The organism is Streptomyces venezuelae, from assembly GCF_008642315.1.
GTDB classification, from domain to species: Bacteria; Actinomycetota; Actinomycetes; order Streptomycetales; family Streptomycetaceae; genus Streptomyces; species Streptomyces venezuelae_D.
The window spans coordinates 964,884-1,019,921 of sequence record NZ_CP029192.1 but is presented as its reverse complement, the minus strand read 5'-3'; the positions used below and the strand labels follow the sequence as shown (position 1 = coordinate 1,019,921).

At 71.9% G+C, this 55,038-nt stretch carries 58 protein-coding genes and 1 tRNA gene (2 of these 59 running past the window's edge); 35 read left to right on the top strand and 24 right to left on the bottom strand.

Going from position 1 to position 55,038, the window contains the following annotated elements:
- The 4 genes from DEJ48_RS04420 to DEJ48_RS04405 form a co-directional block, all read left to right on the top strand.
- Positions 1-254, top strand: partial view of an SDR family NAD(P)-dependent oxidoreductase gene (locus tag DEJ48_RS04420; RefSeq protein WP_150214637.1) — the 3' portion only. It extends 487 nt beyond the left edge of the window; 254 of the gene's 741 nt are visible here — the last part of the coding sequence; its start codon lies off the left edge, out of view; it ends in the stop codon at positions 252-254.
- 36 nt (positions 255-290) lie between these two features.
- Complete coding sequence (locus tag DEJ48_RS04415) at positions 291-845, top strand: GNAT family N-acetyltransferase (RefSeq protein ID WP_150214635.1); 555 nt, start codon at positions 291-293, stop codon at positions 843-845.
- A 37-nt stretch (positions 846-882) separates the two neighbouring features.
- A complete protein-coding gene (locus tag DEJ48_RS04410; RefSeq protein WP_150214633.1) occupies positions 883-1,155 on the top strand; it encodes a DUF3253 domain-containing protein in 273 nt (90 codons plus the stop codon).
- A gap of 168 nt (positions 1,156-1,323) precedes the next feature.
- Entirely contained in the window at positions 1,324-2,805 is a 1,482-nt protein-coding gene (locus DEJ48_RS04405) for an FG-GAP and VCBS repeat-containing protein (protein WP_223831894.1), read from the top strand.
- A 68-nt stretch (positions 2,806-2,873) separates the two neighbouring features.
- On the opposite strand, the gene DEJ48_RS04400 is transcribed toward DEJ48_RS04405, so the two are convergent.
- Entirely contained in the window at positions 2,874-4,205 is a 1,332-nt protein-coding gene (locus DEJ48_RS04400; RefSeq protein ID WP_223832428.1) for an amidohydrolase family protein, read from the bottom strand.
- A 573-nt stretch (positions 4,206-4,778) separates the two neighbouring features.
- On the opposite strand from DEJ48_RS04400, the gene DEJ48_RS04395 reads away from it, so the two are divergent.
- Complete coding sequence (locus DEJ48_RS04395; protein ID WP_150214629.1) at positions 4,779-5,546, top strand: GntR family transcriptional regulator; 768 nt, start codon at positions 4,779-4,781, stop codon at positions 5,544-5,546.
- Positions 5,543-7,129, top strand: coding sequence for an MFS transporter (locus DEJ48_RS04390; RefSeq protein ID WP_150214627.1), 1,587 nt, complete (start codon positions 5,543-5,545; stop codon positions 7,127-7,129). Before DEJ48_RS04395 ends, DEJ48_RS04390 begins: the two co-directional genes overlap by 4 nt.
- Here DEJ48_RS04390 and DEJ48_RS04385 read toward each other — a convergent pair.
- A complete protein-coding gene (locus DEJ48_RS04385; protein WP_150214625.1) occupies positions 7,107-7,475 on the bottom strand; it encodes a VOC family protein in 369 nt (122 codons plus the stop codon). The genes DEJ48_RS04390 and DEJ48_RS04385 overlap by 23 nt on opposite strands.
- A gap of 78 nt (positions 7,476-7,553) precedes the next feature.
- On the opposite strand from DEJ48_RS04385, the gene DEJ48_RS04380 reads away from it, so the two are divergent.
- The 7 genes from DEJ48_RS04380 (at position 7,554) to DEJ48_RS04350 (ending at position 16,005) form a co-directional block, all read left to right on the top strand.
- The gene (locus DEJ48_RS04380) at positions 7,554-8,024 is read left to right on the top strand and encodes a MarR family winged helix-turn-helix transcriptional regulator (RefSeq protein WP_150214623.1); all 471 of its coding nucleotides are present in this window, start codon (positions 7,554-7,556) and stop codon (positions 8,022-8,024) included.
- A 74-nt stretch (positions 8,025-8,098) separates the two neighbouring features.
- Complete coding sequence (locus tag DEJ48_RS04375) at positions 8,099-9,559, top strand: FGGY family carbohydrate kinase (protein ID WP_223831893.1); 1,461 nt, start codon at positions 8,099-8,101, stop codon at positions 9,557-9,559.
- Positions 9,559-10,974, top strand: a complete 1,416-nt coding sequence (locus DEJ48_RS04370; RefSeq protein ID WP_150214622.1) for an FAD-dependent oxidoreductase — start codon at positions 9,559-9,561, stop codon at positions 10,972-10,974. The genes DEJ48_RS04375 and DEJ48_RS04370 overlap by 1 nt, the downstream gene beginning before the upstream one ends.
- A complete protein-coding gene (locus DEJ48_RS04365) occupies positions 10,971-12,191 on the top strand; it encodes an NAD(P)/FAD-dependent oxidoreductase (RefSeq protein ID WP_150214620.1) in 1,221 nt (406 codons plus the stop codon). Before DEJ48_RS04370 ends, DEJ48_RS04365 begins: the two co-directional genes overlap by 4 nt.
- A 163-nt stretch (positions 12,192-12,354) precedes the next feature.
- Positions 12,355-13,542, top strand: coding sequence for a thiolase family protein (locus DEJ48_RS04360; protein WP_150220954.1), 1,188 nt, complete (start codon positions 12,355-12,357; stop codon positions 13,540-13,542).
- A 147-nt stretch (positions 13,543-13,689) separates the two neighbouring features.
- Positions 13,690-15,207 (top strand): long-chain-fatty-acid--CoA ligase, encoded by a 1,518-nt coding sequence (locus tag DEJ48_RS04355; protein ID WP_150214618.1) that lies wholly within the window; start codon positions 13,690-13,692, stop codon positions 15,205-15,207.
- A gap of 33 nt (positions 15,208-15,240) precedes the next feature.
- Positions 15,241-16,005 (top strand): sulfite exporter TauE/SafE family protein, encoded by a 765-nt coding sequence (locus DEJ48_RS04350; protein WP_150214616.1) that lies wholly within the window; start codon positions 15,241-15,243, stop codon positions 16,003-16,005.
- On the opposite strand, the gene DEJ48_RS04345 is transcribed toward DEJ48_RS04350, so the two are convergent.
- The 3 genes from DEJ48_RS04345 to DEJ48_RS04335 all read right to left on the bottom strand — a co-directional run bounded on the left by DEJ48_RS04345 (position 16,006) and on the right by DEJ48_RS04335 (position 19,650).
- Positions 16,006-16,875 (bottom strand): alpha/beta fold hydrolase, encoded by an 870-nt coding sequence (locus DEJ48_RS04345; protein WP_150214614.1) that lies wholly within the window; start codon positions 16,873-16,875, stop codon positions 16,006-16,008.
- A gap of 30 nt (positions 16,876-16,905) precedes the next feature.
- On the bottom strand, positions 16,906-18,999 hold the full coding sequence (locus DEJ48_RS04340) for an MDR family MFS transporter (RefSeq protein ID WP_263399478.1): 2,094 nt from the start codon (positions 18,997-18,999) through the stop codon (positions 16,906-16,908).
- A 132-nt stretch (positions 19,000-19,131) separates the two neighbouring features.
- Complete coding sequence (locus DEJ48_RS04335; protein ID WP_150214612.1) at positions 19,132-19,650, bottom strand: DUF309 domain-containing protein; 519 nt, start codon at positions 19,648-19,650, stop codon at positions 19,132-19,134.
- A gap of 111 nt (positions 19,651-19,761) precedes the next feature.
- On the opposite strand from DEJ48_RS04335, the gene DEJ48_RS04330 reads away from it, so the two are divergent.
- The 3 genes from DEJ48_RS04330 to DEJ48_RS04320 all read left to right on the top strand — a co-directional run bounded on the left by DEJ48_RS04330 (position 19,762) and on the right by DEJ48_RS04320 (position 21,755).
- A tRNA-Pro gene (locus DEJ48_RS04330) sits at positions 19,762-19,835 on the top strand.
- A 191-nt stretch (positions 19,836-20,026) separates the two neighbouring features.
- Entirely contained in the window at positions 20,027-21,124 is a 1,098-nt protein-coding gene (locus tag DEJ48_RS04325; protein ID WP_317850900.1) for an FAD-dependent oxidoreductase, read from the top strand.
- 82 nt (positions 21,125-21,206) lie between these two features.
- On the top strand, positions 21,207-21,755 hold the full coding sequence (locus DEJ48_RS04320; RefSeq protein WP_150214609.1) for an EF-hand domain-containing protein: 549 nt from the start codon (positions 21,207-21,209) through the stop codon (positions 21,753-21,755).
- 9 nt (positions 21,756-21,764) lie between these two features.
- Here the strand turns inward: DEJ48_RS04320 and DEJ48_RS04315 are convergent, their stop codons facing one another.
- Together DEJ48_RS04315 and DEJ48_RS04310 are read right to left on the bottom strand one after the other, a co-directional pair.
- A complete protein-coding gene (locus tag DEJ48_RS04315) occupies positions 21,765-22,832 on the bottom strand; it encodes a sensor histidine kinase (protein ID WP_150214607.1) in 1,068 nt (355 codons plus the stop codon).
- A 10-nt stretch (positions 22,833-22,842) separates the two neighbouring features.
- Complete coding sequence (locus tag DEJ48_RS04310; protein ID WP_150214605.1) at positions 22,843-23,541, bottom strand: response regulator transcription factor; 699 nt, start codon at positions 23,539-23,541, stop codon at positions 22,843-22,845.
- 86 nt (positions 23,542-23,627) lie between these two features.
- On the opposite strand from DEJ48_RS04310, the gene DEJ48_RS04305 reads away from it, so the two are divergent.
- From DEJ48_RS04305 to DEJ48_RS04295, 3 genes are all read left to right on the top strand, one after another.
- Positions 23,628-24,305: a M15 family metallopeptidase gene (locus DEJ48_RS04305; RefSeq protein WP_190537197.1), complete on the top strand. Its 678-nt coding sequence runs from the start codon at positions 23,628-23,630 to the stop codon at positions 24,303-24,305.
- Positions 24,306-24,445: 140 nt separating this feature from the next.
- Entirely contained in the window at positions 24,446-25,435 is a 990-nt protein-coding gene (locus DEJ48_RS04300; RefSeq protein ID WP_411757522.1) for an endonuclease/exonuclease/phosphatase family protein, read from the top strand.
- Between the two features lie 195 nt (positions 25,436-25,630).
- Positions 25,631-26,146 (top strand): lytic polysaccharide monooxygenase auxiliary activity family 9 protein, encoded by a 516-nt coding sequence (locus tag DEJ48_RS04295; RefSeq protein WP_150214602.1) that lies wholly within the window; start codon positions 25,631-25,633, stop codon positions 26,144-26,146.
- A 12-nt stretch (positions 26,147-26,158) separates the two neighbouring features.
- Here DEJ48_RS04295 and DEJ48_RS04290 read toward each other — a convergent pair whose 3' ends face one another.
- Positions 26,159-27,196 (bottom strand): PAS domain S-box protein, encoded by a 1,038-nt coding sequence (locus tag DEJ48_RS04290; protein ID WP_223831892.1) that lies wholly within the window; start codon positions 27,194-27,196, stop codon positions 26,159-26,161.
- Between the two features lie 282 nt (positions 27,197-27,478).
- Here DEJ48_RS04290 and DEJ48_RS04285 point away from each other — a divergent pair, with 282 nt between their 5' ends.
- Genes DEJ48_RS04285 through DEJ48_RS04275 form a run of 3 tightly spaced genes read left to right on the top strand, consistent with a single transcriptional unit; the run spans position 27,479 to position 32,198 of the window.
- Complete coding sequence (locus DEJ48_RS04285; RefSeq protein WP_411757419.1) at positions 27,479-28,843, top strand: ATP-grasp domain-containing protein; 1,365 nt, start codon at positions 27,479-27,481, stop codon at positions 28,841-28,843.
- Positions 28,840-30,858 carry a PEP/pyruvate-binding domain-containing protein gene (locus DEJ48_RS04280; RefSeq protein WP_150214598.1) on the top strand — a complete coding sequence of 673 codons (2,019 nt, stop codon included), beginning with the start codon at positions 28,840-28,842 and terminating at the stop codon, positions 30,856-30,858. Before DEJ48_RS04285 ends, DEJ48_RS04280 begins: the two co-directional genes overlap by 4 nt.
- Complete coding sequence (locus tag DEJ48_RS04275) at positions 30,855-32,198, top strand: MFS transporter (RefSeq protein ID WP_150214596.1); 1,344 nt, start codon at positions 30,855-30,857, stop codon at positions 32,196-32,198. Before DEJ48_RS04280 ends, DEJ48_RS04275 begins: the two co-directional genes overlap by 4 nt.
- Here the strand turns inward: DEJ48_RS04275 and DEJ48_RS04270 are convergent.
- Positions 32,089-32,718 (bottom strand): hypothetical protein, encoded by a 630-nt coding sequence (locus DEJ48_RS04270; RefSeq protein WP_150214594.1) that lies wholly within the window; start codon positions 32,716-32,718, stop codon positions 32,089-32,091. The two genes, DEJ48_RS04275 and DEJ48_RS04270, sit on opposite strands and share 110 nt — an antisense overlap.
- A gap of 246 nt (positions 32,719-32,964) precedes the next feature.
- On the opposite strand from DEJ48_RS04270, the gene DEJ48_RS04265 reads away from it, so the two are divergent.
- Positions 32,965-33,300: a hypothetical protein gene (locus DEJ48_RS04265; RefSeq protein WP_223831891.1), complete on the top strand. Its 336-nt coding sequence runs from the start codon at positions 32,965-32,967 to the stop codon at positions 33,298-33,300.
- Here the strand turns inward: DEJ48_RS04265 and DEJ48_RS04260 are convergent.
- From DEJ48_RS04260 to DEJ48_RS04235, 6 genes are read right to left on the bottom strand one after another with little or no spacing between them, the layout of a single operon-like run.
- A complete protein-coding gene (locus DEJ48_RS04260) occupies positions 33,278-34,513 on the bottom strand; it encodes a cytochrome P450 family protein (RefSeq protein ID WP_150214592.1) in 1,236 nt (411 codons plus the stop codon). The two genes, DEJ48_RS04265 and DEJ48_RS04260, sit on opposite strands and share 23 nt — an antisense overlap.
- Positions 34,514-34,526: 13 nt before the next feature.
- Positions 34,527-35,735 carry a cytochrome P450 gene (locus DEJ48_RS04255; RefSeq protein ID WP_150214590.1) on the bottom strand — a complete coding sequence of 403 codons (1,209 nt, stop codon included), beginning with the start codon at positions 35,733-35,735 and terminating at the stop codon, positions 34,527-34,529.
- Positions 35,732-36,343 carry a GTP-binding protein gene (locus DEJ48_RS04250; RefSeq protein WP_150214588.1) on the bottom strand — a complete coding sequence of 204 codons (612 nt, stop codon included), beginning with the start codon at positions 36,341-36,343 and terminating at the stop codon, positions 35,732-35,734. The genes DEJ48_RS04255 and DEJ48_RS04250 overlap by 4 nt, the downstream gene beginning before the upstream one ends.
- The gene (locus DEJ48_RS04245) at positions 36,321-36,677 is read right to left on the bottom strand and encodes a DUF742 domain-containing protein (RefSeq protein WP_150214586.1); all 357 of its coding nucleotides are present in this window, start codon (positions 36,675-36,677) and stop codon (positions 36,321-36,323) included. The genes DEJ48_RS04250 and DEJ48_RS04245 overlap by 23 nt, the downstream gene beginning before the upstream one ends.
- Entirely contained in the window at positions 36,674-37,096 is a 423-nt protein-coding gene (locus tag DEJ48_RS04240; protein ID WP_150214584.1) for a roadblock/LC7 domain-containing protein, read from the bottom strand. The genes DEJ48_RS04245 and DEJ48_RS04240 overlap by 4 nt, the downstream gene beginning before the upstream one ends.
- A complete protein-coding gene (locus DEJ48_RS04235; protein WP_150214583.1) occupies positions 37,093-38,466 on the bottom strand; it encodes an ATP-binding protein in 1,374 nt (457 codons plus the stop codon). The genes DEJ48_RS04240 and DEJ48_RS04235 overlap by 4 nt, the downstream gene beginning before the upstream one ends.
- Before the next feature lie 471 nt (positions 38,467-38,937).
- Here DEJ48_RS04235 and DEJ48_RS04230 point away from each other — a divergent pair, with 471 nt between their 5' ends.
- Genes DEJ48_RS04230 through DEJ48_RS04220 form a run of 3 tightly spaced genes read left to right on the top strand, consistent with a single transcriptional unit; the run spans position 38,938 to position 40,569 of the window.
- Positions 38,938-39,297 (top strand): hypothetical protein, encoded by a 360-nt coding sequence (locus tag DEJ48_RS04230; RefSeq protein WP_150174904.1) that lies wholly within the window; start codon positions 38,938-38,940, stop codon positions 39,295-39,297.
- Between the two features lie 51 nt (positions 39,298-39,348).
- The gene (locus DEJ48_RS04225) at positions 39,349-40,005 is read left to right on the top strand and encodes a GNAT family N-acetyltransferase (RefSeq protein WP_150214581.1); all 657 of its coding nucleotides are present in this window, start codon (positions 39,349-39,351) and stop codon (positions 40,003-40,005) included.
- Between the two features lie 12 nt (positions 40,006-40,017).
- Positions 40,018-40,569, top strand: coding sequence for a YciI family protein (locus tag DEJ48_RS04220; RefSeq protein WP_150214580.1), 552 nt, complete (start codon positions 40,018-40,020; stop codon positions 40,567-40,569).
- A 27-nt stretch (positions 40,570-40,596) separates the two neighbouring features.
- Here DEJ48_RS04220 and DEJ48_RS04215 read toward each other — a convergent pair whose 3' ends face one another.
- Positions 40,597-41,736 carry an aminotransferase class V-fold PLP-dependent enzyme gene (locus DEJ48_RS04215; RefSeq protein ID WP_150214578.1) on the bottom strand — a complete coding sequence of 380 codons (1,140 nt, stop codon included), beginning with the start codon at positions 41,734-41,736 and terminating at the stop codon, positions 40,597-40,599.
- 290 nt (positions 41,737-42,026) lie between these two features.
- Positions 42,027-43,163 (bottom strand): glutamate--cysteine ligase, encoded by a 1,137-nt coding sequence (locus DEJ48_RS04210; protein ID WP_223831890.1) that lies wholly within the window; start codon positions 43,161-43,163, stop codon positions 42,027-42,029.
- 180 nt (positions 43,164-43,343) lie between these two features.
- Between DEJ48_RS04210 and DEJ48_RS04205 the strand changes: the two genes are divergently transcribed.
- The 4 genes from DEJ48_RS04205 to DEJ48_RS04190 all read left to right on the top strand — a co-directional run bounded on the left by DEJ48_RS04205 (position 43,344) and on the right by DEJ48_RS04190 (position 46,046).
- Positions 43,344-44,309, top strand: a complete 966-nt coding sequence (locus DEJ48_RS04205) for an LLM class F420-dependent oxidoreductase (RefSeq protein WP_150214574.1) — start codon at positions 43,344-43,346, stop codon at positions 44,307-44,309.
- Positions 44,306-44,728, top strand: coding sequence for a hypothetical protein (locus tag DEJ48_RS04200; RefSeq protein ID WP_150214572.1), 423 nt, complete (start codon positions 44,306-44,308; stop codon positions 44,726-44,728). Before DEJ48_RS04205 ends, DEJ48_RS04200 begins: the two co-directional genes overlap by 4 nt.
- Positions 44,729-44,849: 121 nt before the next feature.
- On the top strand, positions 44,850-45,257 hold the full coding sequence (locus DEJ48_RS04195) for a hypothetical protein (RefSeq protein WP_223831889.1): 408 nt from the start codon (positions 44,850-44,852) through the stop codon (positions 45,255-45,257).
- A 102-nt stretch (positions 45,258-45,359) separates the two neighbouring features.
- Positions 45,360-46,046 (top strand): DUF6766 family protein, encoded by a 687-nt coding sequence (locus tag DEJ48_RS04190; protein WP_223831888.1) that lies wholly within the window; start codon positions 45,360-45,362, stop codon positions 46,044-46,046.
- A 3-nt stretch (positions 46,047-46,049) separates the two neighbouring features.
- On the opposite strand, the gene DEJ48_RS04185 is transcribed toward DEJ48_RS04190, so the two are convergent.
- From DEJ48_RS04185 to DEJ48_RS04170, 4 genes are all read right to left on the bottom strand, one after another.
- Entirely contained in the window at positions 46,050-47,120 is a 1,071-nt protein-coding gene (locus DEJ48_RS04185) for an iron-containing redox enzyme family protein (protein WP_150214570.1), read from the bottom strand.
- Positions 47,117-47,368 (bottom strand): CDGSH iron-sulfur domain-containing protein, encoded by a 252-nt coding sequence (locus DEJ48_RS04180; protein WP_150214568.1) that lies wholly within the window; start codon positions 47,366-47,368, stop codon positions 47,117-47,119. Before DEJ48_RS04180 ends, DEJ48_RS04185 begins: the two co-directional genes overlap by 4 nt.
- Positions 47,352-48,074 carry a HemK2/MTQ2 family protein methyltransferase gene (locus DEJ48_RS04175; protein WP_411757418.1) on the bottom strand — a complete coding sequence of 241 codons (723 nt, stop codon included), beginning with the start codon at positions 48,072-48,074 and terminating at the stop codon, positions 47,352-47,354. The genes DEJ48_RS04180 and DEJ48_RS04175 overlap by 17 nt, the downstream gene beginning before the upstream one ends.
- Positions 48,075-48,302: 228 nt before the next feature.
- Complete coding sequence (locus DEJ48_RS04170) at positions 48,303-48,800, bottom strand: DUF6328 family protein (RefSeq protein WP_150214566.1); 498 nt, start codon at positions 48,798-48,800, stop codon at positions 48,303-48,305.
- Between the two features lie 135 nt (positions 48,801-48,935).
- Here DEJ48_RS04170 and DEJ48_RS04165 point away from each other — a divergent pair, with 135 nt between their 5' ends.
- The gene (locus DEJ48_RS04165) at positions 48,936-49,163 is read left to right on the top strand and encodes a DUF5133 domain-containing protein (protein ID WP_150214564.1); all 228 of its coding nucleotides are present in this window, start codon (positions 48,936-48,938) and stop codon (positions 49,161-49,163) included.
- Positions 49,164-49,221: 58 nt separating this feature from the next.
- Here DEJ48_RS04165 and DEJ48_RS04160 read toward each other — a convergent pair whose 3' ends face one another.
- Together DEJ48_RS04160 and DEJ48_RS04155 are read right to left on the bottom strand one after the other, a co-directional pair.
- A complete protein-coding gene (locus tag DEJ48_RS04160) occupies positions 49,222-50,613 on the bottom strand; it encodes an NADP-dependent succinic semialdehyde dehydrogenase (protein WP_150214562.1) in 1,392 nt (463 codons plus the stop codon).
- A 323-nt stretch (positions 50,614-50,936) separates the two neighbouring features.
- Positions 50,937-51,413 (bottom strand): DUF1348 family protein, encoded by a 477-nt coding sequence (locus DEJ48_RS04155; protein WP_150214560.1) that lies wholly within the window; start codon positions 51,411-51,413, stop codon positions 50,937-50,939.
- A gap of 180 nt (positions 51,414-51,593) precedes the next feature.
- Here DEJ48_RS04155 and DEJ48_RS04150 point away from each other — a divergent pair, with 180 nt between their 5' ends.
- A complete protein-coding gene (locus DEJ48_RS04150) occupies positions 51,594-52,175 on the top strand; it encodes a TetR/AcrR family transcriptional regulator (protein ID WP_150214558.1) in 582 nt (193 codons plus the stop codon).
- 27 nt (positions 52,176-52,202) lie between these two features.
- Positions 52,203-52,640 (top strand): nitroreductase/quinone reductase family protein, encoded by a 438-nt coding sequence (locus tag DEJ48_RS04145; RefSeq protein WP_150214556.1) that lies wholly within the window; start codon positions 52,203-52,205, stop codon positions 52,638-52,640.
- A gap of 107 nt (positions 52,641-52,747) precedes the next feature.
- Here the strand turns inward: DEJ48_RS04145 and DEJ48_RS04140 are convergent, their stop codons facing one another.
- Positions 52,748-53,638 (bottom strand): glycoside hydrolase family 19 protein, encoded by an 891-nt coding sequence (locus DEJ48_RS04140; RefSeq protein WP_150214554.1) that lies wholly within the window; start codon positions 53,636-53,638, stop codon positions 52,748-52,750.
- A 224-nt stretch (positions 53,639-53,862) separates the two neighbouring features.
- Here DEJ48_RS04140 and DEJ48_RS04135 point away from each other — a divergent pair, with 224 nt between their 5' ends.
- The gene (locus DEJ48_RS04135) at positions 53,863-54,588 is read left to right on the top strand and encodes a FadR/GntR family transcriptional regulator (RefSeq protein ID WP_150214552.1); all 726 of its coding nucleotides are present in this window, start codon (positions 53,863-53,865) and stop codon (positions 54,586-54,588) included.
- Positions 54,581-55,038: the beginning of a CynX/NimT family MFS transporter gene (locus DEJ48_RS04130; protein WP_223831887.1), read on the top strand. Its footprint extends 850 nt past the window's final position; 458 of the gene's 1,308 nt are visible here — the first part of the coding sequence; the start codon lies at positions 54,581-54,583; its stop codon lies off the right edge, out of view. The genes DEJ48_RS04135 and DEJ48_RS04130 overlap by 8 nt, the downstream gene beginning before the upstream one ends.

Below are 55,038 nucleotides of genomic sequence, written 5' to 3'. Positions count from 1 at the left end.
GCGCCGTCGACACGATGACGGTCGGCCTGTCCAAGGAGGTCGCGGGGGACGGCATCCGCGTCAACGCGGTCGCCCCCGGCGTCATCTGGACCGAGTTCCACGCCGACCCCGAGCGCCCCGCGAAGCTCGCCGCGGGCATCCCGCTCGGGCGCTCCGGACAGCCCTCCGAGATCGCGGCGGCCGTCGCCTGGCTGCTCTCGGACGAGGCGTCCTACGCCACCGGCACCGTGCTGCGGGTCGCGGGCGGGCGCTGAAGACTTGTCCCGGTCGGCCGCTCGTACGATGAGCGCATGATCAGTGGAGCGGTCGACCTCGCGCAAGGGATCCTCATCCGACCCGTCGCCCTCGACGACGCGGAGGCGCTCGCCCGCGCCTACCGGCGCAACCGCGATCACCTGGAGCCCTGGGACCCGGACCGTCCCGCCGCCTTCTACACCCCGGAAGGGCAGGCCGAGCGGGTCCGGGTGCAGCTGGCGGACGGCCGGGCGGGCCGCTCCGCGCACTGGGTGCTCGTGTGCGGCGCCGAGATCGTCGGCCACGCGGCCGTTTCGAACATCGTGCTCGGCCCGGCCCGCAGCGGGAACCTCGGCTACTGGATCGACGCCGAACACGTGGGCCGCGGCCTCGCCTCCGCCGCCGCGCGGCACGTCTGCGCGGCGGCGGACGCCCAACTCGGCCTGCACCGCGTCGAAGCGGGCACCCTGCTGCACAACACCGCGTCGCAGCGCGTGCTCACGAAGTGCGGCTTCGAGGAGTACGGCGTCGCGCCGTCCTTCCTCTACATCAACGGCGCCTGGCGCGACCACCGGCTCTTCCAGAAGATCCTCAACGACCGGCCGTTGTAGACGCTGACGGCGCTCACCGCCGTGCGAGACTGGTCCGGTGACGCAGAGCGAGCGGAAGACCGAGCGGCGCCTGGAAGAGACCATCCTGGAGCTGCTCGACCGCCGTGCCCCGGACGCCACGATCTGCCCCTCGGACGCCGCGCGGGCGGCGCACGACGGGGATGACGACGGCTGGCGCGAGCTCATGGAGCCCGCCCGCCGCGCGGCCCGGAACCTGGTCGAGGCCGGCGAGGTGGAGATCACCCAGGGCGGCGAGCGTGTCGACCCGGCGGAAGCCCGCGGCCCGATCCGCATCCGCCGGACCCGTTAGGACTCCGTTCACCCGCTGTGTCGCGCACAACCATCGGTTGTTTCCGCGTGTCTCCGAGGTGAGTCACGTCCGTGCGCACGTGTTCTCGACCTTTCCGACCGCGTGCGCGCTCTAGGAGGAACCGTGGGCATCCGCCGACCCGCCATATCTACCGCCACTTCGACCGCCGTGGCCGCGGCCCTGATCGGTTCGCTCGGCGTGCCGGTCCTCGCGGGCACCGCGTCCGCGACGACCGCGTCCGCGAAGGACGCCGCCGTGCGAGAGAACACCGTGCGAGGGAACACCGTACGAGAGGACTTCGACGGCGACGGCTACCAGGACGTCGCCGTGGCCGCGCCCGGCGCGACCGTCGGCGGCCACACCTGGGCGGGCTACATCACCATCAGGTACGGCTCCGCGCGCGGCTTCGACCCCGCGCGCACCACGGTCATCGACCAGGACACCCCCGGCGTCCCCGGCACCCCCGGCGACAACCAGGGCTTCGGCTACGCGATGGTCTCCCGCGACCTGGACGGCGACGGTCTGACCGATCTGGCCGTGGTGAGCCGCGAGTACCGGCCCGAGAACAACGTCGGCGGGTCCGTGACCGTCCTGTGGGGCCAAAGGACCGGCATCTCGGGCCAGGACGCCGTGCGCCTTCCCGCACCGGCGAACTCCCAGGTCGGCGAGGACCTCACCGCGGGCGACCTCGACGGCGACGGGCACGCCGACCTGTTCATGGGCAACAGCGAGGACCGCGACTACCACGACGTGCTCTACGGCCCCTTCCGGCGTGACGGCGCCCCCGCGCGCGAGCAGCAGGTGAAGGTGTACAGCACGGACAACTTCATCAACTCGACGGCCGTGGGCGACTTCAACGGCGACGGCATCGAGGACCTGGCGACGTTCTACGTCTACGAGAACCACGCCGAGGGCGGCAAGCTGTGGCTCGGCACCAAGACGGGCCTGTCCACCGTCCCGCAGCGCCTCGGCTCGGCGGCAGGCACCGCCGTCGCCGACTTCGACCAGGACGGCAAGGCCGACCTCGCCACCCGGATCTTCCCGAACGGCGACACCGAGGGCACCGAGGAGGACCCCGGCACCGTCAAGATCTACTACGGCTCGTCGTCCGGTCCCAGCCAGACCCGTACGCAGACGATCACGCAGGACACCGCCGGTGTGCCCGGGGCGAGCGAGAAGGGCGACCAGTTCGGCGGCCGCCTCGGCACGGGCGACGCGAACGCCGACGGATACCCCGACCTCGCCGTCGGCGTCCCCGGCGAGGCGATCGGCTCCAAGGCGAAGGCCGGGGCCGTGGTGCTGCTCAAGGGCGGCAAGGACGGGCTCACCGGCAAGGGTGCGCAGGCGTTCCACCAGGACACGGCCGACGTTCCCGGGGTCGCGGAGTCCGGCGACGTCTTCGGCGGGTCGGTGCGGCTGCTCGACGTGACCCGTGACGGCAGGGCGGATCTGATCGCGGGCGCGCCGGGCGAGGACCTGGGTGCCGTCAAGAACGGCGGCGCGGTGTGGCTGCTGCGCGGCGCCGCCGGGGGCCTGACGGCCGCGCAGTCGTCCGCGCAGAACCCGACGGACATCGGGGCGCCGGCGCCGAAGGCGCTGTTCGGCCTGAACCTGAGCGGGGACAACGGCACCGGAACGGTGATCCCCTAAGGGGGACCCTGGTTCCGGCCGCCGTGGCGGCCGGGACCGTTGCGGACACCCCCGGCCGCCGCGCTCGTTCAGGAGCGCGTCCGCCCCGGCGCGCGGCGGGCGGTGCGGTCCGGGTCCGGGTCCACCCGCTGGATCCGGGCGCGCCGCACGACCTCGGGCCCCGTCTCGGCGGCCTCGCGGACCAGCGCACGCCCGTCCCAGTCGGTGGGCCAGCCGTGCCACAGGCGCAGCCTGCCGTCCACGAAGACCGCGCTGATCTGGTCGCGGTCGGCCATCCTGACCAGCTCCCACGACAGGTCGTACGACGGCGTGAGCTCGGGCACTTGGAGGTCGACGAGCAGGAAGTCGGCCGCCTTGCCGACGGCGATCTCGCCCGTCACCTCGCCGAGTCCGACGGCGTCGGCGCTCAGCGAGGTGGCGTGGGTGAGCCACACGCGGCCCGCGCCGCACGAGGAGTCGCCGGTCATCAGGCCGTAGGACAGCCGTTGGGCGCTCTCGGCGGCGTCGACGAGGCGGAAGCCGTTGCCGCGCGTGCCGTCGGTACCGGTGCCGAAGCGGATGCCCATGGTGTGCCACATCAGGGCGTGCGCGACGGCGTTGCCCTTCCAGGCGCTGGCCACCGGGTTGTAGCTGACCGCGGCGCCGGTGTCGGCGAGCATGCGCATCTCGTCGGGTGTGAGCAGGGTGGCGTGGGAGCCGAGGGTGTGCGCGTTGAGGGCGCCGATGTGGTGCAGGTACGACAACGGGCGCCGGCCCACGCTCTTGAGGGAGCGTTCGACGGAGGCCAGGTGCTCGTTGACGTGGACCTGGAAGACGGCGTCGGCGTCCGCGCACAGGTCGGCGGTCTTCTTCAGCACGTCCGCGGTGGCGTCCTCGGGGACGGGTATCGCGAGTGAGGGATGGATCAGCCGGGAGCTCTGGAACCGCGCCAGGTGCTCTTCGCCGCCCTTGCCGTTGGAGACGACCTTCGACAGCACGCAGCGCAGCCCGGCCTCCTCGGCGGCCTTGGCGATGACGCCCACGTCGACGGGCGCGCGGGTGCCCGCGTCGGCGGCGGTGGTGAACCCGCCGCGCAGCGCCTCCAGTGCGGCGAGCTTCGCGGAGAGGTGTGCGGTCTCCTCGTCGAGGGCGTGTTCGAGGGGCTCCCAGACGGTCTTGAAGATCTCCGACGGCTGCCCGAACGCCTGGGCCTTGCCGAAGCTCTGCGTCAGGTGGTGGTGGGAGTCCACGAAGCCCGGCATGAGCAAGTGACCCTTGAGGCGCACTACCTTGGCGTTCCGGTGTGCCTGGGTGAGCTTGCGGACCGGCCCGACGGCCCGGAAGGTGCCGCCCTGGACGAGCACCGCGCGGTCCTTGACGGGCCCTTCGGGGAGCAGGACGACGTCGGGTACGAGCAGCAGTCGGCGGGCGCGGAAGTCCTCGGGGCCGAAGGTGTCGTGTCCGTCGCGGCCCGACCGACCGCGGTCGTGTGCGTCGTGTTCGGTGGCGGCCGCGGGTGCAGCTCCGGCGGTGCCGAGGAGGCCGCCGGTGCCGGCCAGCCCGGCCCCGACGACGAAGCTGCGTCGTCCTACGCCGCGTGACTCACCGTCGCCGTCGCCGTCACTGCCGACGCCGTCGCCGATGCCGCGGCCCTCGTCCGCGTACTCGTTCTCCACCGCACGCTCCTTTGGCGTTTCGCACAGGGAAAGCCCGGCCGCACGGGGCGGCCGGGCCGGGGCGGCTGACCTTAGGCGAGTCCGTCAGACGGAACAAGGGTTTCGGCAAACGGAAAGGGAAGGAGAGGTTCGGGGCGGCGCCGGAGGTGGCGGAACGGGTCCGGGCTGCTTGCTCCGCCGCAGGCCACGACCGTCGTCGCAGGTCAGGGCAGGTGGCGTAACGTCCCGGAAATGTTTGCGCCCTAGTTTCGACGGGGGCCGGACGAGAGAGCCTGTCCGGTCGACCGCGCCATGGCGTACACGTGCAGCGGAGGTCCCATGAACGCCTCGCCCACCGAGCGGGCACCGCAGAACCGGCAGCGGACCCGGGCGGACCGGGCCCGGCAGGTCGCCGAAGTGCTGCGCCGTCAGATCGCCTCCGGTGCCTTCGCTTCGGGCACGCTGCCGGACGAGCGGACGCTGATCGCCGACTTCGCGGTCTCGCGCAACACCGTGCGCGAGGCGCTGGGCGTGCTGCGCGGCGAGGGCGTGGTCGAGCGGCGCCAGGGCGTCGGCACGGTGATCGTGCGGCGGCCCTACGAGCACACCCTGGAAGGGCTGACCGGCCTCGCGGAGACGCTGGGCACGCACGGCGAGGTGGTCAACCAGGTGCGGGTGGCGGATCTCGTGCGCCCGCCCAGCGAAGTGGCGCGCAAGCTGGGTGTGCCGGACGGCGGGCGGGTGGTCCACATCGAACGGCTGCGGCTGCTGGACGGCGTACCGCTCTCCCTCGATCTGACCTACCTGGCCGCCGACATCGGGGAGCCCCTGCTCACCGCCGATCTGGCGGGACGCGACCTGTTCGGCCTCATCGAGCAGTCCATCGGCGGCCGGCTCGGCTCCGCGAGCGTCACCATGCACGCGGTGCGCGGCGACCCGCACACGTGCGCCCTGCTGGACATCCCGGCAGGTTCGGCGCTGTTCACCGTCGAACGCCTGACGAGGATGCCGGACGGGCGGCCGGTGGACCTGGAGTTCCTGCGCATCCGCGGCGACCGGCTGGCCTTCCGGGCCGAACTGGTGCGCGCGGGAGGCGGCACGCGATGAGCCCCGAGCCCGGGCCTTCACCCACGGACGGCAGGACGCCCGCTCACGGCGACGGCGAGCCGCTCCCGCACGGCAGCACCCCGACCTCCGACCCCCCGGAGCCCGAGCCCCACGGACCCGGCCTGCCGACCGTCGCGGTGATGTGCCTGTGCGTCACCTTGGTCGTCGGCATGGTCTCCGCCGTGAATCTGGCGATCCCCGCACTGTCGCGCAGCACACTGCACCCGTCGGCGGAGTCCGTGATGTGGGTCGTCGACGGCTACGTGGTCTTCTTCGCCTGTCTGCTCGTCCCGGGCGGCGCGCTCGCCGACCGGCTGGGCCGCAAAAGGGTGCTGTCGGTGGGCATGGGCCTGTTCACCGCGGGCTGCGTACTGTGCGCGGTGGCGCCCGGCGTCGGCACGGTGATCGCAGGCCGGGTGGTGAGCGGCGTGGGCGCCGCCGCGGTGCTGCCGACGACGCTCGCCCTCATGGTGGGTGGCGCGCCGGTCCACCGTCGGCCGCGGCTGGTGGCGGTGTGGGCGTCCATGACGGGCCTGGCCGCCGTATTGGGCAACGTCGGCGGCGGCGCGGCGCTCCAACTCGGTTCGTGGCGCGCGCTGTTCTGGTGCGTGGTGCCGCTGTCCGTGACGGCGCTGGTCCTGGTGCTGGTGTTCTCCCCGGCGCCTCCGCGGTACGACCGTCCGCTGTCGGTGGTGTCGGCGGGCCTCCTGACGGCCGGGTTCCTCGCCCTTCTGTCGGGCATCGTCTCCGGCCCGGAGGCAGGGTGGGGCAGCGCGCGGGTGCTGGCCGGGTTCGCGGCGGCGGTGGTGCTGCTGGCGGTCTGGGCGGTACGGGAGCTGCGGCGCGAGCATCCGATGCTGGACCCCAGGCTGTTCGCCGTGCCGGTGGTGCGGGCGGGCGCGGTCGGCATGGCCCTGGTGTTCCTGGGGATGTTCGGCCTGTTCTACGTCAACGGGCAGTACCTGCAGTACGCCAAGGGCTACTCGCCGCTGGGGGCGGGGGTGCGGCTGCTGCCGATGGCGGGGGCGCTGCTGGTCGGGCCGCGCTGCGCGGTGGTACTGGAGCGGCGCGTCGGTCCGCGGCCGACGCTCGCGTCGGGGCTCGCGGTGCTTGCGGCGGGTCTTGGCACGGTGTCGCTGGTCGGTCCGAGCACTCCGTACCCCCTGTACGCACTGGGGGCGACCCTCACCGCGGCCGGCTGCGGCCTCGCGACGCCGCTGCTGTCGCACGGCATCATGTCCGCGCTGCCCGCGCACCGGGCGGGAGTCGGCTCGGGGCTGCAGAGCCTGGCGCGGGAGCTGGGCAGCGCGCTGGGTGTGGCGGTCGGCGGCAGCGTGGTCACCCAGATGTTCACCGCGGGCCTCCCGGCCCCGCTGCGGGGCCCCGACGCGCCGACGACCGTTCCTGCCGCGGAACAGGCCCTGTCCGCAAAGGAGTTGACCTCGCCGGGCCTGCGGCACGCAGTCGTCGCCGACTTCACCACCGCCCTCGACACCGCGATGCGGGTGCTGGCCGTGCTGGTGGTGACGGTCGGCGCGCTGGTCGTCGTGTGGTACCCGGTCAGACGCGGTCGTGGAGAGTGACGTGGTAGCCGTCGGGGTCGGCGAAGGTGAACGTACGGCCGAAGGGGCCGTCGATCGGGTCGGACACGATGGTGTGGCCGTCGGCGACGAGGGCGTCGTGGATGGCCTGGACGTCGGTGGCGTGGAGCCAGATCGCGGCACCGATGCCGGGCCGGTCGCCGGACGAGAGGTCGGTGCCGGGGGCGATGTCGCGGAGTGCGAACGCGATCGGCTTCGTCTCGAAGACGACGGCGTGCGGGGGTCCGGCCTGCGAGCGGACGAGGCCGAGGTACTGCTCGTAGAACGCCTGCGAAGCGACGAGGTCGCGCGCCTGGAGCGAGATGAAGTCGGGGCCGGTGACGGGCATGAGGGTGCTCCTTCTCCTTCGTGTCAGAGTGCTGCGTGTCAGCTAACTGACATGTAGAAGGTATGTCAGAATCCTGACATGAGTCAAAGTGATGCCGGCATCGACCTGGACAGGTCACTGGGCTACCTGCTGAAAGAGGCGTCGAGCGCGCTGCGCGCGGCCATGGAGGAAGTGCTGCGGCCGCTCGGCATGAGCGTGACGCACTACTCCTGCCTGGAGCTGCTGGCCCAACGCCCTGGCCTGTCGAACTCCGAGCTGGCGCGCGGTGCCTTCGTGACCCGGCAGACGATGAACGTGCTGCTCCAGGCTCTGGAGCGGGACGGATACGTGAGCCGGCCCGCGGCGGCGCCCGTCGGGAAGGCGCTGCCCACGAGCCTCACGCCGAGCGGCCGACGCAGCCTGGAGAAGGCGACCGCGGCGGTCCGGTCCGTCGAGGTCAGCATGCTGGCGGGCATGACAGGGGCCGAGCATGAGGCCGCGTTCCGGAGCCTGAAGAGCATGGTGCGTTCGCTGCGCGACAGGGACGGCGACGACGACAGCGGCGCATAGCTCGTCCGGGTCTGACGCTCCCTTGTCATTTCCCTCCCTTGACGCCCTCCTGGCCGCTGTAGCACGCTGCCGCGGTGATCACTCATGAGCAGGATCCGGCGCGAAGGACCGTGCTCGCCGTGGACCAGGGCACCTCCGGGAGCAAGGCCCTCGTGGTCTGCCCGGAGCGTGGAGTGATCGGGACGGGTGCCGCGCCGGTGCGGCCCAGGTTCCTCCCCGGAGGGCTCGTCGAGGTCGACCCCGCCGAGCTGTTGTCGTCCGTCGTCGCGGCGGGACGAGCGGCACTCGCGGACGCGGGCGAACCGGTCGCCGCCGTCGGCCTCGCGAACCAGGGTGAGACGGTCCTCGTCTGGGACCCGGTGACCGGCGAGCCCCTGACCGACGCCCTCGTGTGGCAGGACCGCAGGGCCGCGTCGGTCTGTGATGAACTCAGCGATCACAAGGACGAGTTGAGGGAACTCACCGGGCTGCCCCTCGACCCTTACTTCGCCGCCCCCAAAATGGCGTGGCTGCGTCGCCACCGCACCCGGCGCGGCACCGTGACGACCAGCGACGTCTGGCTCGTCCACCGGCTCACCGGCGCGTACGTCACCGACGCCGCGACGGCCGGCCGCACCCAGCTCCTCGACCTCGACACCGTCGAGTGGTCCCCGCGGGCCCTCGAACTCTACGGACTCGGCGACGAGCGGCTGCCCCGCGTCGTCGACGCGGCGGGCGAGTTCGGCACGACCACCGCCTTCGGCCCCGAGATCCCCCTCACCGGCCTCCTCGTCGACCAGCAGGCCGCCCTGCTCGCCCAGGACGTGACCGCGCCCGGCACCGCCAAGTGCACGTACGGGACAGGGGCGTTCCTGCTCGCGCACACCGGCTCGCGCCCGCGCCGCGGCGACTCCGGACTGGTCAGCTGCGTCGCCTGGCGCCTCGCGGGACGGAGCAGCTACTGCCTCGACGGCCAGGTGTACACCGCCGCGTCCGCCGTCCGCTGGCTCGCCGACCTCGGGGTGATCGCCGGCGCCGAGGACATCGACCCCGTCGGATCGGCCGTCCCCGACGCGGGCGGCGTCACCTTCGTGCCCGCGCTCGCCGGCCTCGCGGCGCCCTGGTGGCGCGGTGACCTGCGCGGATCGATGAGCGGCCTCGGCCTCGACACCACAGCGGGCCATCTCGTGCGTGCCCTGTGCGAAGGAATCGCCGCACAGGTCGCCGCGCTCGCCGACGCCGTGGCCGCGGACACGGGGGAGCCGTTGACGAGTCTCCGCGTCGACGGCGGTCTGACACGGTCGTCCCTGCTCATGCAGACCCAGGCGGATCTGCTGCAAATACCCGTCGAGGTGTCGGAGTTGACCGACGTCACCGCGCTCGGGGCCGCCGCCGTCGCCCGCATCGGCATCGACCCCGCCCTCTCGGTCGCCGACGCCGTACCGGAGTGGCGGCCCGCCGCCGTCTACGAACCCCGCATCGACGCGGGCCTCGCCGCCGAACGCCTCGCCGGGTTCCGCTCGGCGGTGTCGGCACTCATGGAACGTACGCCCTGATGGCGGTGACCAGGCGCGGCGTGCCGCCGGACGTGGCATACGACGTGACCGTCATCGGCGCCGGAGTCGTCGGCACGGCCGTCGCGCGCGAGCTGGCCCGCCACGTCGGGCTGCGCGTCGCCCTCGTCGAGGCCGCCGACGACGTCGGTGAGGGCACGTCGAAGGCGAACACGGCGATCCTGCACACCGGCTTCGACGCGGTGCCCGGGTCCCTGGAGTCCCGTCTGGTCCGTGAGGGGCAGCGGCTGCTCACCGCGTACGCCGCCGAGTCCGGGATTCCCGTCGAGCCGGTCGGCGCGCTGCTGGTCGCCTGGGACGGTGAACAACTGGCGGCACTACCAGGCCTGTTGGAGAAGGCGGAACGCAACGGCTACCCGGCGGCCCGCCTCCTCGGACCCGCCGAGGTCCGGGCGCGCGAGCCGCATCTCGGCCCCGGCGCCCTCGGCGCGCTCGACGTCCCGGGCGAAAGCGTCATCTGCCCGTGGACCACGACCCTCGCGTACGCCACCCAGGCCGTCCGCTCGGGCGTGGACCTCCTCCTCAACTGCCGTGTGGAGGCAGTGAGTCAGGCGGGGGAGTCGCACCTGCTTTCGACGAGCCGCGGCCCGCTGCGCACCCGGTACCTCGTCAACGCCGCCGGTCTGCACGCCGACACCGTCGACCGGCTGCTCGGCCACGACGCCTTCACCGTCACCCCGCGCCGGGGCCAGCTCATCGTCTACGACAAGCTCGCCCGCGACCTCGTGCGGCACATCCTGCTGCCCGTCCCCACGGCACTCGGCAAGGGCGTCCTCGTGGCGCCGACCGTATACGGAAACGTTCTCCTCGGGCCCACCGCCGAGGAGCTGGACGACAAGACGGCCACCGGAACGACGGCCGAGGGCATCGCCGCGCTCCGCGAGAAGGGCCACCGGATCCTCCCGGAGCTGCACGACGAGGAGATCACCGCGGTCTACGCGGGACTGCGCGCGGCCACCGACCAGGACGACTACCGCATCAGCGCCCACAAGGAACAGCGCTACGTCACCGTCGGCGGCATCCGCTCCACCGGCCTCACCGCTTCCCTGGCCATCGCCGCCCACGTCACGGAACTCCTCGCCGGCACGGGCCTCGACCTCCCCGAACCCCACGATCCGGAGCCGGTCCGCATGCCCAACATCGGCGAGGCCTTCCCACGCCCCTACCAGCGCGCCGACCTCATCGCGGCCGACCCGGCGTACGGCGAGATCGTCTGCCACTGCGAGCGTGTGACGCGCGGCGAGATCCGCGACGCCCTCGCGGCCGCGGTCCCGCCGGGATCACCGGACGGCCTGCGGCGCCGCACACGGGCGCGGGGCGGACGCTGCCAGGGCTTCTACTGCGGTGCCGAGGTGCGGGAACTCTACGAACGGGGTGCGGAAATGGGTACCGGATGAGGCGCGAGCGCATCGTCGACGTCCTGGTCGTCGGCGCGGGGCCCGCGGGCCTCGCCACGGCGGCCGGGCTCGCCGCGTCGGGCGTCGGCGAGGTCGAGGTGGTGGACCGGGAGCGCCAGGCGGGCGGCATACCGCGGCACTGCCTGCACGGCGGTTTCGGACGCCTCGGCATGACGGGGCCGCAGTACGCGGAGCGCTGCGTGGCGGCGGCCGTGGGCACCGGCGCCGTCCTGCGCACCGGCGTCAGCGTGACGGCGTGGGCGGCGCCCCTCACCGTCGACACCACGAGTCCCCGAGGCCTGGAGCGCATCACCGCCCGCGCGGTCGTCCTCGCCACCGGCGCCCGCGAGCGGCCCCGCGCCGCTCGCCTGGTCCCCGGCACCCGGCCCGCCGGGGTGTACACCACGGGCGAGCTCCAGCAGGCCGCCGACCTGCACCGGCAGCGGATCGGGACGCGCGCCGTCGTGGTCGGCGCGGAACCGGTGAGCTTCACCGCCCTGGACACCCTGCGCAGGGCCGGGGTCGCCGTCGCCGCGCTCGTCACCGAGCACCCGCGCCACCAGGCACGGCCGGCCCGCGCCCTCGACGCACGGCTGCGGCACAAAGTGCCCCTGCTCACCGACGCCACCGTGGTGGAGCTCGTCGGCCGCGGCAGGCTCTCCGGGGTCGGGCTCCGGCACCGGGACGGCAGGACGGCGCACGTCGCCTGCGACACCGTCGTCTTCACCGGCGACTTCGTCCCCGACCACGAACTGGCGCGGCGCGCGGGCCTGTTGCTGGACCCCGGAACGCGCGGCCCCGCGGTCGACGGCGCCTTCCGGACGGACGGGCGCGGCGTCTTCGCGGTGGGCAACGTGCTGCACGCCGCCGAACCGGCACGCGCGGTGGCGCGCGAGGGAACGCTGGCGGCGGAGGCCGTGCGGCGCTACCTCTCCGACGGCGACTGGCCCTCGGCGGCGGTACGGCTGCGGGTCGCGGCCCCGCTCGCCTGGATCGCCCCGAACCGGCTCACGCCGGACGACCCGACCGGCGCGTTCACCCTCCGCACGACCGAGTTCCTCGCGCGTCCCACGCTGGTGATCACGCAGGACGGCAGGACCCTGCACCGCACGCGTGCGCGCCGCCCGGCCGTCCCGAACCGGCCCTTCCGGGTCGCGGGGGACTGGACGGGGCGGGTGGACGTCAGGGGTGGCGCGGTGCGGATCGCGCTCGGCTGACCCGCGGCCCGGCGTGAGCGCGAGCCCCCTTCCCTTGCGCCCCGCCTCCCGCATAGACTCCAAAACTAGCAGCGCTAATTTACGTACCCCTGCGCGCTGCGCTACGCAGCGAGACCCGCACCACCGAAGCAGCGTGACCCGCAGAACGATCCGGAGCCGTATCGTGCGCACCGTCCACTTCGCCGCCGCCCGCCGCACCCCCATCGGGAAACTCCGCGGCGCCCTCTCCTCCGTACGCCCCGACGACCTCGCGGCGGCCGTCGTCAAGGGACTCCTCGCCGACATCCCCCAGCTCGACCCCGCCAGGATCGACGACATCTACTGGGGCGCCGCCAACCAGGCGGGGGAGGACAACCGCAACGTCGCGAGGATGGCCGCCCTCCTCGCGGGGCTCCCCGAATCCGTGCCCGGCGCCACCGTCAACCGGCTCTGCGCCTCCGGCCTCGAAGCCGTCACGACCGCCGCGCGCACCGTCGCCGCGGGCGAGGCGGACATCGTCCTCGCGGGCGGCTCGGAGTCGATGAGCCGCGCCCCCTTCGTGCTGCCCCGCCCCGACGAGGCGCTGCCGCACCGCATGGAGACCGCCGACACTCGCCTCGGCTGGCGCCTCACGAACCCGAGGATGCAGGACCTGCACGGCGTCCTCGCGATGGGCGAGACCGCCGAGGAGGTCGCCGGGCGGTACGGCGTCTCGCGCGAACGCCAGGACGCCTTCGCGCTCCGCAGCCACCAGCACGCGGCCGCCGCCCGCAAGAACGGCCACTTCGACGACGAACTCCTCCCCGTCACGCGGCCCGACGGCACCGTCGTCGACACCGACGAATGCGTCCGCGAGGACACCTCGTACGAGAAGCTCAGCGGCCTGCGCCCCGTCTTCCGCAAGGACGGCACCGTCACCGCGGGGAACGCGTCGCCGATGAACGACGGCGCGGCCGGACTCCTGCTCGTCAGCGAGGAGGCCCTGAACGAACTCGGCCTCGAATCCCTCGGGCGGTACGCGGCCGGGGCGTCGGCGGGCGTCCACCCGGACGTCATGGGTATCGGACCCGTGCCCGCCACGCGGAAGGTGCTCGCCCGCGTCGGCTGGAACATCGACGACCTCCAGGAGGCCGAGTTCAACGAGGCGTTCGCCGCCCAGGCGCTCGCCTGCGTCGACGCCCTCGGCATCGACCCGGAGCTCGTCAACCCGTCCGGCGGAGCCATCGCCCTGGGCCACCCGCTCGGCTGCTCCGGCGCCCGCATCCTCACCACCCTGCTGCACCGGATGCGCCGCACGGGCGCCACGCGCGGGCTCGCCACCATGTGCGTCGGTGTCGGGCAGGGCAGCGCGCTCCTGGTCGAGCGCGACTGACCGGGTTCGCGGCCTTCTCAGTAGGCTGCGACCGGGACCGGGCGAGCGGGTGCGTGCCGCTCCGCCCCGGTAGAGGCCGGACGCGCCAACCATGTCAGCCCCACGACCGCAAGCCGCACGTCCCTCGGAAACGGAGCCTCCACCCTCATGGCCACGCTCTCCCTCGCCGCGATCCTCGCCGAACCCGCCCGCCGCCACCCGGACCGCACCGCACTCGTCGAGGGAGAACTGCGCCTCACCTTCAAGGAGTTGTGGCAGGAGGCCCGCGCCCAGGGCGCCGCCCTCGCGAAGCTCGGCGTGCGGCCCGGGGACCGCGTGGCCCTCATGGCGCCCAACACCGCCGAGTTCCCCAGGGCGTACTACGCCATCCTCGCGGCGGGCGGCGTCGTCGTCCCCGTACACCTGCTGCTCTCCGCCGAAGAGGTCGAGCACGTCCTCCGGGACAGTGGCGCGACCCTGCTCCTCTGCCACCCCGCACAGGCGGCGACCGGCGCGGCGGCCGCCGAAGCGACCGACGTGCGCATGGTGCGGCTCGGCGGCGACGGCGAGCTGGAGGCCCTGGCCGGCGCCACCGAGCCCCTCACCACCTACGCCACGCGCGACGCCGACGACCCCGCCGTCGTCTTCTACACCAGCGGCACCACGGGCGTCCCCAAGGGCGCCGTGCTCACCCACTTCAACCTCGTGATGAACGCGACCGTCAACGCCTTCGACGCCAACGACATCCGCCCCGACGACACAGCACTCGGCGCGCTCCCCCTCTTCCACGCCTTCGGACAGACCGTCTCCATGAACTCGACCTGGCGGGCGGGCGCCACCCTCGTCCTGCTGCCGCGCTTCGACGCCGCGCGGGCCATCGAGCTGATGGTCGCGGAGAACGTCAACACCTTCCACGGCGTCCCCACGATGTACGTGGGCCTGGTGGCCGCCGCCGAGGCCGCGGAGCGGCTGCCCCGGCTGCGGATCTGCATCTCGGGCGGCGCCTCGCTCCCCGTCGCCGTCCTCGAACGCTTCGAGAAGGCCTTCGGCACGCCCGTGTACGAGGGGTACGGGCTCTCCGAGACCTCGCCGACCGCGTCCGTCAACCAGCCCGACTTCGGCACGAGGCCCGGCACCATCGGCCACCCGCTGTGGGGCGTCGACGTCGAGATCGCCCGTGCCGACGTCGACGACCGCGTCGAGCTGCTGCCCGCCGGTGAGCTCGGAGAGGTCGTCATCCGCGGCCACAACGTCTTCTCCGGCTACCTCGGCCGCCCCGAGGCGACCGCCGAGGCTCTGGTCGACGGCTGGTTCCGCAGCGGCGACCTCGGCACCAAGGACGCCGACGGCTTCCTCGCCATCGTCGACCGCAAGAAGGACGTCATCATCCGCGGCGGCTTCAACGTCTACCCGCGCGAGGTCGAAGAGGTCCTCATGCGCCACCCGGCCGTCGGGCAGGCCGCCGTGATCGGCCTGCCCGACGCGGTCCACGGCGAGGAGATCTGCGCGGTCGTCGTCGCGGCGGGCGACGCCACGCCCGAGCTGGCGGCGGCGATCATCGAGTGGTCCAAGGAGCACCTGGGCCGCCACAAGTACCCGCGTCTGGTGGAGTTCACCGACGCACTCCCGCTCGGCCCGAGCATGAAGGTGCTCAAGCGGGAACTGCGGGCCCACTACAGCGCGTAGGAACGCCGCCTCCAGGCACGTAGGAATGCTCATATGGGATGGGACCTCTCGGCGGCGGGGTTCGCCGCGCTGGCCGTGGCGGCCCTGCTCGTCGGCTTCTCGAAGACCGCCGTCAGCGGGGCGAACACCATCAGCCTCGCGGTGTTCGCCGCCGTGCTGCCCGCCCGCGCCTCCACCGGGGTCCTGCTCCCCATCCTGATCGCGGGCGACGTCCTCGCCGTGCTCACCTATCGCAGGCACGCCCACTGGCCCACCCTCTGGCGGCTGTTCCCCGCCGTCGCCGGGGGAGTGGTCGCCGGCACGGTCTTCCTCCTGTGGGCCGACGACGCGGTGATGCGTACGTCGATCGGAGCGATCCTCCTGCTCATGGCGGGCGTCACGATCGCGCGCCGCGGATCGCGGTCCCGCCCGGATCCGGAGGAGCGCGAGGACGGAACGTGGGGGCGCCGCGTCAAAGCACCCGCCTACGGCGTCCTCGGCGGCTTCACCACGATGGTCGCCAACGCGGGCGGCCCGGTGATGTCGATGTACCTGCTCTCGGCGGGCTTCCGCAAGCTGGGCTTCCTGGGCACGTCCGCGTGGTTCTTCCTCATCGTCAACACGACGAAAGTGCCCTTCAGCGTCAGCCTCGGCCTGATCGACACCCGCTCGCTGCTCCTCGACGCGGCCCTCGTGCTCTTCGTGGTGCCGGGCGCGATCCTCGGCAAGTACACGGTGAACCGCATCAACCAACGGCTCTTCGAGCAGCTGGTGATCGGCGCGACCGTGCTCGGCGGCCTCCAACTGCTCCTGCGCTGACTACGAGGCGCCGTCGAGAACCTGCCGCAGCCGATCCGCGAACTCGTCCGGCTTCCCCGGATATCCGAACTCTCCGTCGAGGAACCCGCCGTGATGGCTCGGGAACACGGTCACCCGCTGCCCGAGCAGTTCGGCGGCCGCGACGGACGTACGACCGGTCAGCACGTTCTCGGACTCCTCGCCCACGGCGATGACGACGCGGGTCGGCGCGGCGCCGATCGCGTCGACGTCGGGCCGGTAGCCGCTGACCGCCCACGACCGATCGGACAGCAGCGGATCGTCACGGGAGCCGTCGTCCTCCGTGGGCATCCCGAACGCGGCGGGATCGGCCTCCGGCCGCGTGAAGTACGCGTCGGTGAACTCGCCCTCCCACGAGGTCATGGCCACGAACGTGGCCATCCCGGCCCCCCACCCCCGCTTCTCGTACGCGTCGAGGACCCCGGCCCGCGCCCGCACGGCCGCCGGACCGTCCGGCGTGAGGGTGATGAGCGGCGGCTCGTGCGCGACCAGAGTGGTCACGTCCGCCGGATACCGCGCCACGACCGCGAGCGCGGTGATCGCTCCGCCGCTGCTGGCGAACATCTCGACCGGCCCGGCCCCGAGCGCCTCGATGACGGCGTGCACGTCGTCGGCCTGGACCAGCGGCGTGTGGTCGACGCGCCCGTCCTTACGGGTGCTGCGCCCCAGCCCTCGCGGGTCATAGGTGACCACGGTCCGCTCGGGGAAGCGCGAGGCGAGCACGCGGAAGCCGGTGGCGTCCATGGGCTGCCCGATCATGAACAACGGCTGACGGCCGTCGCTGCTCGGCAACGGCCCCCGAACGTCATATACGAGGTCGGCGCCAACGGTCTCAAGTGTGTACGTCTCCATACCCGTGCAGACCGCCCCCGCCCGGAAAACTCATCGGCGACCGACGACCGTGGCGCCCGCCGTCTCCGGTGAGAGCCCCTGCTCCAGGTCTTCCGCGAGCAGCCGCTTGGCGATCACGTCGACCGCCGCGGCGAGCTCCTTGTCCGCGGGCCGGCCGATGTCCTTCCGGATCTCCTCGCCCAGCCAGGACGCCCACGCCCTGGAGATCACCTCCGCCTCGCGCTCCCCGGCGGGCGTGTGCGAGAAGTACGTACCCGTACGCGTCAGATACCCCTCCTCGACCATGCGGTCGAAGACGGGCACCAGAACCTCCGGCGGGATCCTGCGCCGGGCGGCGATCAGCCCCAGACTCGCGTGCCCGACCATCCGCGTGAACAGCGACACCTGCATGACTGCCCAGGCGCCCGCGATGTCGAGCCGCGTGTCGGAGTCCCTGATGATCCCGCGCGCGGTGGTCGTGCCGACGTCGCGGATGATGGCGGCGACGCTCCGCTCCAGTACGTGCCCGGGGTCCCCGCTGGACGGCTGCGCGAAGCCCTCGCCCATGTCGGGGGCGCCCATGCGCGCGCTGTCGCGCAGCTCGACCTGCTTGAGGAACAGCGCGACCAGGAACCCGAGGAGCGCGACCGGGACCGTCCACAGGAAGACGGTGTGCAGACTGTCCGCGTACGCCTTCACGACGGGCGCGGCGGCCGCAGCAGGCAGCTCGTGCAACCCCTCCGGGCTCTGCGCGGCCTTGCCGATGGCGACCGGATCGCCGCCGCTCGCCCGCGATGCCGCGGCGACCCCGTCCTTCAGGTTCGGCGTCAGCGTGTTGGCGTAGATCGTGCCGAACACCGCGGTGCCGAACGAGCTGCCCAGCGTACGGAAGAACGTGACGCCGGACGTCGCCGTGCCCAGATCCGCGTACGCGACGGTGTTCTGCACGGCGATCGTCAGGACCTGCATGCACAGCCCGATGCCGGTGCCGAGCACGAACATGTACAGCGACTCCAGCCACGTACTGGTGGCGCTCCCCATCAGCGACAGCAGATACAGCCCGAGCGCCATCACGAGCGCCCCGACGATGGGAAAGATCCGATAGATGCCGGTCTTGCTGACGACATTGCCACTGAAGATGGAGGCGATGAGCAGCCCGATCACCATGGGCAGCGTCCGCACGCCCGAGATGGTGGCGGAGTCCCCGTCGACGTACTGCAGATATGTCGGCAGGAACGTCATGGCGCCGAGCATCGCGAAACCCACGATGAAGCTGAGGATCGAGCAGACGGTGAAGACCGGGTTGCCGAACAGCCGCATCGGCAGCATCGGTTCGGCGGCCCGCGTCTCCACGACGCAGAACAGCGCGAGCGCGACGAGACCGCCGACGAAGAGCCCGATGATGGTCGGTGACCCCCACGCGTACTGGTTGCCGCCCCAACTCGTCGCGAGGATCAGCGCGCTCGCGCCGACGGCGACGAGCGCGATGCCGAGATAGTCGATGACGGGCCGCACGGCCGACTTGACGACGGGAATGGTCCGGGCGGCCGCGAGCACGACGACGATCGCGATGGGCACATTGACGTAGAAGGCCCAACGCCAGCTCAGATGATCGGTGAACAGCCCACCCAGCAACGGCCCGATGACGGTGGACACACCGAACACCGCCCCGATGGCACCTTGATACTTGCCGCGCTCGCGCAACGGAATGACGTCGGCGATCAGCGCCATGGACGTCACCATCAGCCCGCCCGCGCCGATGCCCTGCATCGCGCGCCAGGCGATGAGCAGCGTCATGTTGGTCGACAGACCGCACAGAAAGGACCCGGTGATGAAGATGACCGCCGAAACCTGAAAGACGACCTTTCGCCCGAACAGGTCACCGAACTTGCCGACGAGCACCGTGGCGACGGTCTCCGCCAGGAGATACGACGTGACCACCCACGACATGTGCTCCGCCCCGCCCAGATCCGACACGATGGTCGGCAGCGCGGTGCCGACGATGGTCTGGTCGAGGGCGGCGAGCAGCATCCCCAGCATGATCGTCACGAAGACGACGTTGCGCCGCCGCCGGTCGAGAACGGGCGGAGCCTGGGCTTCGGCGAGGCCCTCCGAGGACCCGGAACCGGGGGCGGACGCGGACACGGCCGACTGATCGCTGGTGGTCACACGGTCAGCCTCACACCGGGGAGGGGGCTGTGCATGCGGGACGAGTCCGGTCCGGTGACGCCACCCACCCGGCGCTCCCCCCGCCCCCTCTCCGCCCCCGCCTCGTCCCTATCCCCGCAGCCGAGGCGCGCGGGCCGCCGCGTCCACAGGCACGCCCTCACGCTCCAGCTCCTCCGCCAACGCCTCGGCCCACGACACCAACGCGGCGACACCGATCCCGTACGGCTTCTCCTCCCCGCACCGCGAACTCCAATCGCCGATGGCCCCGGCCCCGCGCAACAGCAGCCGCGCCCCGCCCTTGGTGTTGCCGCGGGCCGAGTGCGTCAGGCCGACGGCAAGCTGCGCCAGCCCCTGCCAGAGGCCGCGCTCGCCCTCGGGCCCCGACTTCCACGCGTCCTCGAACACCTCGTGCGCGTGAAAGGGCCGCCCGGCGTCCAACAGGGCCTGCGCCTCGGCCACGGACTCCCCGGGCGCACGCACGACCCCCTCCGGCTGCCTCGGCACCCCCTCGACCCCATAGGGCAACGGCCGTCCGAGCCCGTCGCGGGGCCTCTGATTACGGGCCCGCCCCTCCTCGTCGCGATCGCGCTCACGGCCACTGTCGTGCGGTCCAGGTGCAGAGCTCATACGCCGATTGTCGCGCGTCCCTGACGGCAGTCACCGCAGGACGGAGCACCCTTCGGCGTGGGGTAGAGTTCTACCTGTGATCACGCGGAACACACACCGCGAGAAACACACCGGGACGTGGCGCAGCTTGGTAGCGCACTTGACTGGGGGTCAAGGGGTCGCAGGTTCAAATCCTGTCGTCCCGACTCGTGAGAGTCGCAGGTAGGGGTCATCTTCGGATGGCCCCTTCTTCGTGTTCAGCCCCCACTGGTGACGTCTGACCAACCACAGGTTCGGGGGGCTCAGGGCAGCGATCACAAACGTGGTTGCGTTGGGCCCTTCCATGAGTGGAGCGTAGAACTCCCCCCCCCGGAGCAGGGAGCCCGTCGGCGAGGCCATGGGCACGGAGACTCGGCGAGAGGACCGTATGTCGGACATCGTTGTGGTCGGAGCGGGAATCGTCGGTGCCTCCGTGGCCTATCACTTGGCCGGGCGGGGTGTGCCGGTCACCTTGGTCGAGCGAGGGGCCGGGCCCGCCGGTGGGGTGACCGGGGAGTCCTTTGGGTGGGTCAGCGGGGTGGGGAGTGGCTCGCCCGGTGGGGCGCGGGATCTGCGGGAGTACGTGCTGGCGGACTATCGGCGGCTGGGGGACGAGTTGCCCGGGCTTGCCGGTGTCGTTCGTCGGAGCGGGTCCTTGAACTGGGGTGGCGGGCCCGTGGATCTGGAGGTGCGGGTGGGGGCCGGACAGGTTCGGGTGGGCCGGGATGAGATCGCCGACCTTGAACCCAACCTCAGGGATCCGCCCGACCAGGCCGTCCACCTCCCCGACGACCTCGGTGTCGACGCGCCCGCGATGACCCGCGCGCTCGTTGACGCCGCCCGTGCTCGTGAGGCCAACGTGTTGTACGGGACCGGCGTCACCTCGTTGCGGATGTCCGGTGGACGCGTCGATGGTGTGCTGACCTCGGCCGGGTTTCACGCCGCCGAAAGCGTCGTGCTGGCGGCCGGGACCGACGTTGCCCGGCTGTGTGCCTCGCTTCCCGTGGACCTGCCGGTCGCCGCCTCGCCGGCCACCCTCGTGCGGGTCTCGGCGCCGCCCGGTCTGGTCCGAACCATCGTCGTACGCCCGGACTTCGAGGTGCGCGAGGTGAGAGAGGGGGAGCTGCTGTTGCCGCTGTCCCATGAAGGAGGGCGCGTGGGTGCGAGTGAACAGGCCGCGTACGGAGCTCTGCGGCGGCTGCGGGACGCCTTTAGTGGCAGTGGCAGTGGCAGTGGCAGTGGTGAGTGTGGACTGCTGGGGTACCGGGCCGTTCGCCGGCCCATCCCCGCGTGCGGGCCGCTCATCGGGTACGCGACACGCGATCGGTCCGTCTACGTCGCGGTCATGCACTCCGGCGTGACTTTCGCCCCCACCGTCGGACGTCTCGTCGCGGACGAGCTCGTGACCGGTCGGGCGGTGCCCGAGCTTCGGCGGTGCAGGGTGCGTGGCGTGTGACACTTCGGCGGCTGCGCGGGCGGGGCCGGGGTGACCGGGAATGGGTCTGGCCGGGGCCCTCTCGCGGATTTACCTTGCGCCTATGAATGAGCTGCGGAAACGGAAGTACGAGCGGTGGTTCCGCGCCGCGGACGTCGACGGCGACGGTGCGATCACGCGGCAGGACGTCGTCCTGATGAGCGAGCGCTACGTCCGGGCCAGGGGCATCGGCCCCGACTCGCCTCAGGCACAGCAGATGTACGAGACCATGCGTCGGTTCTGGGAGACCGTCATCGCTCCCGTCGACACCGACAAGGACGACAGGGTGACGTCGGCGGAGATGACACAGGCCTTCGCCGCCATGTTCGTCGACCGCGCCCACTACCCCGAAGAACTCGCTCCGGTCGCCGACCACTTCTTCGACCTGGCCGACAGCGACGGCGACGGCGCGATCAGCCTCACCGAGTTCACGCACATCTTCGGCAGCACGGGACGGGCCGGCGACGACGAGTGCGCCGAGGTGTTCAACGCACTCGACCTGGACGGATCCGGGACGCTGTCGCGGGACGAGTATCACCGGGCCGCGTCCGAGTTCTTCTACGGGGAGAATCCCGACGCGCCGGCCAATCACCTTTTCGGTCGGCTTCACTGAGAGCGGCGGCTACGGGGCGCCGGGGGCGGGAGGCGCCGCGGGGAGTTCCACCACGACGTGGAGGCCGCCGGTCGGGCGTGGGGTGAGCGTCAGCGTTCCGTCGTGTGCACGGGTGATCGTGTCGGCGATGGCCAGGCCCAGGCCGACGCCCGCGTGATGGGAGTGGGTACGTTGTGTGCCGCGCTGGAAGGGTTCCGTCAGGGTCGCGATCTGCTCGGGCGGTAGGTGGTCGCCGGTGTTCTCCACCGTCAGGACCACCGTGTGAGGGCGGACGCTCGTACGGATCCGGACGCTGCCCCCCGCCGGCAGGTTGTGGACGATCGCGTTCTGGACGAGGTTCGTCGTCAGTTGGAGCAGGAGCGCCGGGGAGCCGATGGCGGGGGCGATGTTGCCGCCGGTCTCGAGGGTGACGCCGCGCCTCTCCGCGAGGGGAAGCAGCGTTTCGGCGGCCTCTTCCGCCATGAGGGACAGATCGACGTGTTCCCGCGTGAAGGTCCGTCGCTGGGCGCGGCTGAGGAGGAGCAGCGCCTCGGTGAGGTCGATGGCCCGGGTGTTGACGGTGTGCAGACGGTCGACGAGTTCGGCGGTGTCGTGGTCCGGGTCCGTGCGGGCCACGTCCAGCAGCGACTTCGAGATCGCCAGGGGCGTGCGGAGTTCGTGCGAGGCGTTGGCGGCGAACCGCTGCTGTTCGGCGACGTGCGCTTCGAGCCGTTCGAGCATCGTGTCGAAGGCGTCGGCGAGTTCGCGGAACTCGTCCTCGCGGCCCGGCAGGCGGATCCGGTGGGAGAGCGATCCGTTCGCCGCCGTGCGGGTGGCGTGGGTGATGTGGTTCAGCGGGGCGAGCATGCGGCCGGCCAGGACCCAGCCTCCTCCGAGGCCGAACACCAGCATGAACAGCATCGTGACAGCCGCGACCGGAGCGAACTCGCGCGCGACGGGGATCTCGTAGCCGGGGTCGAAGCGGAGCCCGACGTGTTCCACTCGCGTCAGGAAGAACCATCCGGCCACCAGCATCAGCCCGCTCGCCAGCATCAGGAACCCGGTGTAGCTGAGGGTGAGTTTGAGGCGGACGCTCATTCCGGGCTCTCTATGCACGGCCGTCTCCCTCGCTCCCAGGGCCGTTCGGTGCCGTGTCGATGCGGTAGCCGACGCCCGGCACGGTGGCGATGACCCACGGTTCGCCGAGCCGCTTGCGCAGGGCCGAGACGGTGATGCGTACGGCGTTGGTGAACGGGTCCGCGTTCTCGTCCCACGCGCGTTCGAGCAGCTCCTCGGCGCTGACGACACCGCCTTCCGCGGCGACGAGCACGTCGAGTACGGCGAACTGCTTCCTGGTCAGGGCCACGAAGCGGTCGTCCCTGTACACCTCCCTGCGGAACGGGTCGAGGCGCAGACCGGCGATCTCGCGCACGGGAGGCCTGCTGTGGGCGCGCCTGCGGTCGAGGGCCCTGAGCCGGAGCGCGAGTTCCCTGAGCTCGAAGGGTTTCGTGAGGTAGTCGTCGGCTCCGAGCTCGAACCCGGAGGCCTTGTCGTCGAGACGGTCGGCCGCGGTGAGCATGAGGATCGGCATGCCGCTGCCGGAGGCGACGATGCGCCGGGCGATCTCGTCGCCGGACGGGCCGGGGATGTCCCGGTCCAGGACCGCGATGTCGTAGGCGTTGCAGTCGAGGAGTTCCAGAGCGGTGTCGCCGTCGCCCGCGATGTCGGCCGCGATCGCTTCCAGGCGCAGGCCGTCGCGGATTGCCTCCGCCAGATAGGGCTCGTCTTCGACGATCAGGACACGCATGTGTTCAGCGTACGAGTCGACGCATATCGTCGACGTATCGAAAACCGCATACGTGTCGGCAACAGCGTATTGCTTTCACTGGCGGCATGACTCGAATTCCAGCGTCCGCACGGACGGCACGAACAACGCGCCGCGGGGTTCGAGGGCTGATCGTCGTCGGCCTGATGGCCGGCGTCATCGCGGTCATCGCCGCGGCAGCCCTCATCCGACAGGCGCCGCTGACGTCGTCCCAGTCCTCCCAGTCGTCACGGTCGTCCTTCACCACGTCCTCGGAGGCGCCGGAAGGCGAGCGCACCGAACCGGCGGGGGAGCCGGACGGCGTCGTACCGGATGACGTGACCGTTTTCGACGACTCGATTCCGGCCGTGGCCAAACTCGATTCGGACCTGCGCGCGGCGCTCCGCGAGGCGGCCGTCGCCGCCGCCACGGACAGTGGCGTCGAATTCCGCGTCAACAGCGGATGGCGTTCCACGGAATACCAGAATCAGCTTCTCCGCGAAGCGGTCGCGAAATACGGGTCCGAAAGCGAGGCCGCCCGCTGGGTGGCCACCGCGGACACGTCCCCGCACGTGGCGGGGGACGCGGTCGACATCGGGGGATCGGACGCGACCACGTGGCTGTCCGGGCACGGCGCCGAGTACGGGCTGTGTCAGATCTACCGCAACGAACCCTGGCACTACGAGCTGCGTACGGACGCGGCGGACCGCGGCTGCCCGCGGATGTACGCCGACCCCACGCAGGACCCGAGGATGCGACAGCAGTGAGCGACGACGAACGAGGACGGACGATGACGACGCCGCAGGTGGACACGCGAGTGGACACACGGGTGGACACGACGGAGAGTGCGCGCAGCGGCGACGGCCGGCCCATGCGTGGACGCCGCGTCCCGCGTGGACCTGCCGTACTGCCGATACGTTCCCTACGCCGCGCGGGACCGTGGAAGCGCGGCCTGGTGACCGCGGCACTCGCGCTCGCGCTCGGCCTGCTCATGCTGCTGCACGAGCGGATCACCGACCGAGGCGGCGTCGGCAGCCTGCTGGAGACGTTCCTGCCGTGGTTCGGCCTGGGCGTTCCCGTGCTGCTCGTCATCGCGCTGTGCCGCCGCTCCGCCTCCGCGACCATCGCGCTGCTCCTGCCGGTCACGGCGTGGCTGAGCCTCTTCGGCGGGCTGCTCGGCGACAGGTCCCAGTCGGGTGGTGACGTCACCCTGGTCAGTCACAATGTCGCCGCGGAGAACACGGACCCGGTCGGCACCGCCCGCGCCCTGGCCGACTCCGGTGCGGACGTGCTGGCGCTCGAGGAGATCAGCGAGGAGGCCAGGGAGACGTACGAGAAGGAGCTGGCGAAGGCGTATCCGCACCACACCGTGCAGGGCACGGTCGGCCTGTGGAGCAAGCTGCCGCTGTCCGGCACCCGGCCGGTCGACACCGAGCAGGATGTCGGCCCTCTCGGCGACAGCAAGCCGCAGGTGGCCAAACTGGCCGGCAACAGGGCGCTGCGCACCACGGTGGCTACGGACAAGGGCCCCCTCGCCGTGTACGTGGCCCACCTTGGTTCCGTGCGGGTGACGTCGGAGGGAGGCTTCGGCACGGCCACCCGGAACAGAAACGCCGGGGCACTCACCAAGGCGCTCGCCGCCGAGCGGAGCGGACGGGTGGTCCTGCTCGGCGACCTGAACGGCACCGTGGACGACCGCTCCTTCGACGGCATCACGTCACAACTGCACTCGGCCCACGACGAGGCGGGCAGCGGATTCGGCTTCAGCTGGCCGGCGGCTTTCCCCGTGGCACGGATCGACCAGATCCTGGTCCGCGGGGTCGAGGCGAAGAGCGCGTGGCTCCTGCCGGAGACGGGCAGCGACCATCTGCCGGTGGGGGCGGCGATCAGCTGGTGATGTGCCCCGGTCCCACGCCCCTTGACGCTGTGGCCGGAATCCAACCTTGACCGTGTCCCGCCGAAGTCTATGGTCTGGACTAATCGGCAGCGGTGACCCCCTGACCGACTCGCCCCACGCCGTCCACACCCCCTCGCCCCACCCAGCACTTCACGTCGCACACCCCCATGAAGCACTGCTCGTGAAGGAGTACGCATGGACAAGAAGCGGAAGATCGCCGCGGCGATAGGCGCCGGGATGGCGCCCGTTCTCGCGCTGACGTTGCCGACCGGCTCGGCCAGCGCGCACGGATACGTGAACGCGCCGGCGAGCCGACAGGCGCAGTGCGCCGCGCGAACCGTGGCCTGCGGCGACATCAAGTACGAGCCGCAGAGCGTCGAGGGCCCCAAGGGGCTGCGGAGTTGCAGTGGCGGCAACGCGCGGTTCGCCGAGCTGGACAACGACGGCAAGGGGTGGAAGGTCAGCGACGTCAGCAGGACGCAGACCTTCACGTGGACGTTCACCGCGCGGCACCGCACCGCGAACTACGAGTACTTCGTCGACGGCACGAAGGTCGCGACGGTCGACGGCCACAACCAGCAGCCCCCGGCGACCGTCTCGCACCAGGTGAACCTCGGGAACTTCACCGGCAGGCACAAGGTCCTCGCGGTGTGGAACATCGGGGACACGTCCAACGCCTTCTACGCGTGCATCGACGTCAACATTCGCTGAGGAGCGCCTGGTTCAGACCGTGCTGAGCGGATGCGCCGCCGTCGCCGAGCGCGGCGGCCACGCGCGGGGGGCCAGGATGCCGAGGACGTAGGCGCGGGCGACCAGGGCCGGGCGGGTCGCCGCGCCCAGGAGGTGTCGCAGCCGACTCAAGTGGTAGTCGACCGTCTGGCGTGACAGGTGCAGTGACGTGGCGATGTCGCCGTTGCTGCTGCCCTCCGCGAGGAGAGAGAGGATGCGGACCTGCGCGGCGGTCAGCGCCGGGTGCGCCTCGTGGGCGAGGCTCTGATGCGTGACCACGGCCCACACGTGCCGCGCCCGCGCCGCCGAGTGGCCGATCGATGTGAGGTGGAGCTGTGCACGGCGCTGCAGGCCGTGCGCGTCCACGAGTACCGCGGACGTCTCCACCCGTCTCGTGCGGCGGGATATCAGGCCGTTCCAGCGGCGGTGCAGGCGGTCGAGGTCGGGTTCGGGTGCCAGGAGCGTGTGCGCGCGGCGGCCCACCAGGTCGTGCGGGCTGACCTGGAACAGTTCCGCCGCGGCCGCGCTCGCCTCCAGCACCCGCCCGTTCGCGGAGAGCAACGCGCAGGGCAGGCCGCTGTGGTCGCGCAGGGCCTGCAGGTTCTCCTCGGCCTCCTGCCACTGGACGGTGGCGCGCAGATGGTCCGTGACGTCCACGTAGATCCCGGCGACGCAGGTCCGCGCGTTCTCCCGGACGGGAAAGCGGTGGCCCACCGCCCGGCCCGCGCTGCCGTCCGGGCGCCGGTAGCCGAGGGTGTGCCGCACCGGTGTGCCGCGGCCGAGGATCTCCTGGTCGAGGGCGCGGAACTGCTCGGCGTCCGCGGGCTCGTCGAGGTCCTCGATGTACTTGCCGATCACCTGCTCCGGGACCGTGCCGTAGAGGTGCGCGTAGGCGTGGTTGGCCCACAGGTAGCGGCCGTCGCTGTCCCGTATGAACGCGGCGGCGGGGGCGAGGTCCACGAGGTCTGCGAAGGCCGCGTATCTGCCGGGGGTCCCGGTCCTGCTCAGTTCCTTGAACGTGGAATCGTCCACAGCGGTCTCCGTCCGTATACGACTGGCTGACGCTCAGTCACACGGCACTGGCTATCCCGCTCTCGGCTCGCACATGCCCGTTTCTCGGCCGAAGTGCTTCGGCGGGGACTCAGGCATTTGCCTGAGTCCCCGGAGCCCGCTGGGTCGTTGCGGACATCCCGGGTTTGGTCCCCTTGAGTGAGCGGGTGAACACGCCCCGCCATACAGGGCCCGGGCATTCCGCCCGAGGTGGCCCGAATCAAGGCGACGAACGACGAATGGAGACGAACTTCCGTGAGCAAGGTGCTGTTAGTGCATGCCAAGGGCGGTCCGCCCCTCGGGCACGTCCTGTCCCGGACGGCCGCGAGGGCGGAAGTGCACCTGCTGGCGCTCAGCGCTCTGCCTCCCGCCGTGGCGGGGCCCGCCCGGAGACTGTGCGCGTCGGTCGTCACGCCCGACGACACACACCGCTCCGACCTGGTCTCCCTGATCGTCGAGCGGGCCGAGGCCGTCGGCGCGGACGCGGTGCTCACCTTCTCCGAGTACGCGGTCGTGGCCGTCGCCGAGGCCTGCGAGGCGCTCGGTCTCGCGGGGGCCGGCGATGCCGCCGCGCTCGCCCGTGACAAGCGGCTCATGCGGCACACCTGGCACCGACACGGGCTTCCGCAGCCCGAGTTCCGGCCCGTCGGCACGGAAGCGGATCTGCGTGCGGCGGCCCGCGAGCTGCCCGGGCCGCTGCTCCTCAAGGCGGCCTGGAGCGCCGGGTCCACCGCGCACCAGATCATCCGCGACCCGCGCGAGGTCCCCGCCGCCTGGACCCGCTCCCGTGAAGTGATGGCCGAGTCGGCCCAGTTGGGGTTCGCGGAGCTGCATGTCGCCGAGGCCGACGCGGACTTCGTCGTCGAGCAGATCGTCACGGGCACCGCGACGGACTGGTTCGACGAGCCGGGCTGGGGCGACTACGTGAGTGTCGAGGGCGTCGTCGCGGACGGCACCTTCCACCCGGTCTGCATCAGCGGCCGCATGCCGACCGTCGAGCCGTTCACCGAACGCGCGAGCATCACCCCCGCCCTTCTCGGCCAGGACGCGCAGGACCGGATCGTGGACCTGGCCCGGCGCGCGGTCGACGCGCTCGGCCTGCGCGACTGCGGGACGCACACGGAGATCAAGCTCGGCGCCGACGGCCGCATGTGGCTGATCGAGACGGCCGCCCGGTTCGGCGGCGCGATGACCGTGCCGCAGATCGAGGAGGTCTTCGGCCTCGACCTCGTCGGCATGCTCGTCGACCACCTCGTAGGACGGACCGTGGACTGGCCCGAGCAGGCCCTCACCCCGGATCGGGCGCGCGGCGCGGCGGGCTCCCTCGTCGTCCTCGCCGTCGACGGGGACGGGGAGGCCTGGCGCGGCCGCAAGGTCTGGGACTTCCCGTCCGTGACCGCGGACGTGTCCCTGAGCCTGGGCAGCGAGCTGTTCGTGGTCCCGGAGAGTTCCCTCGCCGACGGCAGCGTCGTGCCGGTGTACGACCCGGCCGCGGGCGCCAACACCATGGCCGCCCTGTGCCTGCTCTCCGCCACCACCCCGCGGACCGTGCTCCGCGACTTCGAGGCCCTGGTCGACGCCCTGCCCCAGGTGCTGCCCGCCGCCCGGCCCGAGGAGGTCCCGGCATGACCGCCCAACTGCTCACCGGCCCCGCCGAACCGGCCACGGACCGCACGGTCGTCGGCGAGAACCTCTCCCTGCCGCTCTTCCGCACCCTCTCCGGGGTCCTGGCGGGACACCCGTACCTGAAAGTCGTCGTCGACCGCGCCGAGAACACCTGGCACCTCCTCGACACCGCCGCACACCCCTTCCACGTCAACTACATCGCCACCCGCGTCCTCGGCATGGACCTCACCGCGCTCGACGCGGAACTCGACGCGTTCAACGCCTCCGTCTACATGGACCCCGAACGCCGTTTCCTCCTCGGTGTGCTCTCCCTGCACACCGACGAAGACGCCGAAGGCCGCGAACGCACCTTCCTCGTCCTGGAGACGACCGAAGCCGACACCATGCACGGCGAACTGCTGTCCTTCTTCTACGAGTTCGTGCGCGCCCGCGTCGACGGCCGGCTGCCGCTGCTCCTGAAGCCCGCCAACCACGGGCAGGAAGAGGCACTCGCGGCGATCAGCGAGCAGAGCGTGCCGCGCATCCTCAGCCACGAACTCTTCGGCACCCGCGCCCGCACCCCGCTCAACCCCGGCGAGGCGACCGGCAGGCTGCGGTTCTTCCGCACGCACGACGAGTACCTCGCGCAGGAGGCCGGGCTCGGCTGGGCGGACATCGTGGCCATGCCCTGTCTGCCCGACGACGTGCCCCGGGTGGCCGGGTTCCTCAACACCGCGCCGATCACCCCGCTCTCCCATACCAACGTCCTCGCCTCCGGCTGGGGCATCCCCAACGCGATCGTGCGCGACCTGGAACAGCTCGTCGAGAAGGACGGCCTGGACGGGGCGTGGGTGCGCTACCGGGTCCGCGAGGACGAGATATCCCTCGAACGGCTGGACCACGCACCCGAGTTGCAGGCCCCCGCCTGGCACCAGCAGCGCATCCGCCTCGAACCGCCGCTCCTCGAAGACGCCCCCGTGCTGGCCCTGCACCGGCTGCGCAGCACCGACCGCGACCGCTACGGCACCAAGGCGGCCAACCTCGGCGAGCTGCACCACGTGCTCGACAGCCGCACCGCCGACCTGACGGCGTTCTACGGCAGGCCGCGCCCTCCGCGCGAGAACCTCCACGGGCACCTCGCGGCCCGCCTCGGCCTCGGCGGCCTACACGCCGCTGCCCCGGTCGACGGTCAACTGCGCGCCGCAGCAGCCGAGTTCGTCGCCGCATCGGTCAGCGCCCCGAACGGCGTCGCGCTGCCCTTCGCGCTCCAGCAGAACTTCCTCGCCTCGTCCACCGTCCTGCAACAGGGCATCGGCAAGCTCAAGATGGCACTCGAACTCGACGCCACCGACGTCCTGGATTCGCTCTGCCTGCAACTCCAGCACCTGATCCGGCAGACCCCCCTCCCCGAGTCGGTCACCCGGCAGATCGGCCAGGCCTTCCCCGCCGACTCCGGCGGCCGCCTCGTGGTGCGCTCGTCTTCCAACGCGGAGGACCTGCCGGGCTTCTCCGCCGCCGGTGTCTACGACTCCGTCACGACCGTCCACGGCACCGGCGAACTCCTGGACGCCGTACGCCAGGTGTGGGCCTCGCTGCTCTCGCCGCGCAGCGTGCGCCTGCGCCACGAGGTCGGCATCTCGCTGGACGACACGTACATGGGTGTCATCATCCAGGAGTACGTCCCCGCCTCGCTCGGCGGCGTCCTGGTGACCTGCAACCCGACCCGACGCGAGGACTTCCGCAACGTCTACCTCAACTGTTCGCCCGGCTCCCCGGAGCAGGTCGTCGAGGGCTCGGTCCTGCCGCAGCAGTACCTGTACAACACCGTGGAGGGCGGCGGCCGCACCGTCGCGCTCGGTTCCTGGGGCGACGGACTCTCCGCCGCGACCCGCGCCCGGCTCGCCGACCTGTCCCTGACCGGGCGGCTCCTGCAGTCCCACTTCAGCGCCGACGACGTGGACAGGCCGCTGGACATCGAGTGGCTGATGACCGACCGGGGCGACTTCCGGCTGGTCCAGATCCGCCCTTACGCGCTGTGAGGGCGCTCTCGGGAAAGCCGACGGCCACCGGCCTCACGGACACCGCCCGCCGCATCATCCGGCTCAACTACGGCTTCCAGCTGCTGTTCAACCTGCTGTGGTGGATGCCGGTGTTCTACGCCTACCAGAAGGCCGCCGGGCTCTCCGACGGGCAGATCTTCGGCATCCAGAGCATCTACTACGTCGCCTTCTGCCTGTTCGAGATCCCCACCGGACTGATCGCCGACCGGATCGGCACCCGCAACTGCCTGCGCGCCGGAGCCGTGGTCATGACGGCGGCCAACCTGGCACCGGTGGTCAGCGCCTCGTACACCGGCTTCCTCGTCCACTTCCTGGCCATCGCCGCCGGCCGGTCCCTCACCTCGGGCGCCGCCAGCGCCTACCTGTACGACGGACTGCGCGCCGAGAAGTGCGACGACCACTACCTGAAGGCGGAGGGCACCGCCCGTGCGCTCGGCCTCGTGGCGAAGGTCGTGTGCTGGCCGCTGGTCGGGCCCCTCATGGCCGTGGCACACCCCACCCCCTACGTGCTCAGCGCCGCCAGCGCGGCGGGCTCCGTCGTCTGCGCCGTCGCGCTGCCCCGCATCGTCGGGGCGGACGGCCGCGCGGAAGCGGGGAAGGGAGGGCGCAGGGGCGGCGCGTTCCTGCGGGACGCGGGCACCGCGCTGCGCTGTGTCGCCTCCTCGCGGTGGCTGGCCCTGGTGATGGTGCAGGGCGTGGCGATCTTCACGCTCTCGCGGATCTGCCAGGTCAACCTCTTCCAGCCGATCCTGCTCGACCACGGCATCGCGGAAGCCTCCCACGGCGGCGTGATGGCGGCGATGACCGTGGCGGAAGCGGTGGCCTCGGCCCGCCCGCAATGGCTGAGCCGCCGCCTGCCACCGGTCGCCTGGGTCTCCATCCTCAGCCTCGCGCTCGCGGGGAGCCTGGCGGCCATGACACTCGGCGGGCCGTGGGCCGTCGTCGTGCTGCTCTGCGTGTTCGCCGCCGCGACCGGCTTCGCGTACCCCATCCAGCGCAAGCTCGTGAACGACGCGGTGCCCGCGGACGCCCCGCGCGCCACGCTGCTCTCCGTCGAGAGCATCGTGGACCGCGCGGTGTGCGCCCTGGCCGCGATCGCCGCGGGCGCCTACCTCGCCGCCGGGCGCCTGGACGCCCTGCTGTGGCACAGCGCCATCGCCACGGCGGTGCTCCTCGGGGTCTTCCAACTGCTGCTGCGCAGCGGCATGGTCAGGCGGGAGCCCGGCCCAGCAGCTCCACCAGACCCACCGGCAGGAACGCCGGTCGGTGCGGTCGTCCGACCTGGTACGGAACGAATCCGAGCGAGGAGGCCACGGTGACCTCCTCGGCGGTCTCCGCCTGATAGACGACCCGGCAGTGGCCGGAACCGGCCTTCGCCCGTTGCCAGAGGGCGGGGGCCGGTTTGCGCTCCGCCTCGGTGCGCGGGGTCAGGACGCGGTCGCCGAAGTCCTTCCAGGCGAAGGGCGCCGACCCCTGCCACGTGGCGTCGACCTCCTGCCGCAGCCGGGCGGCCCGCTCGGCATCGGTCGAGCCCCACGAGGACGGCACGTTGGTGATCAGGCCGACCGGGATGCCGCGTGCGCGCAGGGCGCGCAGATAGGCGGCGGCGCCTGGCTGATAGGTGGTGCTGCCGTCGTCGGCGGTGTGGACGAGCGTCTCGCCCAGGTCGAAGTAGACGACGGGGCAGGCCCGTTGGCGTGCGGTGGTCGCCGTGGCCGTGCCGTCGCCCGCGTCCCTCGGCGCCGCCGCGCTCGCCGTGGGGCCGAGCGCGGTCGAGGCCAACGCGGCGCTCAGCGCGAGGATCGCCCACGCGGAGCCCTTGGAGACGGAACTTTTCATGCGTCGTCGCCCTTTCCTTGGCCGCACCGGTCCTTCCGTTCCCGCACCGGTCCACCACGCACTACCCCCGCACACCACGTGTCACTCCCGTCCCGTGCGGCCGCGGTCGGGGATGCTGAGGGCCGTGGACGGTCACAGCGCCAGAAGTCAGGACGCATCGGATCAGCCGGGCGTCATCGGCATCGCACTCGCCGCCTGCTGACGGCCATACTCGCGCAGGGCTCCTGGCAGTGGTTCGCCACCTACGTGGGAGCGACGCTGCTCGCGGTGGTCGTCGGCCTGTGCCTGTCCATCGCCCTCGCGCCCATGCTGCAGCGGTGGGCGTGGCTGTTCCCGATGCCGGGCACCCGCGACCGGTGCGGCGCCCTCGGAACGTACGAACGCATCCGGGCGGAGGCGGACCTCGCGGGCCTCGCGGACCGCGCCGGCGCCGCCCTCGCCGACGCGCAGACCGTCCGGAGCCACGAGGCCGTCGCCGACTGTCTGTCCGCCACGACGACCCTGTGGCTGCCCGTCTATGCGGCCGGAGCGGCCGTGCTGGTGGCCCTCGCCGCCTGGCTCACCGACCGCTCGCGGTCTTGAGCCGTACGGGAAGCGACTGGTGGCCGTTGCTGAGCAGGGAACCGAGCGGCTTCAACTCGTCCACGGGTATGGCGAGTTCGAGCTGGGGAAAACGCTCGAAGAGCAGGCTCAGGGCCGTACTGATCTCAAGTCGGGCGAGCGGTGCGCCCAGGCAGAAGTGGACGCCGTGGCCGAAGGCGAGGTGCTCCTTGACGGTGCGCGTGACATCGAAGTCGTCGGCGCTCTCGCCGTGCCAGTCGGGGTGGCGGTTGGCGGCCGCGTAGGACGCGAGTATCGCCTCGCCCTTGGCGATGGTCTGCCCGTCGGACAGGGATATGTCCGTCACCGCGAACCGCAGGGGCAGATGACGGACCGCCGGCTCGAAGCGCAGGGTCTCCTCGACGGCGTCGCTCCAGTCCACCTCTCCCGACCGCAGCAGCGCGAGCTGGTCGGGGTGGGTGAGCAGCTGCGTGATCGCCTGGTCGATGACGTTGACCGTGGTCTCGTACCCGGCACTGATCATCAGCAGCAGGGTGTCGCGCAGCTCGTCCTCCGACAGGCCGCCGTCCTCGTCCTCGTCGCGCGAGGTGATCAGCAGGGAGGTCATGTCGTCGCCGGGCTCGGCGCGCTTGGCGGCGATGAGCAGGTGCAGGGCCTCGTACAGCGCCTTGGTGTTGGCCTCGGACTGCTCGGCGGTCAGCGTGGTGTCGAAGACGCCGTCGACGACCCGGCGGAAGGCGTCCTGCTGCTCGGCCGGTACGCCCATCAGCCGGCTGATGACCGCTATGGGCAGCGGGTACGCGAGCTCCTCGCGCAGGTCGACGGTCTCACCGGGCGGCAGCGCGTCGAGACGGTCGAGGATGCCGGTGACGACCGTGTCTATGTTCTCCTTCAACGCGGTGATGCGGCGGGCGCTGAAGGCGGGCGCGACCATGCGCCGCAGACGACGGTGGTCGGCTCCGTAGGCGGTGAACATGTTCTCCACCGCCACCCACAGGGCGAGCGGCCACCGTTGGATCGTGTCGTTGTACTCGGGCCAGTGCGCGCGGGCGTCCTTGGAGACGCTCGGACTGGTGAGCAGCTCCTTGAGGAGCGTGGGGTCGGCGACGGACCAGGCGGTCACGCCCAGGATGTCGACACGGACCGCCTGGCCGTGCGCCCGCAACGTGCGGTGCTCGTCGTGGGCGCGGGCTCCGGTGGGGTCGAGGACGATCGGCTGCGTGGGCACGGCCATGGTGGTGGTCCCTTCAGACGGATGAGGCGGTGGGGAACGTGACGGGGAGCGCGGCCAGCGCCCGGTGGAAGGGTCCGGGGCGCCGGACCAGGTTCTCGGGGGCGGTGGCCAGGTCCATCTCGGGCAGCGCGTCGAGCAGGTGCGTGATGGCCGTCTCGGCGATGAGGTAGGCGTGCGGGCGCGCCGGGCAGGCGTGCGGCCCGGTGCTCCAGGACAGGTGCGCGCGGTTGCTGGCGGTGCGCTGGTCCCCGAGAGCGGGATCGTTGTTGCAGGCGGCCATCGAGATGACGACCGGCTGGTGCGCGGGCAGCAGGAACCCGTCGACGTCGACGGGGTGCGGCGGATAGCTGATGCAGTAGTTCGCCAGCGGCGGGTCGGTGTAGAGCACCGTGTCGAGCGCCTCGCGGACGGAGGAGCCGCCCGCGTGCAGGTCGCCGGAGAACTGGTCGTCCGTGAGGACCTTCAGGACGGTGTTGGCGATCAGGTTGGTCAGGGGCTCGATCCCGGCGCCGTACAACGTGACGAGCTGGTGGGCCATCTCGATGTCGTCGAGCGCCGCCTCGTGCGCGAGGAGCCGCGACGTGATGTCGTCACCGGGCTGCCGGTGGCGCAGCGCCACCAGGTCGGCGACCGCCTGGGAGAGGATCTGGTTGCCGCTCGCGGCGTCCACCCCCTCGAAGATCTTCGCCATGCCGTCGGCGATGCGGCGGCCCATCTCGTCCGGGCAGCCGAGCAGGGCGCTCAGGACGCGGAAGGCGATGGGCCACGCGTACTGGGTCAGCAGGTCCGCGCCCTCGGCGTCCCGGAACTCCGCGATCGTCGCGTCGGCGACCTGCTCTACCACGGTACGCAGCTCATGCTGGTCGACCGCGTTGATCGCGGCACTGTTCGCCGACCGGTAGCGGGTGTGCGCGGGGCCCGACGAACGCAGCGCGTTGGGACGGTGCTCCATCATCGGGCGGACCGGGCAGGTCTCGGGGACGGACTGCTCCCACATCCGCGGATCGGCCGGGAACCGCAGGGGATCGTTGAGGATCCGGCGGGCCTGCGCGTAGCCGATGACGAGGGTCGCGGGGACGCCGGGGACGAGGTCCACCGGCACGAACGGCCCGAACTCGGCCCGCATCCGCGCGTACGCGGCGTGCGGGTCGGCCGCGAACTCGGCCTCGTGCAGGGCGATCCGGCGCTCGGGCGCCACATCGATCGTGGTCGGGGTGGTCACGGGCGGGGCTCCAAAACGGGTGCGTGCAACTCGGTCAGGTACTCGCAGAGGGTGATCAGGGCCAGGACGCTGGACGTGCCGTCCCGGGCGTCACACGTCGTCAAGGGCGTGTGCGGGTCCAGGTCGAGGGCCTGACGGATCTCGTCCAGGTCGTAGCGCGGCGCCCCCTCGAACAGGTTGATCGCCACCGCGTACGGAGTGCCCTGCTCCTCGTGCAGGGCGAGGATCTCGAAGGAGGCCTCCAGATTGCGGGTGTCGACCAGGACCAGCGCGCCCAGCGCGCCCTCGGTCAGCCCCGCCCACATGGGGCGGAAGCGGCCCTGGCCTGGCGTGCCGAACAGATAGAGGACCAGGGCGTCGCTGAGGTGCAGCCGCCCGAAGTCCATGCCGACCGTCGTGGTCGTCTTGCGCGGGGTGCGCGCCAGATCGTCCACCCCTTCGCTGGCCTGGGTGATCCGCTCCTCCATGCGCAGCGGCGGGATCTGGGAGACGCTGCCCACGAACGTCGTCTTGCCGACGGCGAAGCTCCCGGAGATCACGATCTTCGCGGACCGGGTCACGCCGGGTGGCACATAGATGAGGCCGTCAGACGAGGGCGCGGAGACCACGCAGTACCTCCTGGAGCAGATCGGTTTGTGGTTGGTCTTCACCCGCGGCGACAGGGCGGGTCAACAGGCCCTCGTCGATGAGGGAGGAGACGAGGATGCGGACCGTGGAGGGAGGGAACTCCAGGGCGGCCGCGATGTCCGCGACCGCGAGGCCGCCGCCCATGGACCGGTCGAAGAGGCCCATCACCCGCCGGGCGTCCGCGCCCAGGCCCTCGGCCGAGCCGCTCGCGGCGAGCACCACGGTCTCCAGGCGCACCTCCGGATCGGCGCGGACCCGTCCGTCGGTACGGACGTAGGGCCTGACCAGGTCCGGGTCCCGCCGCGGCCCGCTCACGTCGTCGGCAGGCCGAGCTCGGAAGGCTGCCGGGGCGCGACCTTCATCTCGTGGCCCACCCGCTGGGCCAGCTCCAGCATGTGATGGGTGATCAGGCCGATGTCGGCGTCGGGACCGCTGGTCTGCACCGACAGCATCGTGTTGCCGCCCGCCTGGGTGATCAGGCCCACGTGGTTGGTGAGCTCGATCAGCGCCTGCCGGGTGCCGCCGCCCCCGGTCTCCTCGTCGTAGGCGAGCGCGGCGGCACGGACGGCCGCGGTGATGGCGGCGAACTTCTCCGCCTCGTCCTGTCCGATCCCGGCCGTCCGGGAGTGCAGCAGACCGTCGGAGCTCATCAGCACCGCGTGCCGGACGCCTTCGAGGGACCCCAGGGCGCGGTCCAGCAGCCAGCCAAGTTCGTTGCCGGTGGTCACGGTCATGCTCCTTCGTGGGAGGTGGTCGGGTCTTCGGTGCGCCCGCTGCGCGTCCCCTTCGCCCAGGCTGCGGCGACGGAGGGGCGCCCGGGCGGCGTCGCCCCGCCGTCGGACGACGTGGGACGCGGGCTCGCGGCAGGTGTCCTGCGCGACCGGACGGCCAGACCACTGGCGGTGGTGCGCTTCGGGGGCGCCTGCGCGGGGACGGCCGCGGCCGCCGGCGCGGCCGTCGCGGGAACCGGCTCGGCGGCGGGTGCGGGACGGGCCGCGGGCGGGGCGGCCGTGGTCAACAGGCTCTTGGGGATGAACATGTAGACACGCGTGCCGCCGAAGGGGTTCGGTGCCTCCAGGTCGATGCGGAACCCGTAGTCAGCCGCGAGGGCGGCGGCCGCCCGCAGACCGGTCTGCGGGTGCGCGCCGAGCTGGTTGATGTCGTCGCGCCGGACACCCGTGAGGATCTCCCTCGCCCACGTCAACTGTTCCTCGTTCATGCGCAGGCCGGCGTCGTCGACGATGACCGACACCCCGTGGTGCCCCTCCTGGAAGGCGACGTGCACCCGGGCCGAGGACGGCGAGTAGCGCACCGCGTTGTCCAGGAGCACCGCCAGCGCGTGCACGACGGGCCCGACCGCCCGGCTGGTCACCGTCACGCCGAGCTCCTGGTGCTCGACCCGCTCGTACTCCTCGATGCTGCCCATCGCGGCCCGCACGACATCGGTCATCGGCGTGGCCGGCCAGCGGCGCGACAGCTTGCCGCCGGACAGCACCACGTAGTTCTGGGCGACGAGCAGCATCTGCTGCGTGGGGTGGTCGATGCCGACGAGCGTCTCGTACGCCTCGTCGCCCTCGTGCCGCCGCACGCCCTGGCTCACCCGCTGGCTGAGCTTCGAGGCCATGCCCACCATCGCGGAGGAGACGGCACGCACGGCCGCCCGGCTGGACTCCTCGGCGCTCTGACGGGCACGGGCCGCCTCGCTCCGCGCGCTTTCCCGCGCGTCGGCGATCTGGGAGCTCGTGCTGGTCTGCGCGTCGTACTGCACCTTGCGCACCGTGTGCGCCGCCGAGTCGGCCAGCTCGGTGAGCCGCTGCGCCAGCGCGGTGTTGACCAGCGCCTCGGGCAGTTCTATGTCGACACCGTGACCGGTGCCCTGCCGTTCCGCCTCGGCGCCCAGCGCGGGGATGACACCGCCGGCGAGCTGTGCCAGGACGTGCTCGGTGGCGTGCTGCCTTCTGGCGATCTCCTCGGCCTGTACGCGGAGGCGGCCGTTCTCGGCGCGTTCGCCTCGGTACTGGTCCCAGAACCGCCAGGCCGCGCCGCCGGCGGCCAAGGCCAGTACCGAAGGCACCACGGAGGTGGCCTGTATGAGGTCTGTCATCACGTCCTCAAGGTGTAAAGGGGGGTGGGGCGGCCATGTGCCGCCGGGCCGGGACGCCAGCCGGCGCGCGCGACCTGCGGGAGCCAGCTCGGCCGGTCACGGTTGCCCTCGCACTGCCGGGGCCGGTACGGGCTCGGGGGGATGTCCGCGCCGTGGGGCCGCCGGGTGGGGGTGGGGTCAGGGCTCGGGCCAACTACGGAAGCCGGTGGGCGCCACGAGACCGAGGCCGGATCGGGGGCCCGACCTGAATCACCGTACTCATCAATTGCTTCCTGGCTTCCCTCGGTTGCGGCGGGCTTCCCACGGCATACGTTTTCAGCCAATTGACTGTTAAAAACAGCCAGTTGGCTTCCGCTTGGCAACGATATCTTGTCGTGTCCATCGTCCGGGGTCCAGATGACCAAGGACCCGCGGGGGCATTCGTGGTCGCGCGTCGGCCATCCGTGATCCACAGCGTCTAGGCTTCCCGGCATGGAGCAGCGCGAGATCATGCAACGAGTCGTCGGCATCCTGACGGAAGCGCTCGAGATGCGCCGACAGGCACGCGAGAACCCGGACGGCGAGATCGACAACAGCGGCGCGGTGGGCGCCATGCTCGAGGAAATGCTGCCGCCCATCGAGATTCCCGCGGACGCCACACCGATCGAGGTGGCGGCGGTGGTGGGCCAGGAGCTGGGTCCCGTGATCGAACAGATCACGTCCGCCTTCGCCCTCTCCTTCGCCCAGCTCGCCGAAGTCCACGACGAGGGGCGCACGGACGTGACGTCCGCGGATGTACTGCGGTCCATCGCGCTGCACTTCGAGAACGAGGAGCACGAGGAGGGCGAGTAGGCTGCGCGTAATGCGCTGTGATGGGCGGCGCCTATTACGTGTGGAGGTCGCGTGGATACGGCGACAGTGCGGGCCTGGGTCGACGGGTGGGTCGTCTCGCGCGGGGCCGCACCCGCGGTGGAGCAGCCGTGGGGATACACGGTCGACGTCGGCCTGCCCCACCAGGTGACCCGGCACGTACTGACCAGCACGGGCGAGGCCGTCGTCCGCAGGGTCGTGGAGAAGACGACGGCACCCGGTACCTGGCTGAAAGTGTTCGCCGCCCCGGAGGCCATCGCCCCCTGGCTCACACCGGAGTGGGCCTTCGACGACCCCTGCTTCCTGATGTCGACGACCCTGCGCACGTCCACGACGGACCTTCCGACCGGCTACCGGCTGCGCACCTGGAGCCGGGGCGGCGTGACCCGTGCCCTGGTCCTCGCCGCGGACGGCTCCTTCGCCGCCCACGGCCAGGCCGCGGGACCCTCCGGCGCCGAGTCCGTCGTCTTCGACCAGATAGAGACCGCGACGGCACACCGGCGCAAGGGCCTCGGACGCACCGTCATGAACGCCCTGGCGAACGCGGCGGTCGCGACGGGCGCACGGAGCGGGGTGCTCGGCGCGACGGTCGAGGGCCGCGGCCTGTACGAGTCGCTCGGCTGGTCCGTCAGGGCGCCGCTCACCGGTGTCGTCCTCAAGTCGCCCGACGCGGGCCGAGACAGGCTCTGAGGAGGCACCGGCATGGAGTTCTTCTGTTACCACCGCGACCGGCCGGGCTCGCTGCCGTTGCGCGAGGAGCTGGGGGAGGAGCACTGGTCGTACATGGACCGGTACACCGCCGGGCTGATCGCCCGCGGCCCGACCTTCGCCGACGACGGCGAGACGCCCTCCGGCAGCGTGCACATCGTCGACCTGCCGGACCCCGCCGCCGCCCGGGCGTTCGCTCACGACGAGCCCAACCACCAGGCAGGGGTGTACCGGGATGTCCTCCTCCGCCGGTGGCGCAACATGCTGGGCCGCACCATGTGGGACTTCCCCGGCGGCCGCACCGGAAGCGACCGCCACCTCGTCCTCGGCCTGGGCCCGGACCGCCCCGCCGACCTCCCCGCACTGCCCGACGACCGCGACGAGCTCATCGCGTTCGGGCCCCTGCTCTCCGACGACGGCGCCGCCTGGCTCGGCACGGCGGTGCTGCTCCGGGCCCCGGACCCGGAGACGGCACGCGCCGTGCTGTCCCCGGACCGGTACGCCGACATCGAGGTCCACGACTGGGAGTTCGGTGGGCGCCGCTGATCCGCCCCCGCCGGTGACGGCAACCGCTCAGCGGCCGTCCAGCAGCGGCCGCAGCGCCGTCGCGAGACGCTCGTACTCGCCCGGTGTGTTGTAGATCTGCCCGCAGACACGGATGCCACCGCCGCCCGGCCACGCCCAGATCAGGACGCGGAAGCCCAGGCGGGCGGCGATCTCCTCGCGCAGGGACGCCGCCTCCGCCGGGGTGCGGGCGAGGCCTCGCGGCAGCCGCAGAGCCCGCATGGCCAGCCGCTCGTCGGCGGGGAGCGGCGTGAGTCCCGGAAGACCGGCGAGGAGTTCGGCGCCGTACGCCGCGAGGGCGCTGTTGTGGGCGCGGACGCGGTCCGCGCCGAGCGATTCGATGAGGTCGAGGCCCTCGGGCGCCGCGAGCAGGCCCGTGTAGTCGGCGGTGGCCCGGTACTCGACGGAGCGGGGGAAGCCGCGGTCGTCCTCCCAGGAGGGCACGGGTGCGGGCACCCGCTCGCGGTGTGCGGTGGCCACCGCGAGCACCGCGCTGCCCGGCGGCGCGTACCCCCACTTGTGCAGGTTCCCGAACCAGAAGTCGGGCGCCCCGGCCAGCGGGTCGGCGAGCATGCCGGGGGCGTGGGCGCCGTCCACCACGGTCGTCACCCCGCGCTCGGCCAGGTCGGCGAGGAGCGCGGGCGTGGCGATGAACCGGGCGGTGGGCGAGCTGATGTGGTCGAGGAGGGCGACGCGGGTACGCGGGGTGAGGCCGGCGAGCACGGCCTTGCGCACGGCTTCCTCGTCCGGCAGGTCCGGCCCGAGGGGAACGGTGACGACGCGGGCCCGGCGCGCCGCGGCCGCGACGACCGTGCCGTAACCATGGTCGGTGACCAGCACTTCGTCGTCGGGCGCAAGCCGCAGGGCGTCGAGGGCGAGCCCCGCGGCCTCGGTGGCGTTGGTGACGAGGGCGGCGCCCTCGGGGTCGGCGCCGAGGCGCGCCGCGATCCGGCCCCGGGCCTCGGCGAGCCGGTCGGGAACGCCGAGGAAGAAGCGGTCCGGATCGACGGCCGCCTCCTCCGCGATACTCCGGTGAACCCGGGCCACGGGAACGGGCACGGCGCCGAAGGACCCGTGGTTGAGGTGCGCCACTCCGGCACTGAGCCGGAACAGTTCGCTGCCGCCGGGAAAGACGGCGGGCGCGCTCACCGGGCCTCGGGGGCGCGGTCGGCGGAGACGGCTATGGGGAAACGTGTATGGGCCATGCCTTCGATGGTCTCAGCTCGGCCCGGCCGTCGGGCCCGCGCGTCCGCGGATCGTGCGTGCCGGGCGTCGGGGCGCAGGCGGGGGTGCAAAGACAGGCTCTCAGGCGGTGCGGAGGTCCGCTGCCTGTGGATACGGCACATGGGTGCGGCCTGCTCCACCCCCTCCGCACCGCGCACACGTGACCCGGCCGCCGACGAGAGTGGACGGTGCGGAACGTCAGGCCGGCAGCGTCGTCACTCCGGACTCGTCCGGCGCACGCACTCCTTCACCACTTCCCGGAGACGGCCCGTCCGCTCCAGGAGGTCCCGCTGCACGCGAGCGCCGTTGCCGTGCTTCAGGAGGTCCTCCGTGGTGCTGTGCGCCAGATCGAGGTCGCCCGTGTCCTCCAGGGCGTCGCGGACGTGGTCGAGGAGGGCGTGGACCACCTCCTCACTCGGTGCGGGGCGCATCGTGACCGGGTGGAGCAGGGTGTCGTCCAGGCCGGAGCGGCCCGCCCGCCAGTTGGCGAGGCGCAGGGAGGCCACGCCGTGGGGGAGCGGGGGGCGGTCCGCACGCCAGTCGCGGGCGGCCGTCTCGACCAGGGCCCGGGCCAGTGTGGCGATCAGGACCGTCGACGTGGCTTCCAGGCAGACGTCCGACACGCGGATCTCGACCGTGGGGTAGCGGTGGGAGAGCCTGGCGTCGAAGTAGACCATGCCCCGGTCGCGCAGGACGCCGGTGGCGGTCATCTCCGCGACCTGCTCCTCGTACCGCGCGGCGGAGCCGAAGATCTCGGTGGGGCCCGCCATCGGCCAGCGGCCCCACACCCTGCTGCGGTAGCTGCTGTACAGGCTGTCGTTCCCCTGCCAGAAGGGCGAGTTGGCGCTCAGCGCGACCAGGACGGGGAGCCAGGACCTGATCCGGTCGATGACGGCCACGCCCTCCTCGTCCGAGTCGACCGACACGTGGACGTGACAGCCGCACGTCAGCTGCTCCTGTGTCGTCAGGCCGAACTGCTGCTCCATCCACTGGAAGCGGCTGCCCGTGTTCACCGCCGGGTTCACGGGCAGCGGCGAGGTGGCGAGCGCGGCCACCGCCGCGCCCACGTCACCGGCGTGGCGCGCCGCGTCCGCGCGCCAGCGCGCCACCTCGTCCGCGAGGTCGGACATGTCGGAGCGGGGCTGCGTGGCGAATTCGAGCTGCTGTCCGTGGAGTTCCCTCTCGAAGGTCTCCTCCTCGGGCTCGCGGTAGTCGTCGGCCTGCTTCTCGGCGCCGGAGCTCTCCCCGGTGTCCCTGGCCGCCCGGGCCAGGACGGCCGAGGACAGGGCGCGGGGCTCGCCGCTCTCCCGGTCGACCAGGAGGAGTTCCTCCTCCACTCCTACGGTGCGCAAAGGAGACCGCCTCTCTTCCATGTCACATCGCGGCGTGGCGCCGCGTTTCCTCCGTGGCCCCGTGGACACTCCGTCCGGAGCCGTGAGACCCCTGTACCCCAGGACCGGATCCGCAGCCGTACGGTGGAGCGGCGGGCGGCCGGAGGTTTCAGGAAGGACTGTTCGGCAAACCGATCATTTATGGTGCAAATCGGCTACACAATGATGACCGAGCAAGCCGGTCCGCGCGCGCTCGTCGACGACCTCGTCGCGGCCGAGCGGGCAGGCTTCGACTTCTCCGTCACCTCCGACCACTACTTCCCGTGGCTGGAGTCGCAGGGACACTCCCCGTACGCCTGGAGCGTGCTCGGCGCGGCCGCGCAGGCGACCTCGCGCATCCCCCTCATGACGTACGTGACCTGCCCGACGGTCCGTTACCACCCCGCCGTCGTCGCCCAGAAGGCCGCGACGATGCAGCTGCTGTCCGAGGGCCGCTTCCGGCTGGGGCTCGGCTCGGGCGAGAACCTCAACGAGCACATCGTCGGCGCCGGATGGCCCTCCGCCCGCGTCCGCATCGAGATGCTCGAAGAGGCCGTCGAGATCATCCGCGCGCTCTTCACCGGCGACAACGTGAACCACGAAGGCACCCACTTCGACGTGGCGAACGCCAAGCTGTGGGACGTCCCCGACGACCTGCCGCCCATCGGCATCGCCGTCTCCGGCGAGCGGTCCTGCGCGCTCGCCGGACGCCACGCCGACCTCGTCATCGCGACCGAACCCAAGGGCGAGCTCATCGAGTCGTTCGACAAGCACGGGGGCCGCGGCAAGCCCCGGGTGGGGCAGCTGCCCGTCTGCTACGACACCGACAAGGACGCGGCGATCGCCCGCGCCCACGACCAGTTCCGCTGGTCCGTCGGCGGCTGGCCCGTCAACTCCGAGCTGCCGGGGCCCTCCGGGTTCGCCGGCGCCACGCAGTTCGTCACCGAGGAGGACATGGCGAAGCAGGTCCCCTGTGGCGACAACGTCGACGACTTCGTCGAGGCCGTACGCCCCTTCGCCGAAGCGGGCTTCACGGAGATCGCCCTCGTCCAGGTGGGCGGCGAGCAGCAGCGCCCCTTCATCGACTGGGCCGAGAAGAAGCTCCTGCCCGCCCTGCGGGAGCTGTGACGGGCCGGACGGCCGGCGAGCACCCCGAGTCCCCGCACCCCCCGTCGGCGGACCTCGTGCAGGTGGTCCTCGGCGAGTGCTCCCCGGCCGACGCCGACACCGTGTTCACCGTGCTGCGCGAACACTTCCCCTCCGACCGGGGGTCCGACGCGCCGGGCCAGACGGGAGAGACCTGCCCCGAAGTCTGGACCGGCGGCTTCCTCGCGGACCACAGTCCCGGCTCCGTACCGGGCGTGCTGCTCGCCGGCTCGGTCACCGCGGACCTGCAGGGTGGTCCCGTCGCGGTGTCACGGCTGCGCGCCGCACTCGCGTCGGCCTTCGTCGAGACGGACGCCGCCACGGTCTCCGGGGACCAGGAGGTCGAGGTGCAACTGCGCCTGACCGGCCCCGACCAGGGGGCGCCGCCCGGGGACGACTGAGCGGTTGCCCCGATCGGGTGTGCGTCCGCGTGTCGCATCCGGGCCTTCCGCGCGGTGTGCCGGGGTGCGGCATGGTCGAAGGACCCGCATCCCGACGGGACCGCGAAGGAGTACGGCACTGGTGCGCGCAACGAGGCCGGTCGTCGCCATGACACTGCTGGGCTGCGCCCTCGTCGGCTGCGGCGCCGGAATCGACGCGCGCGAGGACGCAGCGTCCCGTGCCGCCGCCCGCTTCGAGGCCAGTCTGCGCGCCCCGGACGCCGCACGCGGCTGCGCCGCCCTCGCCCCCGGCACCTTCGACGAACTGGAGCGGTCCGCGGAGCAGCCCTGCGCGAAAGCCCTGCCGGACGCGGAGATCCCGCTGTCGACGGGGGTGCGGCACGTCGACGTGTACGGGCGTCAGGCCCGCGTCGTCACCGACCGCGACACCCTCTTCCTCTCGTCCTTCCCGGACGGCTGGAAGGTCACGGCCGCGGGCTGCACCCCACGCCCCGAAAAGCCGTACCAGTGCCAGATCAAGGGGAGTTGACCGGTGCGGACGATGTTCACGGTGTATCTGGTGATGGTCGCCGCGGGGCTGGCCTACTGCACGGTGATCGGGCTGACCCAGCGATGAGGGGCTGATGCGGCGGTGAAGGGGTTCCTGCGTTTTCTGCGCGAGAACGGTCTGACCCTCGCCTTCGGCGTGGGCTTCCTCCTCGCCCTGGCCGGCCAGGCGATCGCGGGCCACGCCGACTTCAACAACCAGCTCGTCGCGGAGGACCTGGCCCCGATGAGCTTCGGCGGCTATCTGCTGTCCTCCGACTTCGCCGTGGACGTGATGGAGAACTGGCAGTCCGAGTACCTGCAGTTCTTCCTCTACATCTTCGGCACGGTGTGGCTGCTCCAGCGCGGATCTCCCGAGTCCAAGGAGCTCCACAAGGCCGGCACGGAGTCCGACGAGGACCAGAAGGTCGGCGCGCACGCCATGCCCGACTCCCCGCGCTGGGCGGCGGTCGGAGGCGTGCGCCAGGCCTGCTACTCCCGGTCGCTCGGCATCCTCATGTGCACGCTGTTCCTGCTCTCCTGGCTGGCCCAGTCCGTCACCGGCACCGCCGCGTACAACGAACAGCACCTACGCGAACTCCAGGCACCCGTCAGCTGGTTCGACTACCTCGGCGCCGCCGACTTCTGGAGCCGCACCCTGCAGAACTGGCAGTCCGAACTGCTCGCCGTGGGCTGCATGGCCGTCTTCTCCGTCTATCTGCGCCAGCGCGGATCCCCGGAGTCGAAGCCGGTCGGGTCGCCCCACACCGCGACCGGCGTCGAGGGCGGCTGAGGCTCACTCCGTCGCGGTGCCGGGCGCGTCGGAGAGCGGCACGAGCAGGGCGCTGCGCCCCTGCCGCCACCGGCGCAGCAGCCGCGCGCCGAGGCGGTCCTCCAGGAACCCCGTCGCACGGACGCCGAAGGCGACGTCCGCCTCCAGGCCGGGCTCGGCCGCGAGGAGTCCGCCGACGACGTCCCGCCGGACCACCTGGTCGTGCACGGCGTCCGCCTCCACGTGTTCGTCGTAGAAGCGCTGCGCCGCGGGACCCGCGCCGATCCCGCGCAGCGCCGCGGCCAGCCGCCGCGAACCGGGCGACGACGTCACCTCCACCCAGGCGAAGTGCCCGACCAGAGCACCGCGGTGGGCGCGGTGCAGGCCGAACAGGGACATGAGGTTCACGGTGGCGAGCACCTCGGCCGGCGCCGCGTCGACATAGTGGCCGTAGGACGTGTCGAGTCCGAGGTCGGCCATGAGGTCGGCGAAGAGCCGGGCGTGGATGTCCTCGGCACGGCCCGCGCCGAACTCGTCGTACTCGATGGCCACCATCGCCGCCTTGGCCCGGCCGTGCAGCCGCGGGATGACCCAGGCGTGCGGGTCGGCCTCCTTGAGGTGGTACAGCGAGCGCAGCGCCGCGTACTCCCTGAACTGCCACAGCTCGCCGTCGCGCCGCAGATGGTGGCTGACACTCGTGTCGTCGTGCCCGACGGGCTCCACGAGCAGCGCGGCCAGTGCCCCTTCCGCGTCGTCGCTCGGCGGCACGTCGGTGTGCAGCGCGTCCAGGAAGCGCCGCTCCAGGGCATGCCGCAGGGACAGCAGGGCCGGGTCCCACTCCCTGTCGTCGGCCACCTCGGCGAACCCCTGGTAGTGGAGTTCGTAGAGGACGTACAGGGCGAGCTGGAGGTCGTCACCGTAGGCGTCGGCGTTGCGCGCGACTCGTGGCTCGGGCGCGGGGATGCCGTCCCTGAGCGCCGCGATCACCGCGCGGGACAGGTCGCCGCGCGCGGAGGGCAGGTGGGGACTGCGGCCGCGCGATTCGGGGGTGGCGGAGTGTGCCTCCGTGGCGCGCGTCCGCGCGGGGGCCGTCATGAGGATGCCTCCGGGTTCTCGGTGTCCGGCGGTGCCGGTTCGTCCTCGTGCTGTTTCACCCGCCGCCGGTGGCTCGTGTCGCACCACGGGTACGAACGGCTGCGGCGGCAGGTGCAGATCGCCACGGTGAACCGCGAGGAGACGGAGACGGTCCCGTCGTCGGCGACCACCTCCACCGGGCCCTCCACCAGGAGCGGCCCGTCGCGGTCGACCGTGACGCGGCGGGGGCGTTCAGGGGAGTTCGGCACGGATCACCACCAACTCCTCGCAGGTCTCGCCGTCTTCCAGCAGGTTGCGGTGGCGCAGCCACGACTCGCGCGAGCGCATCACAGGACCGAACGGGACGAACTCCCGGTCGGCGACCGCCGGTTTCATGCCCCGGTCCGCGAGCCGTTCGAGTGTGGCGTCCACGCCGCTCAGCGCGGAGTGCACCATCAGCAGGACGCCGCCGGGGCGCAGGGCGCCGGGAGCCGCGTCGCAGACACGGTCCACGACCGCGCGGCCCGCGGGTCCTGCGTCCCAGGCGCGTGCCGCGCCGCGCCGGGGGAGCAGCGTGGAAGGGGAGGGCACGTAGGGCGGGTTGCTGATCACGTAGTCGTACGGGCCCGCCGGCACCCCGCGCGTCATGTCGCCGCGGCGGACGGTGACCGACTGCCGGGAGAGCCACGCGTTGACGCGGGCGGTCAGGACCGCGCGCCGGGAGATGTCGAGGGCGGTCACGCGGGCTCCCTGCCGCGCCGCCGCGACGGCGAGTGCCCCGGAGCCGGTGCCCAGGTCCAGTACGGACGTGTTCTCGCCGATGCGCTCGCGGCGCAGGTTGCGGGCCAGGAGATCGGTGTCGTACTGCGGTGCGTACACGCCGGGCAGAGTGATCAGACGGGGCCGCCGGGCCGGCCCGGCCGCGCGTCCCGTGCGTGCCGGGGTGGGCATGGGTGTCCGCGTGTGCGTGGTCATGTGGCATCTCCCGTCGGCGGGAACTCCACTAGGGGCTCCTCCTCCCACACTCCGCCCGTTCACCATCGGCCACCACCGGAAAGATGACTCAAGGTGAGTCAAAGCACGACTCATGGTGACTTGACGTGAACGGTGCGGATTTTGTGCCTGCTTCGGTTCTGACACTGGGTGCCCCCGGCACCGTGATCCACACCTGGTCCGCGCGCGACCCGGTCTCCGCCCGGTGCGTCAGTCCACGGAAGTGTGCTTGTGCCGCGCCCACGCGGGCAGCACGAACCAGCACAGGAGGTACCAGGCGACGACACCGGCCACCAGCCACGGCACCACGGTGTTGTCGGTCGCGACCCGCAGCACGAGGAGCAGCGCCGCCGTCAGCGTGCCGAGCAGGAGGACCAGTCCGGCGAGCGTCAGCCGGGAGGCCCACACCACCGCGTGGGGCTTGATCCTGCGCCCCGCGACGATGCGGTGGAAGGACACCGGGCCGATGAGGGCGCCCGTCGCCGTCGAGCCGAGGATCACCGTCACCACGTAGATCGTCCGGTCGGTGTCGCTGAGATCGGCGAACCGCGGTGTGAAGACGACCGTGAGAAGGAAGCCGAACAGGATCTGGACACCGGTCTGCGCGACCCGCACTTCCTGGATCAGCTCGGCCCACCGGCGGTCGGCGCGCTCGTTCTCGGTCTCGCTGCGGCCGGTGTCCGTGGCCTTGCTGTTCGACGCGTCCACATATTGAGTCTGCCGACGAACCGACGGGACTACAAACGGAAGTGCTTCTTGTGCCGCGAGTTCTGATTTGAGCCTTCGAGGGCGGGCAGACGGACGCAGAACGAACGTCGCATCCCACCTCGATGGAGGCTCTCCATGCTGCTGGCGCACCCCGTCGTCCTGGAAGACCTGCTGGAGCGCTACAAGACCCTGGCACTGCTCCGTGCCGACCAGGGCAGTGCGGAGAGCCGCCAGGCGTACGAGGACGTCGCCTACAGCCTGTGCCTGGCCACCGGCACCAGCGACATCGACGCCGCGGTCGTCGCCGCGGGGCACCGGCTGCCCGGTGCCAGGACCATGGACGACTCATTGCTGTCGGCGTGAGGCTGCACGCGTGAGCGCCCGGGCCCCCGCGGGGGCCCGGGCGCACGTACATACGTCCCTACGCGCCGTGCCAGACCGTCGTCGCGTTGCAGAACTCCCGGATGCCGTGGCCGGACAGCTCACGGCCGTAACCGGAGCGCTTGACGCCGCCGAAGGGCAGCCCCGGGTGGGAAGCGGTCATGCCGTTGAAGAACACGCCGCCCGCCTCCAGGTCCTGTACGCACCGCTCGACGTCGGCGTCGTCCCGGGTCCACACGTTGGAACTCAGCCCGAACGGCGTGTCGTTGGCGAGCGCCACGGCCTCGTCCAGATCCGCGACGCGGTACAGCGTGGCGACCGGACCGAACGCCTCCTCGCGGTGGATGCGCATCTTGGGGGTGACGTCGGCGAGGACCGTGGGTGAGTAGAACCAGCCCTGCCGCAGCTCCTTGGGCCGCTGCCCGCCGCACAGCGCCGTGGCGCCGTTGTTCAGCGCGTCCTCGACGAGCTCCTCCAGGTCGTCGCGGCCCTGCTCGGTCGCGAGCGGACCCACATCGGTCCCCTCGTCCATCGGGTCGCCGACGGTCAGCTCCCGCATACCGGCGACGAACCGCTCCCGGAAGGCTTCGTAGACGTCGGCGTGGACGATGAAGCGTTTCGCGGCGATGCAGGACTGTCCGTTGTTCTGCACCCGGGCGGTGACCGCCGTCGCCGCCGCGCGCTCGACGTCCGCGCTCGGCAGTACGAGGTAGGGGTCGCTGCCGCCCAGCTCCAGAACGGTCTTCTTGATCTCGTCGCCCGCGACGGACGCCACCGAGCGCCCCGCGGGCTCGCTGCCGGTGAGGGTCGCCGCGGCCACCCGCCGGTCGCGCAGGATGTCCTCGACGGCGCCCGAGCCGATGAGCAGCGTCTGGAAGCAGCCCTCCGGATACCCGGCGCGCTTGAACAGGTCCTGGAGGTAGAGCGCCGTCCTCGGTACGTTCGACGCGTGTTTGAGCAGGGCGACGTTGCCCGCCATGAGGGCCGGGGCGGCGAAGCGCACGACCTGCCAGAGCGGGAAGTTCCACGGCATCACGGCCAGGACGACGCCGAGCGGGCGGTAGCGCACGAGCGCCCGTGAGGCACCCGAGTCGCTCACGTCCCGCTGTGCGGGGTGCTCGTCCGCGAGCAGGCTCTCGGCGTGCTCCGCGTACCAGCGCATCGCCTTGACGCACTTCGCGGCCTCGGCCTTCGCGGCCTTCACCGGTTTGCCCATCTCGGTCGTCATGGTCCGGGCGATGTCCGCCGTGTCCTCCTCCAGCAGGTCGGCGGCGCGGTTGAGCAGGTGTGCGCGCTCGGCGAAGTCGCTGACGCGATGGCGCGCGTAGGCCGATTCGGCTGCCGCCAGACGGCGTTCGATCTCGTCGCCGGAGAGTGCCTCGAAGGTTTCGAGGGTCTCGCCGGTGGCCGGGTCGACCGTGGCGATGGGCATGCGGCTCCTCCTCGGGAATGCGGGGGCGGGAGTGGTGGGTGGGCGTGGGACTCATGGCTGGGCTGTGGAGAGTCGGGTCCACGCGGTGCGTCCCCGGGATCTCCACCGTAGGCCGACATGGATGCGGGGGCATGCCGGAGGCGGCCGGACGGTCGGTCCGTGGAGCGGGCCTCCGGGAGCTGGCCGTGCGGTGGTCATGCGGGCCTCCTTGCCGTCGGGCGGAGGGCTCGGCATCGCGGCCGTCCGCCGGGCCGAGCCGCTGTCGCCGACCGGGTGCCCACTGCGGGCGGGGGAAACACGCGTGACCGGAAGCCGCCGCCTGCTCAGAGGCCCAGGTCGGTGAGGCCGGGGTGGTCGTCGGGTCGGCGGCCGAGCGGCCAGTGGTAGAGGCGGTCGCTCTCCTGGATGGGCACGTCGTTGATGCAGGCGTGCCGGGTGTGCATCAGGCCGTACTCGTCGAACTCCCAGTTCTCGTTGCCGTACGACCGGTACCAGTGGCCGGAGTCGTCGTGCCACTCGTACGCGAAGCGCACCGCGATGCGGTGGCCGTCGTGCGCCCACAGCTCCTTGATGAGCCGGTAGTCGAGCTCGCGGTCCCACTTGCGGGACAGGAAGCCGACGATGGCGTCGCGTCCGGTGACGAACTCCGCGCGGTTGCGCCAGCGCGAGTCCTCGCTGTAGGCGAGCGCCACTTTGCGGGGATCGCGGCTGTTCCAGCCGTCCTCGGCGAGGCGGACCTTCTCGACGGCGGTCTCCCGGGTGAAGGGCGGTACGGGCGGCCGGGCGGCTTCGGCGGTCATGGCTCACTCCTTGTGGCTCTTGCTACTTCCTGCGACTACGAGGAGAACGGGCGTTCTCCCCGCAGAGCCGTCACGATAGGAGAACGATCGTTCTCGCGCAACGGTGCGGGGGTGCCGACGCCCGTAGTACGGTGGGAGAACGCACGTTCTCACCGTTCTCTACCCCGGCGGGGAGCCTTGATGGAACACGCAGAAGCGGAGACCCGCCTGCTCGACGCAGCCGAGCGGCTCTTCTACGAGCGCGGCATCCAGGCGGTCGGCATGGACCAGGTCCGCACCGCGTCGGGCGTCTCGCTCAAGCGGCTCTACGGGCTGTACCCGTCCAAGTCGGAGCTGGTCCGGGCCTGCCTGGAGCGCCGGGACGGGCGCTGGCGCGGCCGACTGGCGGCATACGTCGACAGCGTGCGCGGCACGGACGGCGCCGAGGAGCGTGTCCTCGCGGTCTACGACTGGCTGTACGCCTGGTTCGACGAGCCCGACTTCCGGGGCTGCGCCTTCGTCAACTCCTTCGGCGAACTCGGCGCCGTGGACCCCGGCGTCGCCGAGGCCGTCCGCGCGCACAAGGCCGCCTTCCGGGAGTACGTGGCCGGGCTCGCGTCGGACGCGGGGGTGCCGGAACCGACCGTCGGGCCGCTGGTCCTGCTCGCGGAGGGCGCCATGACGGCCGCCGCGATCTCCGGCTCACCCGAGCCGGCCCGCCAAGCCCGGGACGGGGCGGTCCAGTTGCTGGCCGCGTCCAGGGTGCGGGTCCCCGCGACGTAGGCTCCGACCTCGACACGAGGAGGGGTGATGGCCAAGACGTACCGCATGACGGCCGGCACGCGCATGATCAACCGGGTGTTCCACGCGATGACCCGGCGGGGGATCGGCAAGGCGTACCGGTACAACCTGTCCGTGCGCGGCAGGAAGTCCGGGCAGGTGTACTCGACGCCGGTCGACGTGATGTCTGCCGGTGGCGAGCGGTGGCTGGTCGCCGCCTACGGAGTGAGCCAGTGGGTGCGCAACGCGCGCGCGGCCGGGCAGGTCGGCCTCAGTCGGGGCGGCGGATCGGAGACGGTGCGGGTGGTCGAGCTCGGACCGGCGGAGAGTGTGCCGGTGCTGCGCCAGTACTGGCGGGAAGTGCCCGTGACCCGGCCGTACTTCGACGTGACGGACGCGTCGACGGACGAGGAGTTCGCCGCCGAGGCGGCGCGGCACCCGGTGTTCCGGCTGGAGCCGCTCGGGTGACGCGTGCGGTGACGGGCCTCGCGTGAAGTGCCGGGCGGGCGCGGAGGGTTGCGCCCGCCCGGCGGTGGGGTGCGCGGCGCCGGAGGGGGCGCCGCGCCGGGAGGGGGTCAGCAGCTCAGGTTGGCGCCCGGAGTGGTGCCCAGGATCTGGGTGAAGGACTTGTAGCGGTCGATGCGGCTCTGGACCTGGGAGGGGTTGCCGCCGTTGCACTCCAGCGTGCCGTTGATGGCGCGGATGGTCTCACCGAACCCGGCGCCGTTGACCATGGCGTTGTGCGGGGTCATGGTGCCGGGGCCGCTCTGCGTGTTCCAGTACCAGAGGCCCGTCTGCCAGGCGATGGCCGGGTTCTGCTCGACCAGGTAGGGGTTGTGGAGCAGGTCGATGCCGAGCGCGTCGCCCGCGGCCTTATAGTTGAAGTTCCAGCTGAGCTGGATCGGGCCGCGGCCGTAGTAGGCGGCCTGACCCGCGGGACAGCCGTAGGGCTGGGTCTGGTCGCAGTAGTGCGGGTAGTTGCTCTGGTTCTGCTCCACGACGTACTTCAGGCCACCGGTCTCGTGGCTGACGTTGGCGAGGAACGCGGCCGCCTCCTGGCGCTTCACGGTGTCGCTGCCCGTGTTCGCGAAGGCGGGGTAGGACTTGAGGGCGTCGGTCAGGCCCTTGTAGGTGTAGAACGAGTTCCGGCTCGGGAACATCTGGTTGAACTGGGCCTCGCTGACGACGAAGCCGGACGGATCGGGGTTGCCCGGGTCCGTGCCGCCGCCGCAGGTGCCCTGGTCGGCCCAGACGTCGGAACGGCCGGGGGTCTCGTTCTGGGTCCACCACTTGGCGGTCCAGTTGTGGCCGTTGTACGAGGCGGACTTGCCGCCCGTGTAGACGGACGAGGAGCTCCAGGGCGCGGCGCACTCGGCGGCGGACGCGGAGGTCGCGGCCGGACCGAGGACGATCATCGCGCCGAGCGCGGCGAGCGCGGCGGCGAAGCTGGTGAGGCGTCTGATCATGCCAACTCTCCTTGTGGCGGCGGGGTTTGCGGGGGCCACGCCGTCGATGGGGGTGTCGCGACTCAAGCGAAAATGGTCTGAACCTGTCAAGGTATAGACCAAACTCCACGGGTAAAACCTTCAGGTCGCGCCGTTTGACAGGGTCAAACATGGGATGTTCCGATGTCTGTGAAACATGGGATGTTCCCATGTCCACCCGTGTCCAGCAGAGAAGGTGCCGACCGATGCCGCTGCGCAGCGCCGCCCGGACCAACCTCGTCGACGTCGTCATCGCCCAGATGGAGAGCCTCATCGGCGACGGCGAGTGGAAGGTCGGCGAGAAGATCCCGGCCGAGCCGCTCCTCGTCGAGCAGCTCGCCGTGGGCCGCAACACCGTGCGGGAAGCCGTGCGCGCCCTCGTGCACACCGGCATGCTGGAGCCCCGCCGGGGCGACGGCACCTATGTGCGGGCGGACAGCGACTTCGGCGCGGCCGTGCAGCGCAGGCTGCGCCGTGCCGGCGTCCTGGAGGCGTACGAGGTCCGCGCCTCCCTGGAGCGCGACGCCGCCCGGTACGCCGCGCAGCGCCGCACCGACGAGGACCTCGCCACGCTGCGCGCCGCGCTCGTGGAGCGCGGCCTGGCGTGGGAGAGCGGGAACACCACCGCGTTCATCGACGCGGACATGGCCTTCCACCGCACGGTCGCCGACGCGGCGCACAACAGCGTCCTCGCCGAGCTGTACGGGCACCTCAGCGACGCCCTGCGCTCCACGGTCCAGTCCGTCATCGGCGCCCCCGTCCCGGACTCGGTGCGCCACCAGCGCGAAGGCCACCAGGCGATCGTCGACGCCATCGAGGCGCGGGACCCCGAGGCCGCGGAGGCCGCGGTGCTCGCCCACCTCCACGAGGGCATGGCCGCCCTGCGCGAACACCCCCACACGAACGAATCAGGAGCAGCACATCATGAGTGAGGCAGCACCGGCGCCCGCCGAAGCCGCACCCGCCGGCACTGCCGAGGCGTCCCCGGCCCCCGCCCCCGCTTCCGGCCCGGCCGCGCCCTCCGCCTGCGGCCCCGCCACGCCCCCCACGCCCGGACGCCACGCGCTCTACCTCGCCCTCGGCGTCGTCCTGCTCGCCCTGAACCTGCGACCCGCCCTCGTCGCCGTCTCCCCGCTCGCCGACACCATCCGCGACGACAGCGGCATGTCGGCCGCCGCGACCAGTCTGCTCACCGCGCTGCCGCTGCTCTGCTTCGGCCTGCTCGCCCCCGTCGCGCCCCGACTCGGCCGCCGCTTCGGCATGGAGCGGTCGTTGTTCGGCACCATGGTCCTGATCTGCGCGGGCACGGCCCTGCGTCTGCTCGACTCGGTCGTCGCGCTCTTCGCCGGCACCGTCGTCATCGGCGCCGGCATAGCCGTGGC

Bases quoted from the DNA above. Each gene is read 5' to 3' on its own strand.
- DEJ48_RS04390 (WP_150214627.1), top strand. From the start codon at position 5,543: ATGAGCCCCGAGCCCGGGCCTTCACCCACGGACGGCAGGACGCCCGCT.
- DEJ48_RS04345 (WP_150214614.1), bottom strand. From the start codon at position 16,875: ATGGAGACGTACACACTTGAGACCGTTGGCGCCGACCTCGTATATGAC.
- DEJ48_RS04415 (WP_150214635.1), top strand. From the start codon at position 291: ATGATCAGTGGAGCGGTCGACCTCGCGCAAGGGATCCTCATCCGACCC.
- DEJ48_RS04205 (WP_150214574.1), top strand. From the start codon at position 43,344: ATGGTGCAAATCGGCTACACAATGATGACCGAGCAAGCCGGTCCGCGC.
- DEJ48_RS04220 (WP_150214580.1), top strand. From the start codon at position 40,018: ATGGAGTTCTTCTGTTACCACCGCGACCGGCCGGGCTCGCTGCCGTTG.
- DEJ48_RS04160 (WP_150214562.1), bottom strand. From the start codon at position 50,613: ATGCCCATCGCCACGGTCGACCCGGCCACCGGCGAGACCCTCGAAACC.
- DEJ48_RS04355 (WP_150214618.1), top strand. From the start codon at position 13,690: ATGGCCACGCTCTCCCTCGCCGCGATCCTCGCCGAACCCGCCCGCCGC.
- DEJ48_RS04350 (WP_150214616.1), top strand. From the start codon at position 15,241: ATGGGATGGGACCTCTCGGCGGCGGGGTTCGCCGCGCTGGCCGTGGCG.
- DEJ48_RS04385 (WP_150214625.1), bottom strand. From the start codon at position 7,475: ATGCCCGTCACCGGCCCCGACTTCATCTCGCTCCAGGCGCGCGACCTC.
- DEJ48_RS04295 (WP_150214602.1), top strand. From the start codon at position 25,631: ATGGACAAGAAGCGGAAGATCGCCGCGGCGATAGGCGCCGGGATGGCG.
- DEJ48_RS04150 (WP_150214558.1), top strand. From the start codon at position 51,594: ATGGAACACGCAGAAGCGGAGACCCGCCTGCTCGACGCAGCCGAGCGG.
- DEJ48_RS04165 (WP_150214564.1), top strand. From the start codon at position 48,936: ATGCTGCTGGCGCACCCCGTCGTCCTGGAAGACCTGCTGGAGCGCTAC.
- DEJ48_RS04365 (WP_150214620.1), top strand. From the start codon at position 10,971: ATGAGGCGCGAGCGCATCGTCGACGTCCTGGTCGTCGGCGCGGGGCCC.
- DEJ48_RS04270 (WP_150214594.1), bottom strand. From the start codon at position 32,718: ATGAAAAGTTCCGTCTCCAAGGGCTCCGCGTGGGCGATCCTCGCGCTG.
- DEJ48_RS04240 (WP_150214584.1), bottom strand. From the start codon at position 37,096: ATGACCGTGACCACCGGCAACGAACTTGGCTGGCTGCTGGACCGCGCC.
- DEJ48_RS04310 (WP_150214605.1), bottom strand. From the start codon at position 23,541: ATGCGTGTCCTGATCGTCGAAGACGAGCCCTATCTGGCGGAGGCAATC.
- DEJ48_RS04135 (WP_150214552.1), top strand. From the start codon at position 53,863: ATGCCGCTGCGCAGCGCCGCCCGGACCAACCTCGTCGACGTCGTCATC.
- DEJ48_RS04320 (WP_150214609.1), top strand. From the start codon at position 21,207: ATGAATGAGCTGCGGAAACGGAAGTACGAGCGGTGGTTCCGCGCCGCG.
- DEJ48_RS04305 (WP_190537197.1), top strand. From the start codon at position 23,628: ATGACTCGAATTCCAGCGTCCGCACGGACGGCACGAACAACGCGCCGC.
- DEJ48_RS04395 (WP_150214629.1), top strand. From the start codon at position 4,779: ATGAACGCCTCGCCCACCGAGCGGGCACCGCAGAACCGGCAGCGGACC.
- DEJ48_RS04380 (WP_150214623.1), top strand. From the start codon at position 7,554: ATGAGTCAAAGTGATGCCGGCATCGACCTGGACAGGTCACTGGGCTAC.
- DEJ48_RS04335 (WP_150214612.1), bottom strand. From the start codon at position 19,650: ATGAGCTCTGCACCTGGACCGCACGACAGTGGCCGTGAGCGCGATCGC.
- DEJ48_RS04140 (WP_150214554.1), bottom strand. From the start codon at position 53,638: ATGATCAGACGCCTCACCAGCTTCGCCGCCGCGCTCGCCGCGCTCGGC.
- DEJ48_RS04370 (WP_150214622.1), top strand. From the start codon at position 9,559: ATGGCGGTGACCAGGCGCGGCGTGCCGCCGGACGTGGCATACGACGTG.
- DEJ48_RS04175 (WP_411757418.1), bottom strand. From the start codon at position 48,074: ATGACCACGCACACGCGGACACCCATGCCCACCCCGGCACGCACGGGA.
- DEJ48_RS04155 (WP_150214560.1), bottom strand. From the start codon at position 51,413: ATGACCGCCGAAGCCGCCCGGCCGCCCGTACCGCCCTTCACCCGGGAG.
- DEJ48_RS04235 (WP_150214583.1), bottom strand. From the start codon at position 38,466: ATGACAGACCTCATACAGGCCACCTCCGTGGTGCCTTCGGTACTGGCC.
- DEJ48_RS04185 (WP_150214570.1), bottom strand. From the start codon at position 47,120: ATGACGGCCCCCGCGCGGACGCGCGCCACGGAGGCACACTCCGCCACC.
- DEJ48_RS04260 (WP_150214592.1), bottom strand. From the start codon at position 34,513: ATGGCCGTGCCCACGCAGCCGATCGTCCTCGACCCCACCGGAGCCCGC.
- DEJ48_RS04145 (WP_150214556.1), top strand. From the start codon at position 52,203: ATGGCCAAGACGTACCGCATGACGGCCGGCACGCGCATGATCAACCGG.
- DEJ48_RS04325 (WP_317850900.1), top strand. From the start codon at position 20,027: ATGGGCACGGAGACTCGGCGAGAGGACCGTATGTCGGACATCGTTGTG.
- DEJ48_RS04315 (WP_150214607.1), bottom strand. From the start codon at position 22,832: ATGAGCGTCCGCCTCAAACTCACCCTCAGCTACACCGGGTTCCTGATG.
- DEJ48_RS04280 (WP_150214598.1), top strand. From the start codon at position 28,840: ATGACCGCCCAACTGCTCACCGGCCCCGCCGAACCGGCCACGGACCGC.
- DEJ48_RS04230 (WP_150174904.1), top strand. From the start codon at position 38,938: ATGGAGCAGCGCGAGATCATGCAACGAGTCGTCGGCATCCTGACGGAA.